Origin of the sequence: Sphingomonas sp. FARSPH (assembly GCF_003355005.1) — a bacterium.
Classification (GTDB): domain Bacteria; phylum Pseudomonadota; class Alphaproteobacteria; order Sphingomonadales; family Sphingomonadaceae; genus Sphingomonas.
On the sequence record NZ_CP029985.1, the window covers coordinates 2,671,816 to 2,729,486 of the forward strand.

The following is a 57,671-nucleotide window of genomic DNA, read 5'->3' on the forward strand; positions in this document are numbered from 1 at the left end:
GCGGCAGGATTGCCCGCAGAGAGCGTGGCTGAGTGGTTTCTTTGCAGGATCGCCTGAAGAAGACGGGAAAACGGAAGGATCACGCTCACATAGAGGCCCTTCCGGATGACGTTCCTGAAAGTCCGCTTTTGCGGCGAAAGCTACCCGTCGCCTCCTCAGCCTTCGGCAACCCGATCCGTTGATCCGCGCACCACCAATGCCGCCGGAAAGACGATCGGCGCGCCGGACGTCTCTCGCCCGGCTTTTTCCGCTATCACCAGTTCCACCGCGCGTGCAGTCATTTCGGCGATCGGCTGGACGATGGCGGTAAGCGGGGGGCGGACGAAGCGAACGATGGGGGTGTCGTCGAAGCTGACCACGGACAGGTCGCGCGGGACGGACCGGCCGCGCTCGCGCGCGACCTCCATCGTCGCGAGCGCCATCTGGTCGTTGCTGGCGATGATCGCGGTGGGCGGCTGCGGCGCGGCGAGCAGGTCGGTCGCGGCTTCCCGGCCGGAGGCATAGCCGAAGTCGCCGCGGCGCAGCAGCGCGTCGGTGGCATGGCCCGCCGCGTCCATCGCCGCGCGCCAGCCCGCGATGCGCCAGTCGCTGAGTTCATACTCCGCCGGGCCTGCGATGAAGCCGATGCGGCTATGGCCGAGCGTGACGAGATGGTGCGTCGCGATCCGTGCCGCCTCGGCATCGTCCATCGTCACCGCGAAGCCGGGGCCGGGTTTGGGCGATCCGATCCGCGCGAAGCTGATCCCCTGCGCGACGAGCAATCCGGTGATCAGCGGATTGTCGGAATGCGGCGGGGTGAGGATGACGCCGTCGGGCTGCAGCGCGGCGATCGCGGCGGTCAGTTCGCGCGTGATATGGTCGCTGTGCGTATCGACCAGCTCGACGATCAGGCGATAGCCGTGCTCCGCACAGGTTAGCATGCCGCCCAGCATCATCTGGTCGACCCAGTCGGTGCCCTGGCGGTTGCGCCAGTCGGCGATCGTGCGGTCGCGGTCGTTGAGCGCGATGATGAGGTAGGAGCGCGATCCGCCCATCCGCTGCGCCGCGATCGAAGGGACGTAGCCGAGCTTGTCGATCGACGCCTGCACGCGCGCCATCATCTCGGGCCGGACGTTGGGTTCCTTGTTGATGACGCGGCTGACCGTCTGGAGCGAGACGCCCGCGTCGGCGGCGACGTGGCGGATGGTGACCGCCTGCCTGCGCCGCGCCATCAGGCCGCCGCCGCGGCGCAATAATGCGCGACATAGGCGGCGTGCGCCGGCAGCGTGCGCACCGTCGTCGCCACCTGATCGCGCAGGCCCGTGAGAAACCGCGCCAGTTCCTCGTCGGGCAGTTTCGCCGCGATCGGGTGGTGCGCCTCGGGCACGATCCCCTGACCCAGCATCACCTGGATCCAACTGTTTTCGGCGAACAGTTCGTCGTTGCGGCGAAACACGCGTCCCGTCTCGCGGAACAGGCCGATCTTCTGCGCGAGACTGTCGGGGATCTCCATCGCGGCGCACTGCCGCCAGAAGGGTGAATCGCGCCGCTCGGTGACTTTGTAATGAAGGATCAGGAAGTCGCGGATCTGATCCATGTCGGTCAGTTGCTGGTCGTTGAATTCGGCAATGTCGTGCGGCGAGATCGGGCCGGCGGCGGGCAGCAGACGGATCAGGCGCAGGATCGCGCGCTGGATCAGGTGGATGCTGGTCGATTCCAGCGGCTCCATGAATCCGCCCGCGAGGCCGACCGCGATGCAGTTGCGATACCATTGTTTGCGCCGCGCGCCAGTGACGAAGCGGATGCGGTTGGGCTCGGTCAGCACCGTGCCCTCGACGTTGCCGAGCAGCTGGGCGAGCGCCGCATCTTGGTTAAGGTAGCGGCTGCAATAGACGATGCCGTTGCCGACGCGATGCTGCAGCGGGATGCGCCATTGCCAGCCGGCACCGTGCGCCATCGCGCGGGTGTAAGGCACGGGGGGGCGGACGCTCTGCGTCTGCACCGCGATCGCCGCATCGCACGGCAGCCAATGCGTCCAGTCGTCGTAACCGACGTGCAGCGCGCGCTCGATCAGCAGCGCGCGAAAGCCGGTACAGTCGAGGAACAGGTCGCCCTCGACCCTTCGCCCGTCGTCGAGCACGAGCGCGGCGATGTCGCCGCTTTGCGCATCGAGGTCGACGTCGGCGATCCTGCCCTCGATCCTCGTCGCGCCGTCGCCCTCCGCCATGCGGCGCAGGAAGCGGCCGTAGAGCGTCGAATCGAGCTGATAGGCGTAGCTCATCCGGTCGTCGGGCAGGTGCGCGAACCTGCCCTCGCGCGCGGCGATCAGTTCGAGGCAATAGTCGTCGTAGGACTGGTGGTGGCCGCGCACCTGCCCCTCCAGCCAGAAATGCTGGAAGCCGGCCGCCCAATGGTCTTTGCCCGTCAGGCCAAAGGCGTGGAAATAGCGGTCTTCGGGGCCCTTCCAGCCGTCGAACTGGATGCCGAGCTTGAACGTCGCCTGCGTCGCGGCCATGAATTCGGCCTCGTTGATGCCGAGCAGCCGGTTGAAGGTGATGAGCGGCGGGATCGTCGATTCGCCGACGCCGACGGTGCCGATCGCATCGGATTCGACCAGGGTCACGGTCGCGGTCCGGCCGAGCGTGCGCATCAGCGCGGCGGCCGCCATCCAGCCGGCGGTGCCCCCGCCGGCGACGACGATGCGCCGGGGCGTGACCGCGTTCATCGGCTGAGCGCCCGGAGCAGATAGCCGCGCAGCCGCGCCGCCAGTTCCGGCGTCATCGGGTCGAGCACCCCGCGCCCGCCCTCGGGAATGTGCGCGGTCACCTGGTCGTCGTTGCCGAACACGTAATAATCGAACATGTCGCGCCAGTGCGCCTTCTGATCAGGGGGCAGATCGCGGATCGCCATCAGGGCGTGGTTGAGCGCCTCCTGCGGCTGGCCCAGCCAGCGCGGCGTCTCGCGCCACCAATAGTTCATGAGGACGTTGAAATCCTCCAGCCCCTCGACATGGTGCCACCACAGGGCAGGAATGTAGAGCGCGTCGCCGGGCGCCATCTCCACCATCTGGCCATGCGCCATCGCCTCGATGAAGCGGGGGTGGCGCGACAAATCGGGTGCGTGGAAATCGACCATGCTGACCGCGCGTCCCGCGGGCGTATTGTCGACCGGGCCCAGATAGAGATTGCGGAACTGGTCGCGCGGGAACAGCGTGAACCGCCGCCGGCCGACCGCGACGACCGCGAGATTATGCGGCACGTCATTGTGCGCAGCAATCCGCGTGCGCGTACCCATCCAGATGCTGGCGAGGCATTCCCGGTCGCCGAGGTCGATGTGGTTCGCCGCGTGCAGCCCGTCGAAGAACTGGTGCACGTCGATCGAGGCGAGATAGACCGCGGGTGCATCGGGATGCCCGGCAAAGGCGGCGATGCGCGCGAAAATCTCCGGCAGCTTCGCATCGAAGGTGCGGAAGTTCATTGCCATCGCATCGTCGTAGAACAGCCGGCCGCCGCTGCCCGGCTGGCCGACGGAGACGGTGAACGGCCGGTCGCGGTGATGGCGCAGCAGATAGTCGCGCGCCGCCTCCGCCGATTGTCGTCCCGCCTGCACCAGCGGCCAGTCGCCGGCAAGGCCGCGGACAACGAACGGCCGGTCTGCGCCGCGCAGCATCGCGTCGAGCGCGGCGGCGTCGGCGACGGTCACCTCCGCGACGGCGGCGAGCCCGGCGAGCGGCCCCGGATCGGCCTCAGCCATGCGCGATCCGGCGATTGCGCCGCGCGACCAGCCCGCCGAGGTGCGCGAGCGAGGCGACCGCCATGTACAACGGCATCAGATAGCCCGCGGCGTTGAGCTCCGCGAGCGCGGCCCCGTCGAGCGCGGCAAGCCGGTCCTCGTCGATGACATGGAAGCCGACGAGCCGGTTGGTCGACCCGTCGTCCAGCGTCACCTCCAGCGTGAAGGGTTCGAGAAGATCGTACCGCTGCAACGCCGCGAAGAAAGCCGCGGACATGCGATAGCCCTCGTCGAGCGCGCCGAGTTGTTCCGCGATCCGCTCCAGATAGGCGGTCGGCTGGCCGAGTTCGTCGAAGACGCGCGCCCCCTCCTGGTCGTCGCGCGCGATCCGAGGGGAGGCGAGGTCGACGTGCACCTGCTTGGCGCCGTCGTCGTCGGGACCGCCGCCGATCAGGAACGGCTGGATGTCGACGGCGAGCGGGCGATAGCGCGCGTCCCAACGGCCGTGATCGAGATACAGGTTCTCGCCATTCTCGAACCCGAACATCGCGAGCGCGGTGAAGCGATCGCGGGTGTCGTTCAGACGGAACAGAATGGCGTATTCGGCCTGCACGGCCCGAAATTCGGTGGGGACGGTGATGCAGCACATCTGCGCATCGCCCAGCGCCGCGTCGCGCGCGGTGCGGATGCGCAGGTCGCGATGCGCCTCTGCCGTCAGGATCGCGTGCTGGCTGGTCATCACGGGCAACTCTCGTGCGGGGACATCTGGAGCGGACGGGACAGGCGTGCCGCCCCGCCGCGCAAAAAGCCAGCCCTCCCGCACGTCGGAAGGGCCGGCTCTTCGCCTCACCCGGTCAGAAGGTGAAGCGCACGCCCGCGGAATAGCGCGCGTCCTGCTTCGTCACGAAGGCGATGTTGCGGTCCGAGCGCAAATGCCCGCTGCGATTCTCGCCGAGCAGGTTGATCCCTTCCGCAAAGATCGTGACCTTCGGCGTGATCGCATAGCTCGCACTCGCGTCGAGCTGGCCATAGGTGTTGATGTAATACGGGTTGATGCCCGCACCCGCCAGATACCCCTTGCGCCAGTTGTAGGCGGCCCGCGCGTTGATGCCGTATTTGTCGAAGAACAGCACCGCGTTCGCGCTGTCCGACAGGCCGGTGATCGCGAACTGCGACACGCTGGCGGGCAGTTTGTTGTCGTAGTTCCGGTTGCCGTTGACGATCGTGTAGTTGAGGATCGTGCCGAAGCCGGTGTTCCAGAAATTGTGCTGGATCGCGAATTCGAAGCCGTCGACCGCCGCGGTCTGGTTGCTGTTGAACGGCGTCGAGATGACGAAGTTCACCAGAGGATCGTTCGGCTGCGCGATGATCGTGACCGGGTTGCCGTTGGCGTCGCGCGTCACCGTCGTCGGATAATTGGCGCCGATGTAATCGCGGATGTTGGCAAAGGTCAGATCCCGGCCCGCCGCGGTGAGCGCGGCGACGGCGGCCTGGTAGCGCGGACCGTTATAGGGCGTCGTGATGCCGGGAATCGTCGTGTTGACCTGCGTCTGGCCGATGTAGTTCGCCACGTCCTTGTGGAAATAGCCGACCGAGATGTAGCTGTCCTTGGTGTAATACCATTCGGCCGACAGATCGATGTTCTTGGACTTGTAGGGGATAAGGTTCGGGTTGCCGACGCCGCCCGTGCCGCCGCCGACGCGGAACAACTGGTCGATGCGACGCCCGCCCTGCAGGCTGCCGTAATCGGCGCGGGTGATCGTGTGGCTGTACGAGGCGCGCAGCTTGACGTTCTCCAGCGGCGAGATGTCGAAGTCCACCGACGGTAGCCAGTTATGATAGCTGCCCTTGAAGGTGGTGAAGCCGCTGCCCTGATACAGAACGTTGAACTCGTTCTGCGAATTCTGGCGCGCGCCGACCGGCGTCGGCACCAGCGCAGACGCGGAAACATCGGTATTCTCGTACCGCACGCCCGCGATGAGGTGACCCTCGCGCGAGAAGGCGTCGAACTTGCCGTTGAACTGGAAGAAGGACGACATCGTCTTTTCGCGGACGCGCGAGTCCGTGTTGTACGGGATCAGGCACTGGCCGTTGCCGCCGCAGATCTTGTACGCCTGGTCGAGCAGCTTGACGACGCTGGGCAGGTCGAAGCTGTAGAACGACTTGATGATATTGGGATCGTTCGCGCCGCTGATCCCGGAGAATTTGTCGGGAATGCTCGTCAGCTTGAAAAGGCTGTCGGGCAGCAGCGCCGCTGCCGCCGCACGCTGCGCCGCGCTATCGCCGCCGGTGCCGCCCCAGGTGTCGTTCTGCAACACGCTGTAGGCGGAGCGCACCTTGTTGTCGGTATATTCCAGGCCCCAGTCCAGGCTGTCCATGAAACCGTGGCCATTGTCGTAATGGCCGCGCACCTGCACCTGGTTGATCTCGTCGCGGAAGTAGGAATTGCGGAAGGCGTTGCCCGTCGGCACGATGTTCGCCGCGTTCAGCGGATCGATGCCGGGGTACATGTTGTACGAGATGACCGGCAGGTCGTGGTCGAAGTTGATCGTCTGGTTCTGGATGCCGAACACCGCGGTGCCGACCGAATTGCTGTTGCCATAAGGGCTGTTCGGCTTCGATTCCGCGGTGGAATGATGCGCGTCGAGCGTCATCGTCACGCCGCCCGGCGCATCCCAGACGATGTTGCCGCCCAGCGACTTGTTCTCGTTGCGCACAGCGGTCTGCGAGGCGGAATAGGCGAGGTCCTTGCCTTCGCCCGCGCCGAACCGCTCGGTGTAGAAGATCGGGCCCGCGACGGGGCCGTCGGTCCATGCGCTGACCGTGTCGTTATGGTTGTACCAGATGCCGACGCTGTTGTCGCGAATGTCGATCGTGTTGCGCGAATAGGTATAGTCGACCGTCGCGGTGACGCTGTCGATCGGGCGGAATTGCAGCACCGCCTGGCCGTTGATGCGCTCGCGCCGGCCATTGACGACGTCATAGCCGCCATTCTGCGGCACCTGGTAGACGTCGGTCGCCTTCGGATGATTGGTGATGTTGGCGTAGCGCGGGTCGCCCGGCTGGGCGAGCGAACCCCAGTTGTTCTCGTTACCGAGATAGCCATCGCGCCAGCCGATATTGACCTGGTTCGCGCTGAAGTTGCGGCGCTGGTACGCGCCGGTGATCAGGATGCCGATCTTGTCGTCGGCAAAGGTATCGGAAATGATGCCCGACACTTCGGGCGTGATGTCCTTGTGCCCGTTCTGCGACGTGTCGACGACGCCGCGCGCCGCGATCGAGCCGCGCAGGCCCGGCTTGTCGAAGGGGCGGGGGGTGCGGATGTTGATCGTCGAGCCGATGCCGCCCGACGGCACGCTGGCGCGGCCCGACTTGTAGACTTCGAGCGCGGCGACGCCTTCGGACGCGATGTTGGCGAAATCGAACGATCGCGACCCCGGTGCGCTGTTGCCGTCGCCGATCGTCGATGTCGGCATCTGGCGGCCGTTCAGCGTGACGAGGTTATATTCGGGGCCGAAGCCGCGAACGGTGACGAACTGGCCTTCGCCGTTCGACCGGTCGATCGACACGCCGGTGATGCGCTGCAGCGATTCGGCGAGGTTGGTGTCGGGGAACTTGCCCATATCCTCCGCGCTGATCGCATCGACGATGCCCTGCGCGTTGCGCTTGAGGTCGATCGATTCGCGCAAGGAGGCGCGGATGCCGGTGACGACGATATCGCCGTCGCCTTGGCCGACGTCGCCGGTGGCACTCGGCGGCGACTGCGTCTGCGACGGGCCGGTCTGGCCGACGGTGGCGGCCGCATCCTGCGCGCTGGCGAGTGCCGGCACGATGAGGGCGGCGGTGGAAACGCCGATAGCGAAATTCGAAAGCAGGCGAGCACGGACGCTGCGCATGAGATCCTCCCCAATAGATACGGGCGCGGTTGTTGCCGCGCTCCTTGGGAACGTTCACTCATGCAAAGTCGGCGGAGTGTCAAGATGCTGTGGCGCTTTGCAATCTTCGGTTGTGAACGTTCTCTGGACAGGATGGCAGAAATGCAACACAAGTCTCCAAAATAGGATTTTGGGGAGGATGACGGTGACGAAGGCAAGGATGGCCGGCGGGCTGGCGATGATCGCATTGGCGGCGGCGGGGATGGCCGCAGGCGCGGGGGCGCAGACCGAAGCGATGGCGAGCGCGAAGGGGGATGGCGCTTCTTCGCCCCGCGCCCGCGCCGAGCGGATCGTCGCGCAGATGACCGATGCGGAAAAGCTCGCGCTGGTACATGGCCTGTTCCCGCCGTTCGCGGCGGGCAAGACGCCGAACGAACTCATTCCGTCCGCGGGCCATATCGACGGCGTGCCGCGGCTGGGCGTGCCGCTGGTGCGCGAAAGCGACGCGTCGCTCGGCGTCGCCAACCAGGTGGAGCAGCGCAAGGGCGACGTCGCCACCGCGCTTCCCTCCAGCCTCGCCACCGCGGCCAGTTTCGACCCCGCGATCGCCGGTGCGGGCGGGACGATGATCGGGGCGGAGGCGCGCGACAAGCGCTTCAACGTGCTGCTCGCGGGCGGCGTCAATCTGACGCGCGATCCGTGGAACGGGCGCAACTTCGAGTATCTGGGCGAGGACCCTCTGCTCGCCGGCACGCTGGCCGGCGCGCATATCGCGGGCGTCCAGTCCAACAATATCGTCTCGACGATCAAGCATTTCGCGCTCAATGCGCAGGAAACCGGCCGCATGGTCGTCGATGCGCGGATCGGCGAGGCGGCGCTGAGGATGAGCGACCTGCTCGCCTTCCAGATCGCGATCGAGCGCGGGCGCCCGGGCTCGGTCATGTGCGCGTACAACAAGGTCAACGGCGACTGGGCGTGCGAGAACAGGCATCTGCTGACCGACGTGCTGAAGCGCGACTGGGGCTATCCCGGCTGGGTGATGAGCGACTGGGGCGCGGTCCATTCGACGGTGAAGGCCGCCGAGGCGGGGCTCGACCAGGAATCCGGCGAGGAACTGGACAAGGCGATCTATTTCGGTGCGCCGCTCGCCGCGGCGGTGGCGAAGGGAACGGTGTCGCAGGCGCGGCTGAACGACATGGTCGCGCGCTACCTGACCGGGCTGATCGAGACGGGGGCGTACGACAATGCGATGCCCGCCCGCGCGGAGACGCCGGATTACGCCGCGCATGCTCTGGTGGCGCAGCGTGCGGCTGAGGCGGGCATCGTCCTCCTCAAGAACGACGGCGACCTGCTGCCTATCGCGCGGACCGCGAAGCGCATCGTCGTCATCGGCGGCAATGCCGACGTCGGCGTGCTGTCGGGCGGCGGGTCGAGCCAGGTGCGCTCGGTCGGCGGCGCGCCGGTGGAAATCCCGCTGTCGACCGGCGGATCGGCGTCGTTCGCGCGCATCACTTATCACGCCTCCTCGCCGCTCGCCGCGCTGCGCAAGGCGCTGCCCGGCGTGCGCGTCGACTGGGTCGACGGACGCAGCCTGAACGCGACGGTGGACGCGGCAAAGGCGGCGGACCTTGCCATCGTCTTCGCGACGCAATGGACGACCGAGGCGGACGACGTGCCCAACCTCAATCTGCCCAACCAGCAGGACGCGCTGATCGCCGCGATCGCCGCCGCGCAGCCCCATACGGTCGCGGTGATGGAAACGGGCGGTCCGGTGCTGATGCCGTGGCTGGCGAAGGTGCCCGCGGTGGTGCAGGCCTGGTATCCCGGCCAGCGCGGCGGCGAGGCGATCGCCGCGGTGCTGACCGGCCGCGTCAACCCATCGGGTCGCCTGCCGATCACCTTCCCCGCCGACGCGTCCCAGCCGCCGCGCCCGCGTCCCGTCGGGCTCGACCGGCTGACCGGGCTGGAGGCGGCCGCCGCGGCCAATCCGGCGGCGGCGTCGACCTACGTGCTCGACAGCTTCCCGGTCGATTACATCGAAGGCGCCGACGTCGGCTATCGCTGGTACGAGAAGAAGCGGCTGACGCCGATGTTCCCGTTCGGCCACGGGATGAGCTACACGCAATTCGCCTATCGCAATCCGGTCGTCACCGGCGGGCGGACGCTGAGCGTGACGTTCGACGTCGTCAACACCGGCAGGCGCGAGGGCGCTGACGTGCCCCAGATGTACGTCGCGCGTGCGGGCAGCGGCGAACCGATGCGGCTCGCGGGCTTCCAGCGCGTCACGCTGAAGCCCGGCGAGACGCGGCGCATCACGCTGACCGCCGAACCGCGCGTCGTCGCGGATTACGATACCGGCCTGCCCGGCTGGCGGATCGCCGGCGGCACGTACAGCGTCGCGCTGGCACGTGACGCGACGGACCGCACGATGGTGTCGACCGCCCGCCTGGATGCGCAGACGATGAAACCCTGACCCGCCGCCGCCCCGGTCGCCGCACCGGGGCGTCAGGCACGGCTAGCGCCGCCAGTACCGCACGTAATCCACATGCATCCGCTGCGGCAGCGCGGCGTCGTCGACGCCCTTCGCGCCGCCCCAGTCGCCGCCGACCGCAAGGTTGAGGATCAGGTGGAACGGCTTGTCGTAGGGCCATGCCGCCGCGCCGCCCGGCTGGTCGTTTGCGACGCGCATATAGGCGCGGCCGTCGACGCCGATCAGGATCGCGTCGGGCCGCCAGTCGAGCTGATAGTCGTGCCACGCGGTGCAGGCGGTCGGCATCGTCACCTGCGCGCCGCGCTGCGTCCTGGCCACATGGTTGAACTTCGCGCTGTGCAGCGTCGCGTGGATGACGTTCGGGTCCCAGCCGACCATCTCCATGATGTCGATTTCGCCCATCGCCGGCCAGTCGCCCTTGTCGGGAAGCAGCCAGATCGCCGGCCACATGCCCCGCCCGCACGGTAGCTTCGCGCGGACCTGATAGAAGCCATACCCCATCGCCGCGCGGCTGATGAGCTTGGCGGACGTATAGGCCTGGCCGCCGCTGTCGGGCTTGGTGGGCCGTTCGGCGCGCGCGGTGATCGCCAGCGCGCCATCGACGACGCGCGCATTTTCGGGGCCGTAATATTGCAGTTCGTGGTTGGGCCACCCCTGGCGGTTACGCGATACGTCGAACCGCCACGTCGCCGGATCGATGTGGTCGCCCGAAAATTCGTCGGCCAGATCGGGCGCACGCGCGGGCGCGGCGATCGGCTGGTCGGCGGCATAGTTGGTCGCGCCGAGCGTGGCGGCCTGCAAGGCGACGATCGCGATCAGCATGGTTCACTCTCCCGTTTCGCAAGGGCGTAACGTCTTGCGCCTGCCGCGCAATCCGCATCGTCCGCTGACATCGAACTGTCATCACCATCGGGCAAGCGGACCGTGAGGGCAGGGGGGCTCGTGCATGCAGTTGCTGGTCGTCGAGGACGATCCGATCATCGCCGGACAGATCATCGCGGGTCTCGAGCGCGTCGGCCACCGGACGCGTCTTGCGACGACGGGGTCGGAGGCGATCCTGGCGCTGCGCGAAGGGGGCTGCGATGCGGTGGTGCTCGACCGGATGCTGCCCGACATCACCGGCCTGTCGGTGATCGACCATGCCCGGCGCGAAGGCCATGCGACGCCGATCCTGATGCTGAGCGCGCTGGGATCGGTGAAGGACCGGATCGAGGGCCTCGAAAGCGGCGCGGACGATTATCTCGCCAAGCCGTTCGACATGGACGAACTGGCCGCGCGCGTCGCCTCGATCGCACGCCGGCGCGCCCCGCGCGCGGAAAGCGCACGGCTGGAGGTTGGGCGGCTCCACCTTGATCCCAGCAGTCACCAGGCATGGTTCCGCGACGCGTCGATCGTGCTCAACCGCAAGCAATTCTCGCTGCTCGCGCATCTGTTGCGCAACGTCGATCGGCTCATCACGCGGTCGATGCTGCTGGAGGGCGTGTGGGGCTATTCCTTCGCGCCGACGACCAATATCGTCGAAAGCAACATGAGCCGGTTGCGCACCGCGCTGCTCGGCCTCGGCTGCGATCCGATCGAGACGCAACGGGGCGCGGGCTACATCCTTCGTTCGGAGCGATGCGTCTGAACGATCCGGCCCTGACCGATCCGGCCCTGACCGATCCGCTGTCCCCGCCGCCGCCGGTGCGCCGACCCCGCATCGGGCGGCTGGCGATCCAGGTCGGCGTCGCCTTCGCGCTTGCGATGGCGGCGGTTGGGCTGGTCGGCTTCATCGTCGCCGAACGCTGGGTCGCGCATCGCATCGACCTCTCGCTGCGCCAGCATGCGACCAAATATCTGGAGCTCGCGCATGGCGGGCCGGTAAGCGACGCCGCGGTCGCCGCGCGGATCGAGGACTGGCAGCAGCGCAAGGTGCTGAGCGAGCGGACCTACGTGCTGTTCGCGCGCGACGGCCGCCGGCTGGCCGGGCGGCTCGATATCGCGGCGCCATCGCCCGGCTTCTCGCTGGTCCGTTTTCGCGGTGGCGGGCAGGCGGTTCAGGAAGGGCGCGCGCTGACCACGCGCCTGCCGAGCGGCAGCCTGCTCGTCATCGTCCAGCGCAGCCAGGCGGCGACCGCGCTGCGCGAGCTGCTGCCGCAGGTGGTGCTGGCGATATCGCTGGTCGCGTCCTTGCTCGGCATCCTGGCGACGTTGCTGTTCGCACACGTCATCGCCCGGCGGCTGACGGGGACGCAGCAGACCGCGGACGCGATCGCGGCGGGCGACCTCAGCCGACGCATCCCGACCGACCGGCTCGATGGCGTCTTCGCCGCGCAGGCGGACGCGCTCAACCGCATGCTCGACCGGATGGAGGACATGGTCCGCGCGCAGCGGTTGTTCTCCAGCAACCTCGCCCACGACCTGCGCTCGCCGCTGACCCGCCTGCGCGGCACCTTGCGCGACGGCGCTGCGCAGCAGGCGGGCGAGGGGGCTGCGCTCGCCACGACGTTCGACCGGGCGGAGCGCGAATGCGCGGCGATCATTGGCATCTTCGATGCGCTGCTGCGGCTCGCCGAGATCGAAAGCGGCCGTCACCCCGCTGCGATCGGCGCAGTCGCGCTCGCCCCGCTGGTCGAGGATATCGTCGAGACGATGGAGCCGGTGATCGCCGACCATGGCGGGCGGCTGACGATCGGGCAGCTCGACGCGGTGCGGGTGCGGGGCGACGCCGATCTCATCAACCAGATGCTGGTCAACCTGCTCGAAAACGTCGCGATGCATGCGCCGGCGGGCACCAATGCGCGGCTGTCGGCGACGCGCGATGGCGATGGCGCGGCGATCGTCGTGCGTGACGACGGGCCGGGCCTGCCCGCGGCGGACCGCGCCCGTGTGCTGCGCCCGTTCGAGCGGGGGGCGGCAAGCGCCGGACGGCGTGGCAGCGGCCTCGGCCTCGCCATCGTTCAGGCGATCGTGCGTTTCCACCACGGCCGGCTGGAGCTGGAGGACGGTGCACCCGGCCTCATTGTGCGGATCTGGTTGCCTGCCGCCGACGGCTGACGGGCGATGGGCGGCCCGCTCAGCGGCGAGCCAGCCGGTTGCGCCGCCGCTTCAGCCACATCGACAGGTACATCCAGAAGCCCGACCCGGCGAAGAACAACAGCGCGACGCCGCCGCCGATGTTCAGCGCGATCCCGACCGGGCCGAGCGTCTCGCCCGAATGGATATGTTTGATCAGGCGGTTCAGCCGCTTCATCGTGCTCGGCTGGTCGGGGCCGCCGCTCGCGCTCTTCACCGGCGGCGGCGCGAGCAGGTCGGTCGCCTGCGTCGCCAGCCCCGTGGCGGCGAGGATGAGCAGCAACAGCGCGAACCAGGGGGCAAGCATACGGTGCCAGCGGCGCATCGGCGGTCGATCCTGTCATGAAAAGGGCGTGTTCCGACGGCGAACGCCGACGGTGTGTGCTCCTGACACCTGGAATGTGACACTGGGCTGATGCCAATATTCTAAGTTTGCAATGTTGGCGCTTTCCGCCGCGCTGGCGGTCGGGCTGTCACGGATGTGTCATTCGGCCGCACTAGCCGGCGAGCCGGGCCGATCGGGGCGCGGTGTCGCGACACGTCGATCGGGGCTTTGGGGGACGTACATGATCGTCAGGTTTCTGGCGCCGATCGCCTGCGCGGTCGGCATCCTGTCCGCGAACGCGTCTGCGCGCGGCGAAGAAGACGCCGTACCGCGGCTTCTCGACCCGCGCGCGCTTGCGCCCGCCGCCGTGACCGCGCCACCGCCCCCGTCCGCGGTCACCGCCCAGGAATTGCGCTTCCTGCGCGCGCTGCACGATAGCGCGACGCCCGATCGGCTGGCCCGCGCCGCGGCCGATGGCAAGGACAAGACGCCGCATGCGTTCAACATCGCCGCCGGCCGCGATCTCGCCGCGCTGCCCGCCACCGCTGCGCTGCTCAAGATCGTCCGCCACGAAACGAGCGCGGCGGTGCGCGACGGCAAGGCCTATTTCCGCCGCACGCGGCCTTACATCGCCGATCCGACGCTGGCGCATTGTCCCAACGGCGAGGGCACCGACGACAGTTACCCCAGCGGCCACGCGGCTTTCGCCTGGTCGACCGGCTGGACGCTGGCGCAGCTGATGCCCGATCGCGCCCCGGCCCTGCTCGACCGCGCGCGCGACTATGCCGAGGGGCGCGAGATCTGCGCCGTCCATTTCCCGTCCGACGTCGAGGCGGGCCATGCGCTCGGCCAGCTCGTCGCCGACCGTATGCTCCACGATCCCCGCCTCGCCGATCGGGTCGCCGCCGCCCGCCGCGAACTCACGCAGCGCTGACCCCACTTCATCTTCTGCCGAAAGGACCCGTCATGATCCGTCTGTCCCCCCGCGCGGCGCTGCTCGCCACCGCGCTCGTCCTGCCCACCGCCGCCTTCGCCGATCCCGGCGACGTCACGCCCGCGACTGGGGCGCCCGTGTCCGACCAGACGACCAGCGCGACGCAGGCCGGACAGGCGAACGACAAGCAGGCGCTGACCACGTCGGACATCATCGTCACCGGATCGCGCACGGCGGAAAGCGCGCCGCTCACCGCTTCGCTCACCACGACGCAGCCGCAATCCGCTGTCAGCCGCGATTATATCGAGAACACCACCGCGACTGCCGACGTGAACGAGCTTATCGCGCTGACGCCGGGTGTCTCCATCTCGGGCACCGGCAACGGCTATGGCCTGGGCGAGACGAAGGCGACGATCCGCGGCTTCCAGGACGGCGAATATAACGTCACCTACGATTCGATCCCCTTCGCCGACACCAACAACCCGACGCACCACTCGACCGCCTTCTTCCCGTCGAACACGATCGAGACCGTCGTCGTCGACCGTGGCCCCGGCAACGCCAGCCAGCTCGGCCAGGCGAGCTATGGCGGCAACATCAACATGTATTCGCGCGCCGCGACGCCGGATGCCGAGGCGAAGGCCGAGGCGATCGTCGGCAATTGGAGCACCTTTCTCGCCCGCGCGCTGTTCGAAAGCGGCAGCATCGACAAGCTGGGCGGCACGCGCATCGTCCTGACCGGCCAATATCTCACGTCGCACGGCGCCCTGACCTACTCTTCGGTGGGTTCGAAGAATCTGTTCGGCAAGGCGGTGGTCCCGGTCGGCGCGCACAACACGCTGACCGTGATGAGCAGCTGGAACCGCAATTTCTATTATCAGTCCGATGTGCTGAAGGGTGCGACCTGCGGCAGCGCGGCGACCGACGCCTATAACGCCGCCAATCCGAAGGCGACGACGACGACCGCGCTGGGGCCCGACGGGCAGCCGCTCGGCCAGCTGAACGCGCAGGGTTGTTCCGCCTCGTCGCAGGTGGGGATGTACGGGTTCAATTACGGCCTCGGCAACGATCCGACGCAGCATGACTATTGGCGCTACAACCGGACCGACAAGACGACCGACTTTTCGTATTTGCGTCTGCAAAGCGATCTGGGCGGCGGGCTGTCGCTCGACAATCGCGCCTATATGTACGGCTACACCAACAATACGCTGTCGGGGAACGGCAGTTCGTCGTTCGGCCTCGCCAGCAAGACCGCAACGCTGCCCACCTTCCTCGTCAAGTCGACCGGCGTCGTCACCGGCTTCACCGGTGCGGGGACCGCGGCGTCGCCTTACGTCGCCGTGTCGGGCGGCAACGACGTGCTGGGCTATGACAAGCTGAACAAATATCGCGTCTTCGGTTATATCGGCCAGGCGGATTACGACTTCGGCTTCGGCAAGCTGCGCGTCGGCGGCTGGTACGAACATGCCGTCACCGATCGCCACAATTTCGACCTCGACCGCACGACCGGCCTGCCGAGCTACAATGAAAAGGCGAATCTCGGCACCGCAGCGACCGCGACGCAGCCGTCGATCGCGCTCGCCAACATCAACTTCGTCCAGCATTCGACGTGGGATCAGTATCAGCTGTTCGGCGAGCTGGAGATCCGGCCTGCGGACGGCGTGTCGATCACGCCCGGCGTCAAATACGTCCACTTCACCCGCGGCGTCGATGCGGCGCTCAACCAGAAGACGCGCAGCCCGCTCGACACCAGCGCGACCTGGACCAAGACGCTTCCGTTCCTCACCGCCAACTGGCTGGTGACGAGCAACTGGTCCTTCTATGGCCAGTATGCGCAGGGCATGTACGTGCCCGACCTGTCGAGCTTCTATTCCGCCTCGGGCCAGCTTTCGACCGCGCTCGATGCGCTGAAGCCGCAGACGACGACCAACTATCAGGTCGGCACCGTCTGGCACGGCCGCACCGTCTCGCTCGACGCCGATGCCTATATCATCAACGTTAACAACAAGATCGGCACCTGCACCACGGTCGGCTGCGACCAGACGCTGCTCGTCAACCAGGGCCAGGTCCGCTACAAGGGCGTCGAGGGGCAGGTGGGCTTCATGCCGATCCGCGGCCTGACGCTGTTCGGCAACGGATCGTACAATTACGCGCACAGCGTGCAGACCGACGCGCAGATCGGCAAGGCGCCGTTCACGACCGCGGCGGCGGGCTTCATCTATCGCCGCGCGGGCTTCCGCCTGTCGTTCGACCAGAAGTATACCGGCCCGCAATATGCCAATGACTACACCGGCAGCCCGGGCTTCCGCCTCTATCGCATCCGGCCCTATTCGATCGGCCAGTTCGCGATCAGCCAGCAGATCCAGGGCGGGCTGAAGCTGGGCGTCACGGTCAACAACGTGTTCAACAGCCGCGCGATCACCAGCATTTCGACCGCCTCGTCCGGCGCGCCGACCGTCACGGTGAACGGCAAAACCTATCAATCCGGCTACGGCATGCTCGACCAGTTCAACTTCCTGCCCCCCCGCAGCTTCCTGCTGACCGCCGGCATCGCCTTCTGATCGGTTCGCGTCGACCGGCGGCTCAGGGGCGCACGCTCCCGCCGCCGGTCAGTGCGAACACCTGCTGCAGCATCGCCTGCTCCTCCGGCGTCAGATGGGGATTCCAGACGTCGAAGATCAGCACGATGCGCGGTGCGTCGCTGGTGTTCCGCGCCTCGTGCTCGATCGTGTCGTCGAAGGCGAAGGGTTCGCCCTCACGCCACATCCTGGTCTCGCCCCCGACGCGGAAGGTGCAGCCTTCGGGCACGATGAGCGGGAGATGGACGATCGCCCGCGTATTGGTCACCCCCGTGTGCGCCGGGATGTGGGCATGCGGTTTCAGAATAGAGAAGAACGCCGTCGGCGCCTTTCCTGGGATATTCGTTTGCGGCACTGCCGCCAGCGCGGCAGCCGTTTCGGGGCAGCGCGCGCAGACTGCGTCGTTGCGCTCTCCGTATTCCCACAGGAAGCACGCGCTCCAATCCGCATTATGATCGAGAGGCGACCATTTGTTGGTCGGTGTGCCGGTGTCCTGGCGGACATAGGGACGGATTGCGGAGTCGTCCGACCGTATCAGCGCAAGCGCTTCGGCACGGATCGCGTCGGTCCGCGCGGCTAGGACGTCAAACCAGGGGAATAGCGCGGGTTCGAAAAACTCGTCCGCAGGCAGAAACGGAAAATGCACGCCGGCGCAATGATTGGCGTAGATCGCGCGGCGCCCGAGCATATGGTCGATGCACGCCGCCATCCGTCGTGAGGGGCGTGTCCCCAGCGCGTCCGCGATGTCGCGCCCGAGCGCGGCATTGTGTTCGGCCAGGAAGGCGCGGCCGCGCGCCAGCGCGTCGTCGATGGCGGGCGGCCGCTCGTCCATCGCCGCGGCCATCTGCACGATCCCGGCCCATGCTTGTGCCGCGGCGGCGGCAACGCCGTGACGCTGGTGCCATTCGGCGAGGCGAAGCAGCGCGGTAAAGTTCCGTCGGTCGAGCCACAGCGCTCGGTCCAGCGCCCGCCGTTCACCGTCCGCATCGTCCAGCATGCGGTGGACCGTCGCCTGGTTGATCCAGAGCACCGGCTGCTCGGGGTCTTTCTCAGCCGCCGCGGCGAAACGGAAGAGCGCGATTTTCAACTCGCCATCCGCCATCGCCCGCATGCCGCGCGCGTTGAGCAGTTGCGGGTGATCGGGTGCGTGCGCCAACGCGGCATCGAGCGCCGCACGTTCGGCAACCGCATCGCCCCGCTGGCGCGCGGCCATGGCTTGCGAGGCGAACTGCTGGGCGGCGGGGGGAAGGTCGGACATCGCGCGATCATGCTTTCGGGATGGGAGCGTGGGAACAAAAAAAGGGGGCGACCGCATCGGTCGCCCCCCTCCTGTCGAACCCGGCCGGGCGCGGCGCTTAGAAGCGCAGCTTGCCCGACACGGTGAACAGGCGACCCAGCACGTCGTAGGTCGACGGATAGGTGTTGCCGCTGTTAAAGGCGGTCGAACCGGCCGACGAACCCACCAGCGGCGGCTTCTTGTCGAACAGGTTGCGGACGCCCATCGTGAACGTCAGGTGCTCGTTCACCTCCACCTGCGCGGCGAGATCGATGTAGTTGTACGCCTTGATCTCGTTGAAGTTGTAAGTGCCACCGGCGAGCGGGGTCGGACCCGTCACCACGCCGTTGAACAGCGGCGTCGTCACCTGACGCGCGGTCGCATCCGGGGCCAGCGCCTCGTAACGGACCTTGCCGATATGACGCCACAGTACCGAGAAGGTGCCCGGCCCGAAGGTCAGGCTGGTCCGCTGGTTCCACTGGAACTCCGGCTGGATCGACGAGCAGCTGGTGCTGTAATAGCCGACGCAGTCGCGATCGTAGGCGGTTTCCGACGCACGGAAGTAGTTGTGCGCGGTCCAGGTGCCCTGGAAGCTGAGGTTCAGCCCGACATCGCCGAAGTCACGCGCGTAGTTCGCGTTGAGATCGATGCCATCGGTCCGCAGACGGCCACGGTTGGTGAGCGGCTGCGGCAGGCCCGCGACCGTCGCGCTCGATCCGCTCAGGCGACCGCTGGTCGCGCTGCGGCGTATGCTGGTGCAGGCGGCCGACGCGGCCTGGGCCGCAGTGATCGCCGCCGGATTGGTGCCGAAACACTGCGTCAGGATGTCGGCCGGCGTCGCCGCGGTGATCGCGTTGTTCACCTTGATGTTGAAATAATCGACCGCGACGCTGAGGCCCGGGACGATGCCGCGCGGCTGGATCACGACGCCTATCGTGTAGGTATCGGCCTTTTCCGGCAGGATGTTCGGATTGCCGCCGCCGGTCACGTTGGGCTGGCCCGACTGCGGTTCGAGGATCGTGCCGATGCTGGACGCCGGCGCGCCCTGGTTGATGCATGCCTGTGCCAGATTGGCGCTCGCCAGTGGCTTCGTGCCCACGCAGGGGTCGAGACCCGGCGAAAGATTGTCGAGGCCCGTGGTCACCGGCGAGAACAGCTCGGCGATGTTCGGCGCCCGAACCGCGCGCTGGTAGTTGCCGCGGAACTTGATTTCCTCAACGGGCTCGAAGCTGCCGCCGAACTTGTAGGTCGTTGCCGAGAAGGTCGGATTGTTCGCTGCCTGAACCTTGTAGTTCGAGTAGCGGACGCCGGCCTCGAGCGTCAGCGAGTGGAAGAACGGCTTGTCGGCGACGAGCGGCGCGATGATTTCGCCGAACGCTTCACGCACGTCGTAGCTGCCCGCGAAGGGCAGCACCGCACCGCCGGCACCGCCCAGCTCGCCCGGCGACAGCGCATAGGCGTCGGGCGTGCGGGTATAGGTGTACTTGCGATATTCGCCGCCGGCCGCGAACGCGATCGGTTCGTTGGCGAAGGGCGAGGTCGTGCCAAAGTCGCCGTTCAGCACCGCCTTTGCCTGCGACAGCGCGGTGTGGATCTGGATGGTGCTCTTGCCGTTCAGGAAGTTCGCCTGGTCGCTGGTGATCGAGCCGGCCGGCCCGAACAGGTTGAGCGGCACGCAATTGTTGGTGGTGACGGTGCAGGTCGTCGTGTTGTTCGCGTTCAGCGCCTGCTGGACGCGGCTGCGCAGCACGTAACCTGACTGCGTCTGGTTGAGGTCGCTTTCGCCATAGGCGCCGGAGACGTCGAGCTTGACGTGTTCGGAGAAGCGCAGGCGCAGGCCCGCCTTATAGTCGAACATGGTCGTGGTATAGGTCGATACGCGCGGCCCGAGTTCGACCGACCGGCGATAGACTTCCGGCAGGTTCAGCGCGGTCGCGCCGGTGCAGGTCGCGCCAAGCGCTACCCCGTTGGCGAGGCAGAGCTGATCGCGCAGCGTCGCAGGCAGATACGGATTGTTGCCCGGGATGGTCAGCATTTCGCCGAAGATGCCCGACGGCGCGATGATCTGCTGGATCGTGTTCTTCGAGAACATGCCGCGGCTGTAGACTTCGAGGTTGTCGTTCACCTCGTAGTTCGCCTGCGCGAACATGTTGTAACGCTTAAACGGCGTTACGAAGATGTTGTACGGGTTGAAGTTGAAGCCGCTGTAGAACGGCACCAGTGCCGTGCCGCCGGAATTGACCTGGACGAGGCCGGTCGACAAGCCGGCGAGCGCCGCCTGCGCGTTGGTGAAGTTGATCGCGGTCGGCACGCCCGTCGTCGACGAGCCCGATGCGACGCCATTGCCCGACCCGATGCCGTAGATCGAGATGTCGCGGCTGCCCTGATACAGGGGATCCGCTTCCTGATAGCCGAGGCTCAGCACCGCATTGCCGCGGCCGTCGTCGAAATTCGCGCCGATGGTCAGGTCGGCGGTGAAATAGTTGGCGTCACCGCGCTCGGTGATCTGCTGGCTGGCCTGCGCCTCCATGCCGGCGAAATTCTTCTTGGTGATGAAGTTCGCGACACCCGACACCGCGTCCGCGCCGTAGGTGGTCGAGGCGCCACCGGTCAGCACGTCGACGCGCTGGATCAGCGCGGTCGGGATGTTGTTGAGGTCGACGGTGCCGCCAGCGGCCGCGGGAACGATGCGATCTCCGTCGAGCAGCACCAGGTTGCGCTGCGAGCCGAGGTTGCGGAGGTTGATCGTCGCGAAACCGCCGGTGCCGTTGTTCACGGCCGAACCGATGCCCGGAACCGCACCCGGCAGTTCGCGGATGATCTGTTCGACGTTGTTGGTGTTGCGCAGCGTCAGTTCGTTCTCGGAGACGGTATTGACCGGGCTCGACGAGACGAGGTTCGGATTGCTGATCAGCGTACCGGTAACGACGATGTCGCCGCCTTCCTGGGCTGGCGGTGCGGCGTTCGGGTCGTCCGTCTTCTGCTGCGTTTCCTGCGTGGCCGGCGCGGTCTGCGCCAGCGCGGGCGTCGCGATCAATGCTGCGCCCACGACGAGCGTCGTGGTCAGGAGATGGGAACGAAAGCTTAGCGTCATATAAACCCCTTTATGGTCGACATCCCCATGGGGACGGGCCGATGCGCCGGTCCTTGTCCGGTCGGTCGCATGCGGTAAATTCGCAGGGAGCGGATGCCTGTACAATCCGGTTTCGCGGAATAGATCGAAATTGAAATGTAACCGTGATAAATTGGTCACAAATGAAAAGGCTATACATTCTTACCTATATTGCGTGATGGATCGGCGATGTTGCCGTATGGAAACAATGTAAAAGGGGATGAAATGCTGTCTATTATGCTGATGCTTGCCAGCACGGCGCCCGGGCCAGGCAATGATTTGTTACAATCGTTGGCACGATGTCGGAAGGTGGCGGACAATGGCGAGCGGCTGGCATGCTATGACCGTGCAGCAAGCGCGGTCGAAGAGGCTCGTGCGCGCAAAGAGATCGTCGTGCTGGACCGGGAGGAGGTGCAGAAGACGAAGCGTTCGATGTTCGGATTTTCGTTGCCGTCGATCAAACTGTTCGGCGACGGCAAGGATGACGATAGCCTGAAGCAGCTGGTCGGGACGTTGCGCGCATCGGCCGTGCAGCCGGGCGGGCTGATGCGCTTCACGCTCGACGACGGCGGCGTGTGGGAGACGACCGAACAGTCGATGAACCGTCTGCGCCAGGGCGACGTCGTGACGATCAAGGCGGGGCCGCTGGGCAGTTACATCGCGACCGCGCCCGGCCGCCGCGCGGTGCGGGTCCGGCGGATACGCTGATCTCAAGCCCCCTCGTCATGGCGGACGAGGTGCGTTAGCCATGTGCGCCATGATCCGATCCATCCTGTTCGCCGCCGCATCCGCCATGCTTGTCGGCGCGGCGCCTGCCGACGCCCCGATCTCGGCCGAACGCCTGTCTGCCGATGTCCGCACGCTCGCCTCCACGCCGTTCGGCGGGCGGGCCCCCGGTACGCCGGGCGAGGCGAAGACGGTGGAATGGCTGATCGCGCAGTTCAAGGCGGCCGGCCTGGAGCCGGGCGGCGAAAACGGTGGTTGGGTCCAGTCCGTACCGCTGATCCGGACCCGGACGGGCGAGGGGCCGATCACGGCCAATGGCATGGCTTGGACGGCGGGGCGCGACGTGTATCTGTCCACCGTACGTCCCGATCCACACATCGCGATCAAGGGCGCGCCGCTGGTCTTCGTCGGCTATGGCGTCGATGCGCCGGAGCGGCAGTGGGACGATTTCAAGGGCGCTGACCTGAAGGGCAAGGTCGCGGTCTTCCTGATCAACGATCCCGATTTCGAGGCGGCGGCGGCCGAGGCGGTCGCGGGGCGCTTCGGCGGCCGGCGCATGACCTATTACGGCCGCTGGACGTACAAGTTCGAGGAGGCGGCGCGGCGCGGCGCGATCGGCGCGCTGATCGTCCATGATACGCCGGGTGCGGGCTATGGCTGGGCGACGGTGACCGCGCCGGGCGGCGAAAATTACGATGTGGCCGCCCCCGCCGCCCCGCGGATCGCGGTGCAGGGCTGGATCGAGGGCGGTGCGGCGGAGCGCCTGTTCGCGGCGTCCGGCCTCGACCTCGCCAGGCTGCGCGTTGCGGCGCGGCGGAGCGACTTTCGGCCGGTGTCGATATCCGGCGCGGGTTTTTCGGCCGACCTGCCGGTGGCGGTCACGCGAGCGGAAAGCCGGAACGTGATCGCCAAGCGCACCGGGCTGAGACGGCCGGACGAGACGGTGATGTATGGCGCGCACTGGGACGCCTATGGCGAGGGCGCACCCGACGCGGCGGGGCGGACGATGCGGCCCGGCGCGAACGACGATGCGCTCGGCACGGCTGGCGTGCTCGCGATCGCCCGTGCCGCGGCGCAGGCGCCGCGCATGGCACGTACGCAGGTGTTCGCATTGTGGACCGGCGAGGAGCGCGGGCTGCTGGGATCGGAAACCTATGCCGCACATCCGATCTATCCGATTGCGAAGACGGTCGCCAACCTGACGCTCGACATCTTGCAGACCGCGGGGCCCGCGCACGACGTGCTGCTGGTCGGCAACGGGCAGAATTCGCTCGAGGATCAGCTCGCCGCGGCGGCGCGCGCGCAGGGGCGCGTTGTCACGCCCGAAGCATTGCCCGAACGCGGGCTGTTCTATCGCGCCGATCACTTCTCGCTGGCGCGGCGCGGCGTGCCGACGTTGCTGCTGATGGCGATCAGTGGCGCACCCGATCTAGTGGACGGCGGCCGGACGGCGGGGCAGCGCTGGCTCGATGGCTATATGCGCTGTTACCACCAGACCTGCGATGCCTGGTCGCCCGACTGGAACCTCGCCGGTGCGGCGGCGGACATCGCGTTGATCCGTCGGGTCGGGTTCGATCTGGCGGCAGGGGAGGCCTGGCCAACGTGGCGGGCGTCGTCCGAATTTGCGGCGATCCGCGCGAAGAGCGACGCGGACCGGCGCAAGTGAAACGGGCGGCACCCTGTCGGATGCCGCCCGTTCCTATCGTCGTCAGGCTGGGCCGCGATCAGCGGCGGCAATAGCCCGGGTTGTCGGCACGGGCGACCGCGTTACCGGCCAGCGCGCCTGCGCCCGCACCCAGCACGGTACCGAGCGTACGATCGCCGCGCGTGTCTATCGTGCGGCCAAGCAGACCGCCCGCGATCGCGCCGATCACGCTGCCTGTCGTGCCGCTCTGGCAGCGACGCGGCGCGTAGCGATAGTCGCCGGCGTCGCGATAATAGCGACGTTCCTCATAATAGCGCGGGCCCTGGTTCCAGCCATCGCGATAGGCTTGGCGATAGGCCCGGTCATGATCTCGATACCCGTCGTCATCATAGCTCCGGCCGTAATAATCGCCGCGGCCATAGTAATCCTGTGCCTGCGCCGCGACCGGGGCCAGCGACATCAGGCCCATCGCCAGTGCACCCGCACCGATCGAAAACTTGGTAAACATCTTGCCTGCTCCCATCACTAGAACGGGTCGGCACCGATTGGGCGTCGACAAGGATGCTTATCGCGAATCGCCTTTGAGTCCTTGCTGAATGCTATCGTTATCCGCGGTTCAGCCGGCTTTCCGGCGCGCGATCCAGTCGTCGACGCGATTTTCCAGAACGGACAAGGGCATGGAGCCCGATCCGATGAGCAGATCGTGGAACCCCTGGATGTCGAACTTCGGGCCCAGTGCGGCTTGCGCCTTCGCCCGCAACGCGACAATCCTGAGCATCCCGATCTTGTACCCGGTCGCCTGGCCCGGCAGCGTGATGTAGCGGCGCACTTCCGATCGCGCCTGATCGGGACCGCTGCGGCCGGTGGAGATCATATAGTCGATCGCCTGTTGTTCGGTCCAACCCTTGGCATGGATGCCGGTGTCGACGACGAGGCGCGCGGCGCGGAACAGCTCCTGGTCGAGCCGCATGAAATCGGCTGCGAGATCGGGATAGGCGCCCATTTCCTTGCACAGCGCCTCGCTGTACAGCCCCCATCCTTCGCCGAACGCGACATAGCCATAGGCGCGGCGGAACTTGGGTGCGCCGGTCTGGCGCGCCTGGATATCGCCCTGCATGACGTGGCCGGGAATGCCCTCGTGGCACATGAGGTCGTAGACGGCGGCCGGGTCTTCCGTATTGCCGAGCAGGTGAACGTAGACGCGGCCCGGACGCACGCCGTCGGGGCTGGGGCCGGCGGCATGCGCCGCGCCGCCGGCAACCTCGCTGAACGACGGTTCGCGCACCACTTCGACCTTGTGGGCGGGCAGCAGGCCGAAATAGCGGGGCAGCAGCGTGCGCGTGTGCGCGATCGCGTCATTGGCGGTCTTCAGATAATCGGCGCGCGACGCATCGGTCCACGGCGTCGGCGGGAAGAGCTTGGCGCGCTGGTCGTAATAGGCCTGCCGGTCCTTGAGGCCTGCCTGCCGTGCGAGTTTGTCCTGCTCGCCCTCGATCCGGGCGACCTCCTGTTGCCCAATCGCATGGATCTGGTCGGCGGTGAGGTCGGTCGTCGTGTTGATGCGCAGCGCCGCTGCATACCAGTCCGCACCGCCCGGCAGCGACACCGCCCCGACGCGTCCCGACGGAGCGGTCGGCAGGTCGGCTTCGGCCCAGGCGATGACGCGTGCATAGGCGGGCTGGATCGTGAGCAGCGACGCGCGCGCCTCGTCGAGCAGGGCCGCGGCCTGGGTGGCGGGCAGCTTGAGCGCCGCGACCTTTGCCTTGGCATCGGCCCACAGCGGCGAATCCGCGCCACCATCGAACGGCGCGCCGGTGACGATCGCACGGCTGCCCGTGATGACGCGTTCGATCTGGAACCGCGGCGCGCGGATACCGGCGGCGTCGGACGCGCGGCTGCGCGCGATCGCATCGTCGAGCACCGCCGGGATCGCGCGCAGCCGCGCGCTATAGGCGTGCATGTCGCCGGCATCGCGGACGGTATGCGTGTTGATGAGGAAGTTCGGCAGCTCCGCATGCACCGAATACAGGAAGGAGTAGAAAGGCGGCTGGTAGCGGCGATATTTGTAGCCCGTTTCCGCCCGGTCGAGCTCCAGCGCCCAGATGTCGTAATTGGCCTGCGCCGCGGGGGAGAGGCGCGCGCGATCGAATCGCGCCTTCATCGCGACGACGCTGGCGCGGCGCCATTGCAGCCGTTTCAGCATCGCCGCGTCGCTGTTGTCGTCGAGCCGGTCCTGCCCCTCCTTGCTGCCGAGCCGCGTCGCGAGCTGCGGGCGCATCGTCATTTCCTGCGCGAATTGCGCGTCGAGAAAAGCGGTGAGGCGGGCGTCCTCGTTCGTGGCGGCGGTCTTGGCGGGCGGCGCCTGCATCGTACCGGTGGCTGGCGCAGCGAGGGAGAGGAGCAGCGGCAGAGGCAGGGAGGCGCGCGTCGCGATACGGAGCAGGTCTTGCATGATTGGTCCCCTCGTCATGTTCACGATCCGCCTATGCGTTGGCGGCGATCCGGATCGTGTCGACCTGCACGATGGCGCGTTTCCAAGCTGCCGCCAATGGTTTCGCGCCTAATGTCGGCGTCCGACCAAAATGCGCGTGAACGGGAATTTACGAAACGCGAAGCGAGTCTGCGTCGTTCGGCAAGTTGATGTGGATCAGGCGCGGTCCGGCCGTTCGGGACGGATAGCGTCATGAGCGTACGCCCGATCCGCCGCCGACCCGTGCAGGAGCAGCTTCATGAACGACTATAAGGATGTGTTGGCGGGCAAATGCCCCTTTGGCGGCGACCGGATCGGCGGCGCCTTCACCAGCAGACCGACGCTGCAGGACTGGTATCCCAACCGGCTGCGGGTCGAGCAGCTCCACCGAAACGGTCCGCGCGCCAATCCGCTAGGGCAGGATTTCGACTATAAGGCGGCGTTCGAGGCGATCGACCTTCAGGCTTTGAAGGCGGAGATCAAGGCGTTCCTGACGAGTTCGGTGGCGTGGTGGCCGTGCGACTACGGCAATTACGGGCCGCAGATGATCCGTATGGCATGGCATGCCGCCGGTACCTATCGCATCGCCGACGGGCGCGGCGGTGCGGGCGAGGCGTTGCAGCGGTTCGCGCCGATCGACAGTTGGTGGGACAATGGCAACATCGACAAGTCGCGCCGCCTGATCTGGCCGATCAAGCGGAAATACGGCGACGCGCTGTCTTGGGGCGACCTGATGGTGCTGACCGGCAATTGCGCGCTCGAGATCATGGGTTTCCCGACGTATGGTTATGCTGGCGGTCGGCATGATGCGTGGGAAGCGGACGACGCGACCTATTGGGGGCCGGAGGTCGTCGACATGACGACGGTCAAGTCCTTCGACGAAATGGTCAATCGCGACGCGCGCTGGCGCGGCAAAAACGGCGAGGCGGATTATGACTTGGAGCAGCCGCTAGCCGCGACGCATCAGGCGCTGATCTACGTCAACCCGGAAGGCCCCTATGCCAACGGCGATCCGATGGGATCGGCGCGCGACATTCGAATCGCCTTCACCCGCATGGCGATGAACGACGAGGAGACGGTGGCGTTGATTGCCGGCGGCCACGCCTTCGGCAAGAGCCACGGTATGGTTAAGGCCGACCGGATCGGCGCGCCGCCGGAAATGGCGCCGATCGAGCAGATGGGTCTCGGCTGGCACAATCCCGAAGGCACCGGAGCAGGCGAATTCACCATGACCAACGGGATCGAGGGCAGCTGGACGCCCGATCCGACGACATGGGACAACAGCTACCTGGAAAACCTGTTCAAGTTCGAATGGGAACAGACGAGGAGCCCGGCGGGCGCTTTGCAGTGGACGCCCGTCAACAAGGACGCACCGCACACGCCGGACGCGCATATCGCGGGCAAGACGCACCCGCTGATGATGATGACCAGCGACATCGCGCTGAAGACGGATCCCGTCTACCGTGAGATTTGCCAGCGCTTCCTGGCCGACTTCGACTATTTCACCGTCCAGTTTTCCAAGGCGTGGTACAAGCTGACCCATCGCGACATGGGGCCCAAGGAGCGCTACCTCGGCGACGAGAAAACGATCGAGGACGATCTGCTGTGGCAGGATCCGATCCCGCCGGTCGATCACCCGCTGATCGACGCCGCCGATATCGCGGCGCTGAAGCGCACGATCCTCGATAGCGGCCTGTCGGTGTCCGACCTGGCGTTCACGGCCTTCTCGGCGGCATCGACCTACCGCCACAGCGACAAGCGCGGCGGCGCGAACGGCGCGCGGATCGCGCTGGCGCCGCAGAAGGACTGGGCGGTCAACCGTCGTACGGTATCGGTGATCGCGCGGCTGCGGCAGATCATGGCGGATTTCAACGGCGCGGCGGCAGGCGGCAAGAAGATTTCGCTCGCCGACCTGATCGTGCTCGCCGGTTGCGCCGCCGTGGAAAAGGCGGCGGCGGATGCCGGGATGGCGATGGAGGTGCCCTTCGTGCCGGGCCGGATGGATACTGACGATGCGCGCACCGATGCCGACAGCTTCGAATGGCTGAAGCCCGTCGTCGACGGCTTCCGCAATTATGTCGACGACCAGTTCGACAGCATCACCGGCGGGAAGCTATCGCCCGAGCAACTGTTCCTCGACAAGGCGAACCTACTGGCGCTGAGCGCGCCGGAGTGGGTGGTGCTGACCGGCGGCCTGCGCGCGCTTGGTGCCAATTGGGACGGATCGGATACCGGCATCTTCACGAATCGCGTGGGCGTGCTGACCACCGATTTCTTCGATGTCCTGACCAGCATGGACTATGTCTGGGCGAAGGCCGACGAGGCGGGCCATGTCTTCACGGTCAACGACCGTGAGGGTGGTGCTCCGCGATTCAAGGCGACGCGCTGCGACCTCATCTTCGGCGCGAATTCGCAGCTGCGGGCGATCGTCGAGGTCTATGCGGCCAAGGGCGGCAAGGAGCGGTTCGTGCGCGACTTCGTGAAGGTGTGGGACAAGGTGATGATGGCCGACCGTTACGACGTCCATCCGTAAGCCGGCATGCCGGGCGGTCCCGCGCGGGACCGCCCGGTCGCGTCACCCGACGGTCGTCCCGGCGAGATGGCCGATGAGCGCGGTGGCCGCCATCGCGAGAGCGCCCCAGACGAAGACGCGAAACGCCCCGCGCATCTTGTTCGCACCGCCCGCCGCCGCGCTGACCGCGCCGAGGATCGCCAGCGTGATGAGCACGCCGATCGTCACCATCGGCAGCACGATTGCATGGGGTGCGAGAATCGCCAGCGCGACCGGGACCGCGCCGCCGACCGCGAAGGATGCGGCGGACGCCACCGCCGCCTGAATGGGCTGCGCCGCGCCGGTGTCGGTGATTCCCAGTTCGTCGCGGGCATGCGCCGCCAGGGCGTCGCGGGCGCTGAGTTCGTGCGCGACCTGCCGCGCGGTTTCCCAGCTGAGCCCGCGGGCGTGGTGAATGGCGGCGAGTTCGGCTTCCTCGCCCGCAGGGTCCGCGGCCAGTTCGGCGTGTTCCTGCGCGAGGTCCGCCGCCTCGAGATCCGCCTGCGAGCTGACCGACACATATTCGCCCGCCGCCATCGAGAACGCGCCGGCGACGAGGCCGGCAAGACCCGCGATAAGGATCGCATGCCGTTCCGCACCGCTTGCGCCGACGCCGACGACGAGGCTGGCGGTCGACAGCAGGCCGTCGTTCGCGCCGAGAACCGCGGCGCGCAGCCAGCCGGTACGGTTGATCCGGTGCTTTTCCCGATGACGGGCCATCCGCGTTTTCCCTAATCCGGCACCATGCCGCATGGCGCGATACCGTATCTGCCCGCGGTTGCGTAGCGCTTGGTCAGAATCCGTCGTGGAGCCGGACGGCGAAGACGTTTGCCGGCCCGCGATCGCGATTGTACCCGGGATTGGTGACCAGCTGGTAATCCAGCGTCACGGCCAGGCCGTGATGCGCGGCGATCTTGTAATACGCCTCGCCGATATATTCCGCGCCCGGATGCGGTAAGCGCCCGTCGCCGATCAGCACGCCGATGCCGCCTGCGTCGAGATAGGCGCGATGGGCCGCGCTGATGCCGTTGACGATCACGACCGCGCCGATCGTGTCCGCCGCGCGGCCCCACTGCGCGCCGCCGATTGCCATGCCGAGCTGCGCGGTCCGATCGATATCGGTGAAGTCATAGGGTTCGATCGAACCATCGGCGATGCCGGCGCGGGCGAAGATGCCCAGCGTATCGCTAACCGCCTGTTCGGCGTTGGCCGCGATGCCCGCGCGTGTCCGGCGCCGCCGCACGCTGGCGGTGTCGACCGGATCGATGGTTAGCGCGCCGCGCGCCAGCGCCTCGTCGAAACGACCGAACCGCCCGCGGTTCCGGAACACCGTGACGCGCACCGCGCCCGGCAGGCCGGCGATCGTATGGCGATGCTCCACCTCCGCGTCGAGCTGGTACTGGCCGAACCGCCGTTCCAGCGTTTCGCCGTTGGGCACCGTCGACAGGTTGAACGCGCCGAGGCGGAGCGTCCATGGCCCGCGATACCATTCGGCGGCGATCCCGGTCGAATAGCCCCAGGCGTCCGCGGCATAGTCGAAGCTGCCCGTGTCCACCGCCGACCAGTTGAGGAAATCGCCGCGCGGGTCGTGCGCGTAGCTGTTGGTGTCGAACACGTCGCCGACGCCGAACTTGCCCATGGTCAGGACGAGGCGATCCGTCGTCCGCGTGCCCGCGAGCTGGTTGGCACTGCCGGAGACGGCCTCCTGCGCGCCGCCAAGACCGATCGTCTGGCGGAAGAACAGCCGCTGCAGCCGGACATAGGGTTTGGTGCGTCCGACCTTATAGGCTTCCGCGCTGGGAAAGCCGGCGACGCCGAGCGTGTTGGACAGGCCGAAACCCTGATCGACCTCCGGATTCGCCCATAGCTCGCCGCCCCGCCAAGGACGCACGCCGGCGAACAAGGTGACGTCGATGGTTTCCCGCGCCTGACGCGGGGTCAGGCTGTTGGGGCCGCTGTATGGGGAGGGGAAACCGGGCGTCGCCTGGACGACGTAGGTCGCCTGGCCGTGGACGGCCACCGTCTCGTCCGGTGCCGTGGTGGCAGGCGCGGCGGGTGCGGTCTCAGTCGGCGCGCGATCCTGGACGTCCGGCGCGGTAGCCGCTGCCGGCAGCATCGGGCCGGCGAGCGCCCACGCGCCCGCCAGCAGCGGGATGATCCGGTTCATGACATTCCCCCTGTCGTGAAAAGGTTACAGCTGATGCGTCAGCGCGAGATGAACGATGCGCACGAGGACGAGACCACCCGCGACGACGAGATAGAGCCGCAACGTGCCGAGCCACAGCCGCTCGCCGCGGCCGAGCACCAGCGGCGCGAGGCGCTCCAGCGGCGGCATCCGCCAGGCGGCCTTGCCAGCACGGTCGATCGCGGGCGTCGGCGTGCGCGCGACGAGGCGCTGGACCAGCCATCCGGCGAGCGCGACGACGGAGCCGCCGCCCAGGATCGACAGCATCGCCCCCGCACCGAGACCGGGAAAGATCACCGAGGCGGTTAGGATCACCGACAACAGCACCAGCCCGCGATCACCGCGCCGGTGAACAGGTTGAGCCACGGCCCGTTGCGCCACGGACCCAGCACGGCCTCGTCGTTGCACAGCAGCAGCAGGAAAACGGTCGCGCTAGGCAGCAGCACGCCGGCGAGCGACTGCACCGCATTGGTCAGCAGGCCGAGCGGTGTGCCCGGCACCAGCACCAACGCGGCGGCGATCGCGATCAGGCCCGCGTAGACACCATAGAAGGCGATCGATTCGCGCGGCGAGCGATGCAGCGAGTGACGGATGCCGAGCGTGTCGCCGATCGCATAGGCGGTGCTGAGCGACACTGCCGATGCGCCGATGATCGAGGCGTCGATCAGCGCGATCGCGAACAGCACGCCCATCACATGCCCGCCATGCGCCGCGATCCCTCGCGCGACCGCGCCGGCGTCGCTGAACTGCCCAACCAGCGGCGTGCCTGCGAAGGCGGCAGCGGTGAAGGCGGTCATCGCTACCGCACCGACGATCACCACGCCGATGCCGATCCACAGGTCGATGCGGCTGTACGTCATGAACTGCGGTCCGATGCGCTTGTCGATCAGGTAGCTCTGCTGGAAGAACAATTGCCAAGGCGCGACGGTGGTGCCGACGATCGCGATGATCAGCAGCATGACGTCGGAAAGCTGGCCCTGTTTCGGCAGGCCCGGCACGACCATGTCGCGTAGCACGTCGTGCACGGGCGGATGCATCGTCAGCGCGATCGGGATCAGCAGCAGCGATCCGAAGACGAGGATCATCATGAATCGTTCGAACCGGCGGAAGCTGCCCGTGCTCGCCGCCGCGACGATCAGCACCGCGGCCGCGGCGACGCCCGCGACCTTCGGCACGCCCAGATAATCGAGGCCGAGCGTGATGCCGATAAACTCGGTGACGATGGTGAGCGCGTTGAGCAGGAACAGGTCGACGACGCTGAACGCGCCCCAGAAGCGGCCGAAGCGCTGGAAGATCAGCCGCGCATGGCCGACCCCGGTCACAGCGCCGAGCCGCAGCACCATCTCCTGGTTCACGTAGAGGACGGGGACGAGCAGCAGCAATGTCCAGAGCAGCGACGTGCCGTAATTCTGGCCGGCCTGCGTATAGGTGCCGAATGCGCCGGCATCATTGTCGCCGACCATCACGATCAGGCCGGGGCCGAGAATCGCGGCGAGCGTCGCGAGGCGGCGACGCCACCCGCGGCGGGCGCCGGTGTCGGCCTGGGCGATCGTGCCGAACGCACCGACGATGTCGCCGGTGTGGGCGCTGTCGAGATGCGCCGTGGCGCTATGCGCAGCGGCGGGACGCACGGCGGAATAATCGCCGCGCGCGATCAGGGCATGCTGGTTCATGGCACGAACTCCGCGTGCATGGGACAATCGAACGGTGGTGCGAAGGGCGGCGGCAGTCAGGCCGCGGCGCGTCGCCGGGCGTCGCGCGCGTCGGGGCGGCGCGCGGCGAGGCGGATGCGGCGGCTCAGCGGCTCGATCTGGCGGACATGGACGTGCCGTTCGACACGCAGCAGTAACAGGGTCATCGCGACCTCCTTCATCGGAATTGGGAAAAGCGTGGTTTTCCGATCCCGGAGGTCTGCGGCACCGTGGTTCAGACGGTGGGCGCGTGCTCCCCGATCGGAACACGTCCTGCGAACGGGATCAGCGGAGCAATGCTCCTACTGTCGCCCTCGCTGGACATGGTGGTAGATCGGGGTTCCATCGTCGTCCTTCGTCAGGCGCCCGTGGGCGCGTTGCGCATCGAATCGCGGATCTTCACCGTGTCGATGGACGCCGCATACCCATCCGGGGTATAGGATCAAGTGTAAAAGCGGTCATCATAAAGGAGCGGGTCGCGGCGTGAGCCATATCGAGGCGGAAAAGAAGAAGCTGCTCAATCGGCTGAAGCGGATGCGCGGTCAGCTGGAGGCGATCGAGCGCGCGGTCGAGGAGGACCGGGAGTGTACGCGCGTGCTGCAACAGGCGACCGCATGCCGCGGCGCGCTGGACGGATTCATCGCCGAGGTGATCGAGGACCATATCCGCGCGCACCTCGTCGACCCGGCCGCCCCCGCGGACAGCGCGCAACGCGCTGCGGCCGAGGAACTGGTCGACATCGTCCACGCCTATCTGACCTGACGCCGGCGTGGGAGGCCGGCAGTATTTGCGCTTTGCGCCGCCGCCAGCCTGATCCATGCTGCGCACCTGGCCGGAACGAGCCGGGGAGGATGCGGTATGGCGATCGACGAGGCGGATTACATCGTCGTCGGTGCGGGGCCGGGCGGATGCGCGGTCGCCGCGCGGCTGGCGGCGGCGCGGCCCGACCGGACGGTGATGCTGGTCGAGGCGGGGCCGGCGAAACCATCGGTCCTGTCCGACGTGCCACTGGGCATCGCGGCGCTGGTCGGCCGGCGGGGCGCACACAATTATGCCTACGAAACCGTGCCGCAAGCCGCGCTGGACGGCCGGCGGGGGTATCAGCCGCGTGGGCGTGGGCTGGGCGGTTCGAGCCTGATCAACGCGATGATCTACATCCGTGGCCAGCCGCAGGATTATGACGGCTGGGCAGCGGCCGGGTGCAGCGGCTGGTCGTGGGCCGACGTGCTCCCCTATTTCCGCCGGGCAGAGGATAATGCGCGCGGCGCCGACGCCATGCACGGCGAAGGCGGGCCGCTGCGCGTCGAGGACCTGCGTGAGGCGAACGCTGCGACGCAGGCGTTCCTGGCCGCGGCGCGTCAGGCCGGCTATCCTGAGAATCCCGATTTCAACGGCCCGGTGCAGGAGGGTGTCGGCCCGTACCAGCTGTTCCAGAAGGCCGGGCGGCGGTTCAGCGCGGCGCGCGCCTATCTGGGCGAGGCGGGGCGCTATCCCAATCTGATCGTCCGCGCCGACACGGTCTGCGCGGGTGTATCGTTCGACGGGCGGCGGGCGACCGGCGTGCGGTTGCGGCAAGGCGACGTCGAAACGAGCGCGAGGGTACGCGAGGAGATCGTCCTTGCCGCGGGCGCGTTCGGTACGCCGCAACTCTTGATGGCGTCGGGTGTCGGACCCGCCGCACATCTGCGCGCGATCGGTATCGCCGTCGTCCACGATGCACCGGAGGTCGGCGCGAACCTGCAGGACCATGTCGATTACACGACCAGCCTGCGCGCGTCCGCGGACGGGTTGTTCGGGCTGAGCCCTGCGATGATCGTCCGCACGCTGCGTGCGATCGGCCCGTGGCGGCACGAGGGGCGGGGTCTGCTCACCACCAATGTCGCGGAGGCGGGCGGATTCGTGAAGAGCGATCCGGCGCTCGACCGGCCCGACCTGCAGCTCCATTTCTGCGTCGGGATGGTCGACGACCATGGCCGCAAGTCACGGTTCGGTACCGGCTACTCGCTGCACGTCTGCGCGCTCCGCCCGCACAGTCGCGGCAGCGTGACGCTGGCGAGCGCGGACACGCGCGTGGCCCCGGTGATCGATCCGCGCTTCCTCAGCGACCCACGCGACATGGAATTGTTGGTCCGGGGGGCGACGATCGCGCAGCGGATCCTGGCGCAACCCGCGCTCGCGCCGCTTGGCGGGCGTCCGCTGCGCGGCAGCCTGCACGATGATGCGGCCGCACTGCGGGCGCTGATCCGCGCGCATGCCGATACCATCTATCATCCCGTCGGCACGTGCCGGATGGGCAGCGATGCGGCGGCGGTCGTCGATCCGCAGTTGCGCGTGTGCGGCATAGACGGCTTGCGGGTCGCGGATGCATCGATCATGCCCGCGCTGGTCAGCGGCAACACGCAGGCGCCGACCGCGATGATCGGCGAGAAGGCCGCCGACCTGATCCTGCGCCGCAACGCGTCCGGCCCGATCGATCGGCCTGCTGGATGACGGGCTTTTACCGGCGCGAGGGATCGACCGTCCCGTAACCGCCGCCACCCGGAGTCTCGATCGTCAACCGGTCGCCGGCGGCGAGCGTGACCCGATCGACGCCGTGCAGCGTCTGCGCGCCGCCGTCTGCACGGTCGACCCGCTGCGTGCCAGGCGCGCCGTCCTTGCCGCCGGCAAGGCCGAAGGGGGCGATCGTGCGGCGCGAGGAAACGATCGTCGCGGTCATCGGCTCGAGCGCGGTGATCGCGCGGACGACGCCATCGCCGCCGCGGTGCGCGCCGCCTCCGCCAGAACAGCGCCGGACCGCGAAACGGTCCAGCCGGACGGGGTAGCGCAGTTCGAGGATTTCGGGATCGGTTATCCGCGTGTTGGTCATATGCGTGTGGACTGCCGACGCGCCGTCGAACCTGGGCCCTGCGCCGGCGCCGCCGCAGATCGTCTCGTAATATTGGTAGCGGTCGGTGCCGAACAGGAAGTTGTTCATCGTCCCTTGTGCGGCGGCGCAGGCGCCCAGCGCTCCGAGCAGCGCGTTGCACGCCGCCTGGCTCACCTCCGTATTCCCGGCGACGACCGCGCTGCCCCGCGGGGGCGACAGGAACGAGCCTTCCGGAATGACGATGGTGAGCGGCGCGAGACAGCCTTCGTTGAGCGGCAGATCCTCGCCGACCAGGCAGCGAAAGGCGTAGAGCACGACCGCACGCGTCACCGCCGGCGGCGCGTTGAAATTGCCGCCGCTCGCCGCGCCCGTGCCGGTGAAGTCGATCGTCGCGACACGGTTTGGTCGGTCGATCGCGACGCGGACGCGCAACGGGGTGCCATCGTCCATCGTATAGTCGAACGCGCCGTCCGACAGGCGGTCGAGCACGCGGCGGATGCTTTCTTCCGCATGCGCCATGACATGGCCCATATAAGCCGAGACGACCGGCCAGCCGCGCGCGGCGACCAGCGCGCGAAGCTCCGCGATTCCGGTCGCGTTGGCGGCGAGCTGCGCCTTGATGTCGGCGACGTTGGTGTCGGGACTGCGCGCCGGATAGGGCGCTTCGGCAAGCAGCCCGCGAAACGCGTCCTCCCGGAAAACGCCGCCGTCGACCAGCAGGAAGTCGTCGATCACGACGCCCTCGTCCGCCAGCGTGCGCGAGTTCGGCGGCGTGGAGCCAGGCGTGAGCCCGCCGATGTCGGCATGATGGCCGCGATTGGCGACAAAGAAGCGGATATGCGTCGCCGTGTCATCGAACACCGGCGAAACGACGGTGACGTCGGGCAGGTGCGTGCCGCCGTTGAACGGGTTGTTGAGTGCGACGACGTCGCCCGGCTTCAGCGTCGCGCCGCGGCTGGCGATCACCGCGCGGACGCTTTCGCCCATCGCGCCAAGGTGGACGGGGACGTGCGGCGCGTTGGCGATCAGGCGCCCGTCCGCGTCGAACAGCGCGCAGGAGAAGTCCAGCCGCTCCTTCATGTTGACGCTGCTGGCGGTGTTGCGCAGCACGACGCCCATCCGTTCCGCGATGCCCATGAAGCGGGTGTTGAACAGCTCGAGCTGCACGGGATCGGCGACGGCGGGATCGGGTTCGACGCGTGCCGGCGCGCCCGTATCGACGAGCAGCAGCGCGCCGCCGTCGTCGACCGTCAGCGTCCAGCCGGGTTCGACCATCGTCGTCGCGATCGGCTCGCGGATCAGCGCGGGGCCGGCGATACGATCGCCGGGGCGAAGGCCGGCGCGATCGTGGATCGGCGTCGCGTACTCCGCACCGCCCGTCCACACGCCGACGACCGCGACCGGGTCGGGCAGGGGGCCGCCGCGCGGCGGCAGCGGCAGCGGCGCGACCGGCGTGCCCGACTGGATCGCCTCTACGACGACGCTCTCGACGATGACGTCGCGCGATGGATCGGCGAAGCCGAAGCGCGCCCGATGCTGTGCCTCGAAGTCCGTACGCATCGCCGCGTCATCGGCGAAGGGGACGGCAAGCGCGGTATCGGTGCCCGAATAACGCAGGTTGATCGTGGCGACGCGCCGCGCGTCCGCGCCGACCTCCGCCGTGGCGGCATCGCCCAGCGCCGCAATTACAGCGTCGAGCGGCGTGCCGAGCGGCCGTTCGACCGAGCGCTGGCGGATCGCGATCCGGTCGGCAAGGCCCATGCCATAAGCGGAGAGCACGCCGGCAAGCGGGTGGATCAGCACCTGCGTCATGCCCAGTGTCTCCGCGACGCGGCAGGCGTGCTGGCCGCCCGCGCCGCCGAAACATTGCAGCGTAAAGCCGGTCACGTCCTCGCCGCGTTCGAGCGCGACGCGTTTGATCGCCGCGGCCATGTGCGCGACCGCGACGTCTAGGAAGCCGTCCGCGACGCGGCGGGGATCGTCGATGCCGGTGGCGATGGCGAGGTCGGCAAAGGCGCGCATCGTAGCCTCCGCATCGAGCGGTGCGTCGCCGTCAGGCCCGAACACCGCGGGGAAATGCGCGGGCTGGATCTTGCCGACACACAGATTGGCGTCGGTGACGGTCAGCGGCCCGCCGCGGCGATAGCAGGCGGGGCCGGGATCGGCGCCCGCGCTGTCCGGCCCGACGCGAAAGCGTGCGCCGTCATAATGGAGGATCGAGCCGCCGCCGGCCGCGATCGTGTCGATCGCCATCATCGGCACGCGCATCTCGACGCCCGCGACCTCCGCATCCAGCAGGCGCTCGAACCGGCCAGCATACAGCGCGACGTCGGTCGAGGTGCCGCCCATGTCGAAGCCGATGACGCGGTCGATGCCCGCGGCCTCCGCTGTCCGCGCGGCCGCGACGACGCCGCCTGCGGGGCCGGACAGGATCGCGTCCTTGCCCTGGAACACCGCCGCGTCGGCCAGCCCCCCGTTCGACTGCATGAAATGCAGCGGCACCCCATCGAGCGCATCCGCGACGCGATCGACGTAGCGGCGCAGCACGGGCGACAGATAGGCGTCGACGACGCTGGTCCGCCCGCGCGCGACGAGCCCGATCAGCGGGCTGACGGCGTGGCTGGCCGACACCTGCGCGAAGCCCGCAGCGCATGCGAGATCGGCGACGCGCACCTCCGTCGCGGGATGCGCCCAGGCGTGGGTGAGCGCGATCGCCACCGCCTCGAACCCCAGCGAACGCTTTGCCGCGAGCGCCGCCGCGGTCGCCGCGACATCGAGCGGCGCGACGATATGCCCGTCGCGATCGATGCGACCGCCGATCTCGATCACGTCGTCGTACAGCGGCGCGGGCAAGCGGATCGCGAGGTCGAACAATCGCGGTCGCGCCTGGTTGCCGATCGCGAGCAGGTCGGCAAACCCCCTGTCGACGACCAGCAACGTACGCGCGCCCTTGCGTTCGAGCAGCGCGTTGGTCGCGACGGTCGTCCCCATCTTAACCGCCGCGATCGCCGCCGTCGGCAGCGGTGCATCATCGCCGAGGCCGAGCAACCGGCGGATGCCCGCCACCGCCGCATCGGCATAACGTTCCGGATTTTCGCTGAGCAGCTTGGCCGTCATCACCGTGCCGTCGGGCGCCCGCGCGACGATGTCGGTGAACGTGCCGCCACGATCGATCCAGAACGACCAGCTCATCGCGCAAACCTTATCTACGAAACGTCGACGAATCGTACCGTACATGTTGACAGATCACGTGACCAGCGCGATCGTTCGTCCTTGGAGGGCGTATGACGGACACACGACGCGCGATCGTATCCTCGGCCCATCTTGCCGATGGTGCCGCGCCGGCGCTATCCGAACTCGAATTCAGTTTGACGCTTGCCGCCGCCGCCTATCAGCGCTGGATGACGCGATGCGCGGCGGCGAGCGGGATCGTGCTCGCGCCGATCGAGGTGCTGATCCTTCACACCGTGCGCCATCGCGACCGGCCGAAACGGATCGCCGACATCGCGCTCGTCCTCGATATCGAGGATACGCATCTCGTCACCTATGCGGTGCGCAAGCTGGAGAAGGCGGGGCTGATCGCGACGCGGCGCGAGGGCAAGGAGAAATTGCTCGTCGCGACCGAGGCGGGGCGCGCATTCTGTGCGGCCTATCGCGACATTCGCGAACGCGTGCTCGCCGCCGCGGTCGATGCCGATGGGCCCGACGCGGCAGCCTTGTCCGGCGCCGCCGACCTGCTGCGCCGCCTGTCGGGTCAATACAACCAGGCGGCACGCGCCGCCGCGACGCTGTAGGCGGGGACGATGCTCGTCCTGTCGGGGATCGCGATCATCATCATCGGCTTCGCGCTGCGCGTGAATCCGCTGCTGGTGGTGACGGTCGCGGCCTTCGCCAGCGCGGCGGCGGCGGGCCATGGACCGGTGGAGGTCGTCGGGATGATCGGCAAGGCCTTCGTGTCGAGCCGGTTCATGGCGGTCGCGTGGCTCGCGCTGCCGACGATCGGCCTGCTCGAACGCGCCGGCCTGCGCGATCGTGCCAGCGACCTGGTGCGCCGGTTGCGCGGTGCCACGACGGCGCGCGTGCTGCTGGGGTATCTGGCGCTGCGTCAGTTGACCGCGGCGCTGGGCCTGATCTCGCTCGGCGGACATGTCCAGATGGTACGCCCGATCATCGCGCCGATGGCGGAGGCCGCGGAAGCGGGCGAGGGGGGCGACACGCTCGATCCCGCCTTGCGCGACGCTATCCGCGCGCATGCCGCCGCGGTCGACAATATCGGCGTAATGTTCGGCGAGGACGTGTTCGTCGCGGTCGGATCGATCCTGCTGATCCGCGCGATCCTGGAGCAGGAGGGGATCATCGTCGCGCCGCTCCACGTCGCGCTGTGGGCGATCCCGACCGCGATCGCGGCCTTCGTCGTCCACGCTGTCCGACTGTTCCTCCTCGACCGACGGTTGAAGGCGCGGCGCGCGTGATCGGGCTCGACGCGCTCGGCCTTGCCGCGGCAGTGCTGCCCGCCGCAGTTGCGATCCACCATGCCTGCGACCGGCAATCCGCGACGCGGTGGCGCAACGCGGGCTTCTGGGGCGTGTTCGCGATCCTGATCGGGCCGGGCGCGTGGCTTCCCGATGTGGTTGCGGGCCTGCTCGTCATGGTCCTCGTCGGCCTTGCGACGCTGGGCCTGAAGCCCTCCGCGGTCGTCGCTGGTCCGGGGGAAGCGCCACCGCGTTTCAGACCGCGCGTCGGGAACCGCCTGTTCGTGCCCGCGCTCGCCTTGCCGGCGGTGACGTTCGCGGGAACGTTGCTTTTCCCCGACGGCAGGATCGCGGGGGCCGGCGTAATCGATCCCAAGCAGGTGTCGCTCGTCGCGCTCGCGGTCGGTGCGGTCGTCGCGCTCGCGCTTGCGCTATGGCTGACGCGGCCGCCGCCGATCGCGCCGGTTGCGGAAGGGCGGCGGCTGGCCGATGCGATCGGCTGGGCGATCGTGCTGCCGCAGATGCTGGCTGCGCTGGGCGGGGTGTTCGCGATCGCGGGCGTCGGCAGGGTGGTGGCCGACGGCGTCACCGGCATCGTCGCGCTCGATACGCCGCTCGCCGCGACGATCGCCTATTGCGTCGGCATGGCGCTGTTCACGATGGTGATGGGTAACGCCTTCGCCGCCTTTCCGATCATGACCGCGGGGATCGGGCTGCCGATCGTCATTCGCCATTTCGGCGGCGATCCGGCGGCGGTCGCGGCGCTCGGCATGCTGTCGGGCTTTTGCGGGACGCTGATGACGCCGATGGCGGCGAACTTCAACATCGTGCCCGCCGCGATCCTGGAGCTGCGCGATCGGTTCGGCGTGATCCGCGTGCAATGGCCGACCGCGCTGGTGTTGCTGGCGTTCAACATCGCCGTGCTGGCGCTGTGTGCTTTTCCCGAAAGGATAGGATGACCCCCGATCTCGCCGCCCGGTTCGCGGGCATCGCGCTCGGCCATGTGCGCCGCGAATATCCGCACAAGGCGGACCATGTGATGACCGGCGCCGGCGATGCCTATCTGCCGCGCGTCGTCCATCCGATCTTCTATGGCAGTTTCGACTGGCACAGCTGCGTCCACGGTTACTGGCTGCTCGCGCGATTGCGGCGGCTGTTCCCGGCGCTGGGCAAGGCCGCGGCGATCGATACGCTGTTCGCGGACGCCTTCACGCCGGCGAAGGTCGAGGCGGAGCGCGCCTATCTCGACCGACCCGCGTCACGCGGGTTCGAGCGGCCTTATGGCTGGGCGTGGCTGCTGATGCTGGCGAGCGAACTGACGGTGTCGGGCAGTGCGCATGCCGCGACGCTGCAGCCGCTGGCCGATGCGTTCGCCGCACAATGGCGCGCCTATCTGCCGCTGCTGACCTATCCGGTGCGCGCGGGTACGCATGCCAACACCGCCTTCGCGCTGGTTCTGACCGAGCGTTATGCACGCGTGACGGGCGACGACGCGCTGCGCGCCGCGATGGCAGGTCGGGCAGAGACATGGTTCGGCCACGACCGCGATGCCCAGGCGTGGGAGCCGAGCGGCCAAGACTTCCTGTCACCCGTGCTGATGGAGGCGCTGGCGATGCAGCGGCTGTTGCCGCCGGACGCGTTCGCGGCGTGGTTCGCGGCGTTCCTGCCCGCGCTGGTGCAGGGGGAGCCCGCGGCGCTGCTGACCCCCGCGCGGGTCAGCGACCGCAGCGACGGGCAGATCGCGCACCTCGACGGCCTGAACCTCAGCCGCGCTTGGGCGATGCGCGCGCTGGCCGACGGCGCGGCGCCGGCGCTCGCCGGGATGCTGGAAGCCGCCGCGGCCCGCCATCTGGACGCGGCGCTCGACGCGGTGGCGGGCGACTATATGGGCGAACACTGGCTCGCCACCTTCGCCACGCTGGCATTGACCGGCCTCGATTAGCGTATCGTTCGCGCGCTACGGCACCGGATCGAAGATCGACCAGCCGGTGCGCTGCACCAACCTTTCCAGCGCCAGCGTGCCGAGCTGCGAATTGCCGACCGCGTTGAGGCCCGGCGACCAGACCGCGATCGCGGCGCGGCCGGGCGCGATCGCCAGGATACCGCCGCCGACCCCCGACTTGCCCGGCAGACCAACGCGATAGGCGAATTCGCCCGACCCGTCATAATGACCGCACATCATCATCAGTGCGTTGATCCGTCGCGCGCGCTGCGGCGAAACCACCGATCGCCCCGTCGCCGGGTTGACGCCGCGCGCCATCAGGAACCGTCCCGCCATGGCAAGCTGGCGGCAACTCATCGCCAGCGCGCATTGATGGACATACAGGCCCAGCACGCGGTCGACCGCATGGTGCATCGTGCCGAACGCGGTCATGAAATGCGCCAGCGCCATGCTGCGGTGACCGGTCGCCATCTCGGCCTGCGCGACGAGATGGTCGACCGTGATGCGATCGTCGTCCGCCAGTTCGCGCACGAAGCGCAGCAGCTCGCCGATCATCGCACGCGGTTCGTGATTGCCCAGCAGCACGTCGGCGACTACGATCGCGCCCGCATTGATGAACGGGTTGCGGGGAATGCCGCGCTCCGTCTCGAGCTGGACGATCGAATTGAACGCGGTGCCCGAGGGTTCGCGTCCGACCCGCTCCCACAGCTGGTCGCCGACCGTGCCGAGCGCGAGCGTCAGGGTGAAGACCTTGGAAATGCTCTGGATCGAGAACGGCATGTCGGCGTCGCCCGCGGCGTGAACGGTGCCGTCCGCCTCGACCACCGCGATCCCGAACCGCGCCGGATCGACGTCGCGGAGCGGCGGAATGTAGCCCGCAGGGGTGCCGCGATCGGGCGCCGCGGCCATTTCCGTCGCGATATCGGCAACGATTCGGGAAAGACTGGCCATAGCCCGCCATGCGTGAACACGCCGCGGATCGGAAGCCGAAAGCCCGGTTTCCGCCCGCGCGCCTCAGGTGCCGTCGGGGCGGATGATGCGATACGGACCCGATCGGGTGGCGAGCGGGCGTCCCTTCCAGCGCAGCGCCACCAGGCCATCGCCGACCAGCGCGTCGACCGCGGCGTGCACCGCCGGCATCGCGCCACGCCAGTCTGCGGCGATCGCCCGCGCGACCTCGCTCGGGCAGAGCGACGCGCCCGACGCCCGCTGCGCGAGCATCGACAGCGTCACTGCGCGGGCATCGGCCGGGTGACACGCGGCCGATTCGACAGCGGGCGGGGCGTCTGCCACCCTTATCGCGCCCCACCGCAGCCGGGCGCCGCAAGACGGCGCGGTCTCACAGGCCGCCGGGATTTTCGCCGCACCATCCCGGCAGGCATCGCGCCTCGTCCGAGCGCGCGATCCGCAAGGCCTGCGCGACCGCGGCGTCCCAGTCCTTCGCGATCGACGCGGGATCGATGCGATGACGCAGATGGTCGGCCCACAGGAATTCGGCGAAGGGCCGGTTGCTCTTCGCGCAGCCGCCGGACCGGATCAGCGCGCCCGCGAGCGAGCGGTACGGATCGTCCTCCAGTTCCTCCAGATGCTTGGGGATCGCGTCCAGCTCGCAGCGCCTGCCGTGCGCGTCATACGCGTGGCACCAGCCGCTATTGTCCAGATAGGTCCAGAATTCGCGCTTGGGCAGATGCGCGAGGTCGGCGACGACGTAGACGGCGGCAAGCTCCGCCTTTTCGTCGAGCAGCGCGCGGGCAAAGTGGTGATGATCGACGATGTAGCGCCGTCCCTTCGGCCCGACCACGGCGGGCAGGACATGGCGGCGCAGCAGGATCGCGCGCTCGTGCTTGTCCGCCTTGCGCCAGCGATGGCGCTTTGCCGCCACTTCGCGCAGGCCGACGGTCATCTGCGTCGGGCGAAGCTCGGCGATCGGGACGCCGATGGGAATGGCGGATGACATGACGGGGTGCTTCCTTTCATCGCAACGGACGTACGCGCCGTGAGCCTACCCGTGCGTATCATGAACTGGGCAGATGTTTTCTTCGATTGCGTGCGACGCAGATTCCGAGAGCATGACGATCGTGTCGCCGGCGCGCTGCCGGATGCTATGATAGAGGCCGCGGGTGCGCGCGACGTCGTGGTTCCCGGGCAGAAGCCGCCAACGGCAGGGAGGACGATACGCTGATGAAGCGCAAATCAGCGGGAACCTCCCAATCCGACTGCAGGTGAGAATACACGGCAGTTTTTTACGGTCGTTTCTCTGCAAGCTTGCCTTCCGTGATCGGGCCCATATTACCTGTCAGGCGCGGCCCAAAACACTGACTGCGCTCGGGAAGCGTGCAAGCGCCGCTGACGTCCGCGTCTGGCTTATCGCGGGCAATCGACGCCATCCTTTTCGATCAGCCCCGATCGAGCCACGCTCAAGTCCCGCCCATCGCGGTCGTTCGGCTGAACGCCGGAGCCCAGCCCCCGCCAAAGCGCCGCGTTGAAGGCGGCGGTGTCCAGATGATCCTCGGTGCGGAAGTCCTGTCCGCGCATCGCCGCCGCCCACCAGGCCGAACTGGGGTGGTCGCACCGCCCGGTCGTCGCCGCGATCCGGGGAGCGAAGCGATCGGCGGGGATCGGGAGCTGCGTCGTGCGAAGCACGTCGGCCGCCTCGGCCCGATACGTCCAGTGCGTCTGGGCAGGGTCGAACAGGTCGGCCATCGGCGCCGCCAGTCCGTCGTTGAGCCCCAGCGGCTTCAGCCCCAGCACCGCCTCGATCGTGCGCAGGACGTTGACCGTTGTATAACGTGTCGAGACGACCACGCCCTGTCGGACATAAGGCCCGACCACGAACGCGACGGATCGTCGCGCGTCGACATGGTCGGCGCCGTTCTGGGCATCGTCCTCGATGATGAAGACCAAAGTCGAACCGGCGACATGGCTGTTGGCGATCGCCTCGATGACCATGCCGACCGAATAATCATTGTCGGCCATTTGCGTCTCGACGGTGTTCACCCCGTCGATCGCCTCCTTGAAATCGCCGAAGTGATCGTGGCTGAGGCGCAGCAGCGTCAGCGCGGGGACCTTGCCGGCCGCATCGGCGGCGTCGAACTCGCGCCGCCATTCGAGCATGCGCCAATAGTCGGCGAGTTTCTGATCGAAACCGCGGAAATAGGGATCGCTGCGCTTCGCCAGCAGCCGGTCGCCGGGCGTGTAGATGCGCGTGCCCGTCTTCCACGGTTCGCGGATCACCGGCACCGCGCCGGGCGCGCCGGCATCGTAGATCGAGGCGTCGGAAAAGCCGTAGTTGCGCACCGAGAGGCCCGCGCGGATCGCCTGATCCCACAGGAAGCCCTGGTTCCTGTCGCCGTCGTCGTCGCCTTCGGCATCGGGAGCGGTCAACAGGGCAGGGCCGGGGAGCAGGTCGGGATCCTTCGACAGCGCCGGGTTCGTCGCCTGACGCTCGGCCGGGGTCTGCTGCGTGTAGACGAAGCGGTCTGCCTCCTCCGCTTCATAGGCGAGGCCGCGCTGCGCATAGTTCACGGGCGCGGTCTTCTCGAGCAGGTCGGGCGTGCGCGCCGCGGTCGACCAGGTCCAGCCGGTGCTCGATTGCTCACCCGAATCGTAGAAATTGTCGAGCGTCGCGAACTGGCGCGCCAGGCGGTGGTGATTGGGCGACAGCGCCCGGCCGAGGATCGCAAGGTGCGGATCGCCGTTGCCGACCTCCAGATCGCCCAACACCTGATCGTAGGTGCGGTTTTCCTTGATGATGAAGACGACGTGGCTGACCCGCGCCCGGATCGCCGCCATTTTCGCCTCGGCGGCCGCGCGGGCGGCCGCGCCTGGCAGCCCGATATTGTCGGCGACCTGGAGCGTGGTCGCTGCGAGCGCCTTGTCGCTGGGCAACGGGAATTGCAGCATCCCCGCCTTTTCGAGCTGGAAGATATACTGGTTCGCCGCGCCACAGGCATCGGGCTGGCCGCGATAGATGGCGAGCTTCGGCGCGCAGCCCCGCGGGTTTGGGCCCGGCGGGCTCTTGCGGTTGACGACGAACACGCGCTGGCCATCGGCCGACGTCGCCACCGCGCTGGGGTACCAGCCGGTCGGCACCAGCCCGGTGACGGTCCCGCCGGCGGCGCTTGGTGCGACGATCGCGACGGCATTGATCCCACCCAGCGTCACCAGCAATCGCCCGTCGGGCAACTGGGCAAGGCCGTTGGGGTTGAGCCCTTTGCCGATCGGGGGGGCGGCCAGCGCGTCCGGCAGGGTGAGGCGCGGCTCTGCGACCAACCGCGCCTGGACGGTATCGATCACCGCGAGCCGGTCGTCATTGTCCTCGGTGACGAACAACCGGTGGTTGCGGGCATCGGCCAGCAGGGCGGTCGGCTCGCCGATCGTCGCGATCCGGCCGGTGATACGGATAGCCGTCGACGTCGGCGCGAGCGCGACGACCTGCCGATCGCGCGGCGCGGACACCCAGGCATGGCCGGCATCGGTCCATGCGAGCGCAAAGGGAAATTCGCCCCCCGGAATGCCGCTCTGCGCCGGGTCGATCTTGCCGGGGCGCAGATCCTGCTCGGCGATGACCGTACCGCGATCGAGGTCGAGCAAGCTGACCGAATCATTATAATAATTGGCGACCAGCGCCTGGTGCCCGTCGGGGCTGACCGCGACGCCCGCCGCCTGCGGCTTCACCTCGGCGCCGAGGCCTGCGGTGTGGCCGAGCTTGATCGTCGCCGTCTCGACGTACCGCCCGCCCGAACGTCCGAAGACATGGACGTTATCGTCGACGCCGCCACCGACGACGAACCCGCGCCCGTCCGGGCGCCATGCGATGCCGCCATAGCTGTTGGGCACGGTCAGCGTCTGTACCCGCCGGCTGCCATGCCCATCGATCGCGTAGCGGAAGATGTACTGGACCGACTGCGCCGCAACGACCTTCCCATCGGCGCCGTTGAAGCGGTTGAAGCCGCTGGTCAGCACCAGCATTTCGCGTCCGTCGGGACGGGGGGCGATCGCCGCCGCGCCATCGACGACATAGGTTGGATCGGGACCGATGCCCGCGACCAGCGGCTCGAACTGCGCGCCCGGGGCCGCGCTGGGGGTGAGGCGCTGTCCGGTGGGCAGAGCTTGTCCGGTAGGGTCCTGCGCAGCGAGCGCGGCGGGCAGCATAATCGCGATGGCGGCTAGATATGGGCGCATGGTCGTCTCCGAGATCGACGACCATAGGCCCGGAATGTGACGTCTTGCCATGCACGCCGCACCGACAGCGCTCCATCGCGTCGAAAACGACAGCGATGAACGGCAGAAATCAGGAATCGGGGCGCAGGTTTGTACATGATCCGCTGTGGCCTCTTCGAGGCGGTACACGGCCTTCTGCGAAATCGGGCAGCGGATCTGATGGTTACCCTCGCGCCACCTGCGAAACGTCCATGCGGCTGGTCGCCATCGAAGACCATGTGATCGCTGGTGACCCCTACGGGACTCGAACCCGTGTTTTCGCCGTGAGAGGGCGACGTCCTAGACCGCTAGACGAAGGGGCCGTCCGTGGTGGAGGGGCGCGTCTACGGGGTGGGGGTGGCGGCGTCAAGCGGGAGCGCCGGAAATTCCGCCTGCGCTTCCGCCGCCGCCGTCGCCTCCCTTGTCAGGCAGCTGCCTTGCGGCGTTCGGCCATTTCTGCGTTGAGCATTTCGGCGAGCAGGAACGCCAGTTCCAGGCTCTGGCCCGCGTTGAGGCGCGGGTCGCAATGCGTGTGGTAGCGGTCCGCCAGCGTCTGTTCGGTCACATCGATCGCGCCGCCGGTGCACTCGGTGACGTTCTGGCCCGTCATCTCGGCATGGATGCCGCCCGCATGCGTGCCCTCGGCGCGGTGCACCGCGAAGAAGCCGCGCACTTCCGCCAGGATGCGCTCGAACGGGCGCGTCTTGTACCCCGTCACCGCTTTTACGGTGTTGCCGTGCATCGGGTCGCAGCTCCACACCACCGGATGACCCTCGCGCGTCACCGCACGGACGAGGCGGGGCAGCGCGGCCTCGATCTTGTCGAAGCCGTAGCGCGTGATGAGCGTGATCCGCCCCGGCGCGCGCGACGGGTTGAGCGTGTCGAGCATGCGCAGCAGCGCATCGGGCTCGAGGCTGGGGCCGCATTTGACGCCGATCGGATTGCCGATGCCGCGCAGGAACTCGACATGCGCCGAGCCCTCGAACCGCGTCCGATCTCCGATCCACAGGAAATGCGCGGACGTGTCGTACCAGTCGCCGGTCAGCGAATCCTGCCGCGTCAGCGCCTGTTCGTACGGCAGGTGCAGCGCCTCGTGACTGGTGTAGAAATGCGTCTGCGCGAGCTGCGGCACGGTTTCGGGATCGATCCCGCAGGCGGCCATGAAGTCGAGCGCCTCACCGATGCGATCGGCGGTTTCGGCATATTTCTTCGCCCAGGGGCTGCGGCCCATGAAATCGTGCGTCCAGCGATGCACCTGGTGCAGATTGGCATAGCCGCCCTGCGCGAAGGCGCGCAGCAGATTGAGCGTCGCCGCGCTTTGCGTGTAGCCGCGGATCAGCCGCTGCGGATCGGGGATGCGCGATTCGGGCGTGAAGGCGATGTCGTTGACGTTGTCGCCACGATAGCTGGGCAGCTCGACCCCGTCGATGACCTCGGTCGGCGCGGAACGCGGTTTGGCGAACTGGCCAGCCATGCGGCCGAGCTTCACCACGGGCAGCTTCGAGGCGAAGGTGAGGACGACCGCCATCTGCAGGATGACGCGGAAGGTGTCGCGGATGTTGTTGGGATGGAATTCGGCGAACGATTCGGCGCAGTCGCCGCCCTGGAGCAGGAAGCCCTTGCCCGCCTGCACCTTCGCCAGTTCGGCGGTCAGGTTGCGCGCCTCGCCCGCGAAGACGAGCGGCGGATAGGACTGGATCTGATCGGTCGCGCGGGTCAGCGCCGCGGTGTCGGGATAGTCGGGCAGCTGGCGCGCCTCTGCCTTGGTCCAGCTGTCGGGGGCCCAGTTCGCGGCCATGATACACGGGTCCTTCGGAAGACAATGAGCGTTGGCGTCGCCGACGCCCATGCGCCCAATTCCCTTCGAGCGCAACGAAGGAACGCTTTGCGGGGCTTTCGCGCAAGCTACGGTCTTCCGCTCTACCGGGGTCGATCGCGCCGCTAAAACCGCCGCCCAACGGTCTGGCGTTGCAACGGGGCGGTTCGTCGCAGCGCGCGTGGCGGTCGGTCGCGGTTCATCCAGACGCCGCCACTTCCCTATGGTGAGAATGACGGTCATGACCCCTATGCGGCGCGCCGGCGCGAGCGCGATCGCCCTGACGCTGGCAGCCGCCGCAATGCCCGCGGGCGTATCGGCGCAGCAGGCGCAAACCCCGGCACCGGCGAGCACGCCGCAGACGCAATCGATCCCCGGTCTGTCGGACTATAAGTTCACGCTGCCCAATACGCCGCCCGCGCCCGATCCGCAGCCGACGATCGCGCCGTTGCCGCGACCGACGCCGAGCCCCGCGGCGACGGCGACGCCGACACCCCGCGCGACTCCGACGCCGCGCGCGACGCCGAGCCCGGCCGTGCGGCCGAACGCGACGCCGGCTCCCGCAGCCCAACCGACCGCAGCGGCGACGCCGGACGGGTCATCCGCCACGGTGCCGGTAGCGGTAGCGATCCCGACGCCAGCCGCGACCGAGACGGCACCTGCCCCCGCAGCGACCCCGGCCCCCGCCGCGACCGCGTCGGCGGCGCAGCAGCAACCGGCGGGAGGATGGCCGGCATGGCTGCCCTGGCTGGTGGCGGTGCTGGCGATCGGCGTCGCAGCGGTCGCGATCCTGCGCCGCCGTCCGGCGTCTGGTTCAGGCACGATCGCGGTGGCCGACGTCGCGCCGGCGCGGGGCGAGCCTTCGCCCGAACCACCAGTCACCGCACCGGTTGCGTCGTCGCCCACGCCGCCCGCGCCGCCGATACCCCCAAAGCCCGCGATGCTGGATCGCGTTGCGGCCCGGCCACCTTTGTCGCAGCCGCAACTGGCGCTCAGCCTGACGCCACGAAGGGCGGGTTTCAACCTCGTCACCGCGACGGTGGAGGGCGAGCTGCTGGTGCGCAACGTCGGCGACACGCCGGTTTCCGCGATCCGCGTCGGTGCCGCGCTGATGGAAGCGGGGGCCGGGCGCGAGAGCGAGGTGGCGGGTTTCTTCGCGCAACCGGTCGTGCGCCCGGTGAAGCCGCCGTTCACGTTGGCGCCGGGCGAGGAGCGGCGCGTGCGCGTCGTCGTCGCGCAGGGCCGTGACCAGATCCGCGGCGTGCCCGCGAACGGCCGCGCGATGTTCGTGCCGGTCGTCGCGATCAACGCGGTGCACGGCGCGGGCGATGCGCCCGGCCAGGCGGCGCGCGCCTTTGCGATCGGCATGGAACGCGCGGACAACGACCGGCTGGTGCCGTTCTGGCTCGATCTGCCGCCGCGTATGTACGACGGGCTCGCGGCGCGGCCCTATGGCCCAGCGGTCGATCAATAACGGTTAGCGCGTGCGCGCGGCGAAGCGGCCGAAGCGAAACGTCCGCGTGTCCGCGAGCATCGGCGGATCGCCGCCGTCGCAATAGGAAATGATCGTCGGGATCAGTGCGGCGATCCGAGCGGACGAGGGGTGATGGTCCGCCTCCGTCAGGAAGAAGGCGACGCCCGATACGCCCGCCGCCTCCGCCGCCTCGCCCAGCTGCTTGCCGTGCACCGCCGGCACGACATCGTCCTGCAGGCCGTGGATCAGGAAATAGGGTTCGTCGAGCGTCCTGACTGCGGCGAGATTGTCGTAGCGGTCGCCGATCAGCCCGCGGACGATCCGGGGTGCGAGCGGCCGGATGCCGGTGAAACCGCCGATCGTCACCAGCGCATCGAGCCGCTGGCGCTGCGCGAGGCCGAAGCCGACGCCGCTGCCGAGGCTGTGCCCGACGACGATCACGCGTCCGCCGCCGGCATGGGCGCGCGCGGCGGCGTAGAAGGCGTCCGCATCGTGCGTGAGGCCGGCTTCGTTCGGCGTGCCGGGGTTGCCGCTGTACGACCGATATTCCGCCGCGACGACGCCATAGCCCGCGGCGATCAGCGGGGCGAACCAGTCGATCGTCGTCATGGCGCTCGACGCATTGCCGTGGAAGACCAGCAACGTGGGTTTGCCGGCGCTCGCGGCATGCCGCAGCCCGGCCAGCGTTAGGCCGTCCGCGGTGGTGACGGCGAACCGCTCCGTGCCCGCGGGCAGCCCCTCTACGGAGAGGGCCGCGGTCGGGGCAGGATAGATGTATTTGCGGAATTGCGCGGTCGCCGGCGGCGTGGTGGCGAGTAGCGCGAGGGCGCCGATTACGAGCGGGGCGGGGCGGGGCAGGCGCATCTGCCGCAGTAGATCAGGCCGAAGCGGTGCTGTCGATGGGTTTGCGCGGCATCGGCGCGCGCATTGGGATTGGCGCGTCGGAACGCGGGGCATGAAAAAAGGGCGGCTACCTCGCGGTGCCGCCCTGTTTCCTTGGCCAAGCCGTCATGGGCGTGAAGCCCATAAGCCCGCCCCCGCGAAGGCGGGGGTCGGACGGTGCGATCCGCACCGCCGGCCGGCTTCGGGCGAGGTGAGGGCTGGCATCGCCAGCCCTTGCCCGCCCGGCAGCTTACTTGAGTTCGACGGTCGCGCCGGCTTCCTCGAGCTGCTTCTTGATCTTCTCGGCCTCGTCCTTGTTGACGCCTTCCTTGACTGGCTTCGGCGCGCCCTCGACGAGGGACTTCGCTTCGGTCAGGCCCAGGCCGGTGATCGCGCGGACTTCCTTGATGACGTTGATCTTCTTGCCACCGTCGCCGGTGAGGATCACGTCGAACTCGGTCTTCTCTTCAGCCGCCGGAGCAGCAGCGCCGCCGCCAGCCGCCGGAGCCGCCGCAACCGCCGCAGCGGCCGAAACGCCCCACTTCTCTTCGAGCATCTTCGAGAGCTCGGCGGCCTCGAGGACGGTCAGCTCGCTCAGCTGGTCAACCAGCGCGTTCAGGTCTGCCATGTTCACTTCCTTTTGCGTGTCAGATCGGAGCATCGAAAAGCTCCGGTTTGTTCAAACAATCACGTTCCAAGCGCCTGAAGTTCAGGCGTTTTCCTTCTCGGCATAAGCCGACAGCACGCGCGCGATCTGCGCCGCGGGAGCCTGGGTGATGGTCGCGAGCTTCGTTGCGGGCGCAACGATGAGGCCGACGATCTTCGCCCGGAGTTCATCCAGCGAGGGCAGGGTGGCGAGCGCTTGCACGCCGGCGACGTCGAGAGGGGTCGCGCCCATCGCACCGCCCACGATTTCGAACTTGTCGTTCGTCTTCGCGAATTCCACCGCGATCTTCGCGGCGGCAACGGGGTCGATGGAGGTGGCGAGACCGACCGGGCCGGTCAGCATGTCGCCGATCGAGCCATAGTCGGTGCCGTCGAGCGCGATCTTGGCAAGCTTGTTCTTCGAGACCTTGTAGGTCGCGCCGGCGTCGCGCATCTTGTTCCGGAGGGTCGTCGACTGTGCGACGGTCATCCCGTTGTTACGGGTAACCACCACGACGCCGACCTCCGAAAAGGTGCGGTTCAGCTCGGCAACGGCCGCGGCCTTTTGAGCACGATCCATGCCATTCTCCACGTTCTGAACCTGCCGCAAGCGGCAGGCCCGGTTACAGACCGACACGGCATGCGCCGCATCGGGTTTGTCCAGCGATGGGGAAGGCACCCGTAAAAGGGCGGCAGGCCGATCGCGCGGCGCATGAGGGCGCCCGCCAAGCGGCATGAGAAATCCTGTCCCCGTCTCGGCAGGAAATTAAGCCGCGGCAAATCCGTGGCGCCTGCTGTCTTGGACGGTGGTCGACGGGCGGACCCGACGACACGGGGTGGCCCATAGCCGATCGCGCGGCGAAGTCAACCGCGGGCGCGTTCCCGCGTCGCGCCATCGTCAACTGTCATGAAAATGTCTCCGGAAAGACGCTTTCATTTCATCGTCGCGCAACCACGCCGCCGCATTTGCACGCCACAGCCGATACCCGGGGGCACCGGCGAACGGCATGCCCGACGTATTTCCCGGGGGACTTGCACCATGACGACGATCGATCCGGCCGCCATCGGTTATGACGATGGCGATATCGACACCAACACGACCGCCAATCCGCACATGAACGATCTGATCGCGTCGCGCTACTCGCGGCGCCAGACGCTGCGCGGCGGTCTGTCGGCGATGACCGCGGCGGTGTTCGGCGGCGGCGTCCTGTCCGCGTGTGCGGGCGACGATCCGCGTCGCGCGACGACCGTCACTGCCGGGTCTGCGGTGACGACGTCGGTCGGCAAGACGGTGACGCTGCAGGGCCAGGTCACGAGCGGCACCGCGACCGGCTCCGCTTGGACGCAGACGAGCGGGCCGATCGTGACGCTGACCAGCGGCAGCAACGGCATCGCGACCTTCACCGCGCCCGCCGTCACCGCCGCGACCGCGCTCGGCTTCCAGTTCAGTGCGACGTCGAGCGACGGGATCAAGTCGGTCGCCGACACCAATGTCACCGTCGCGCCCGCCGTGCTCGATTTCACCGCGGTGGCGAAAAGCCTGGCGGACGTTGTCGCGGTGCCCGCAGGCTATCAGGTCACCGTGCTGTACCGGCTGGGCGACCCGATCAACGGCAGCGTCGGCGCCTATGCGAATGACGGCAGCGACACGACCTTCTCCGCGCGCGCGGGCGACCATCACGACGGCATGAGCTTCTTCGGCCTCGCCGCCAGCGGCAGCGCGCCGGACCCGACGAGCAGCAGCCGCGGCCTGCTGGTGATGAACCACGAGAACATCACGCAATCCTACCTGCACCCCAACGGCGCGACGTCGACCGGCGGGGTGCGGCCGGTGGCGGAAGTGATCAAGGAGATCGAGTGCCACGGTGTGAGCGTCGTGGAGATCGCGCGCGGCAGCGGCGGTTGGGCCTATGTTCCGGGCAGCAGCTTCAACCGCCGTATCACGCCGTTCACGCCGACCAGTTTCTCCGGCCCGGTCGCGGGCAACGCGCTGCTCTATACCGTCTTTTCGCCGACCGGCGTCGCGGGGCGCGGCACGATCAACAATTGCGCCAACGGCTATATGCCGTGGAACACCTATTGCACCGCGGAGGAGAATTGGGCGGGCTATTTCCGGCGCGACGCGGGCGACAATGCACGCCGCACGGCCGCGCTGGGCGCGAAATCGGTGACCGCGTTCACGCGCTACGGCCTCAACACCGGCAGCAACGACACGCTGCGCGCGGGCAATTACGGCTGGGCGACCGCCGCGGCGCAGGATGCGCGCATCGCCAAGTTCAACGCCAGCGTCGACGCGACCAAGGCCGTCAACGGTACCGGCGATTACCGCAACGAGCCCAACCAGTACGGCTGGATCGTGGAGATCGACCCGTTCGATCCCAATGCCACCCCGCGCAAGCGCACCGCGCTCGGCCGCATGAACCACGAGGGCGTCTGCCCCGGCCGCACGATCGCCGGCGTCAAGCCGGCCTTCTACATGGGCGACGATGCGCAGAACGAGTATATCTACAAGTTCGTGTCCGCGACGCCCTGGTCCGCGGCGGACGCGACCGCGTCGAACCGGATCGCGACCGGCGACAAATATCTCGACAGCGGCACGCTGTACGTCGCGAAATTCAACGCCGACGGCAGCGGCCAGTGGCTGCCGCTGGTGTTCGGTCAGGGGCCGCTGACGAGCACCAACGCCGCCTATCCCTTCATCGACCAGGCGGACGTGCTGACGCATGCGCGCCTCGCCGGCGACGCGCTGGGCGCGACGCGGATGGACCGGCCGGAATGGACCGCGGTCAATCCGGTCACCGGCGAGATGTATTGCACGCTGACCAACAATTCGTCGCGCACCGTCGCCAACACCGATGCGGCCAACCCGCGCGCCTATACCGATCCCAAGACGACGGGCGGCCAGACCAATGGCAACGCCAACGGCCATATCGTGCGCCTGCGCGAGACGGGCGACAGCAGCGAGGCGTTGACCTTTACCTGGGACATCTATGCCTTCGGGGCGGGCAGCGACCTCAACGCGCAGAACATCAACCTGTCGGGGCTGGATGGGACCAACGACTTCTCGTCGCCCGATGGCCTGTGGTTCGGCCGCGCCAGCAACGTGACGGGGCAGGGCACGCCGCTGATGTGGATCGAGACGGATGACGGCGCCTATACCGACGTCACCAATTGCATGCTGCTTGCCTCCATCCCGGGCAATGTCGGCGACGGCGGCACGCGCACGATCACCAACACGATCGGATCGGCGAGCGCGACGCAGGCGACGCGTGTCGGCAAGGCACCGGGGACTGCGCTCAAGCGCTTCCTGGTCGGGCCGAAGGAGTGCGAGATCACCGGCATCGACACGACGCCGGATGGCCGGTCGCTGTTCGTCAACATCCAGCATCCCGGCGAGAACGGTGGCCCCGCGAACGTCACCTCCAACTGGCCGCAGAGCCAAGCGACGGGCACCGGCAGCGGCCGGCCCCGCTCCGCGACGATCGTCATCACGCGCACCGATGGCGGGATCATCGGGCTGTAAAGGCGGCGCAATCATGCCGGGGCGCGGGCGCGTTTCTGCCGCGCCCCGGCAGAATATTGCCACTTTGGGGCAATCCTAAGCGATTGTTAAACCTTCCCCGCCATAGGTCAGCCTTAGACATAGTCGTTGGGCGGGAGGGCGTGGACATGTTGAGAAAGCGCGAACCCAGACGCAGGGTGATGGTGCGTGCGCGCATGCGGTCCGGCGCGGACTGGCACGACGTCATCATCCATAACATGTCGTCGCGCGGGTTGCTCGCGACGTCGAAGGTCGATTGCCGGCCGGGTACCGTCATCGAGCTGCGCCGCATCCACCACATCATCGTCGGGCGTGTGGTGTGGGAAAAGGACCAGTATTTCGGGATCCGTACGCAGGACAAGCTGGACATCGACGCGATCGTCGAGGCCAAGCCGCCCGCGTTCAAGCCCGGCACCGCCGGCGCGGAGATGGGCGAGGATCGCCGGGGCGCGAACCGCCGGATCACCGCCGTGTCGGTCACCGAGCGCGAGGCGCGCAGCCGGCGGTTCTCGGCGGCGTTCCAGTTCGTCATACTGATCGGCGTCGCGGCGATCGCCGCGCTGTTCCTCGCGGAACGGATGGGTCAGGTGCTGTCCCGGCCGCTTGCCGCGGTCAGCGCGGAACTGGGTGGCGGCGCGTCCTGATCGGAAGCGGCGACGCCGGTCGCCCACCGCTTTGTTCTGGTGAGCGGCTTTGGGCCGCCGCTCCTGTCGTCACGCGTAGAGGACGATCGCCGCGCCGATGCGCGCGGGCGGAGGAGAGAGTGCTGCCCCCTGAACGTCCACGGGCCGCTCAAACAAAAAGGGCCGGGAAAGATCCCGGCCCTTCGTGTCTCATCGCAGTTGCGACCGGATCAGGCGCCCGCGACGTCCGCGGTGTCGACCTTGATACCCGCGCCCATCGTCGAGCTGACGGCGACCTTGCGGACATACTTGCCCTTGGCGCCCGACGGCTTGGCCTTGACCACCGCGTCGACCAGCGCGTCGAAGTTGCGGCGCAGATCTTCCTGGCTGAACGATGCCTTGCCGATGCCCGAATGGATGATGCCGGCCTTTTCGACGCGATATTCGACCTGACCGCCCTTGGCGGCCTTCACCGCTTCGGCGACGTTCATGGTGACGGTGCCGAGCTTCGGGTTCGGCATCAGGCCCTTGGGGCCGAGCACCTTACCCAGGCGACCCACGACGCCCATCATGTCCGGGGTCGCGATGCAGCGATCGAAGTCGATCGTGCCGCCCTGGATCGTCTCCATCAGGTCTTCCGCACCGACGACATCGGCGCCGGCGGCGCGCGCTTCGTCAGCCTTCGGACCGCGGGCGAAGACGCCGACGCGGACGGTCTTGCCGGTGCCGGCGGGCAGCGTGACGACGCCGCGGACCATCTGGTCCGCGTGACGCGGATCGACGCCGAGGTTCAGCGCAACCTCGATCGTCTCGTCGAACTTCGAGGTCGCGCCCGACTTCGCCAGCGCGATCGCCTCGTCGACGCCGTGCAGCTTCTCACGATCAATCGTGACGGCCTTCTGCTTCTTGCTGAGCTTCGCCATGATCTTAGCCCTCCACCACTTCGAGGCCCATCGCGCGGGCGGAGCCTTCGATGATCTTGGTCGCAGCCTCGATGTCGTTGGCGTTCAGGTCCTTCATCTTGATCTGCGCGATCTCGCTGAGCTTCGAGCGCGCGATCTTGCCCGCGGACACCTTGCCCGGCTCCTTCGAGCCCGACTTCAGGTTCGCAGCCTTCTTGATGAGGTAGGTCGCCGGCGCGGTCTTCGTCTCGAACGAGAACGAACGATCGGCATAGACGGTGATGACGGTGGGCAGCGGCGTGCCCTTCTCGACTTCGCCGGTCTGCGCGTTGAATGCCTTGCAGAATTCCATGATGTTGACGCCGCGCTGACCCAGCGCCGGGCCGATCGGCGGCGAGGGGTTGGCAGCGCCCGCGGGCACCTGCAGCTTGATATAGCCGGTAATCTTCTTTGCCATGTCACTCTCTATTCCGGGCCGGCGGACCGGCCCATTTCAAGTCGAGCGGTCGTGACGGGCGCATGGGTTGCCCCGACGCCCTGCCGCTTGGGTTTCCAGCTGATGCTTGGAAGCGCGGGCGCATAGCGGAAAGGATCGCGGCGGGCAAGGGCGCGAATGCGCAGGTCTCGACCAGATCGCCACATTCCGCGGCTTGCCGCCGATCCGGCTGCCCGTATGATCGTCCA

At 67.9% G+C, this 57,671-nt stretch carries 45 protein-coding genes and 1 tRNA gene (1 of these 46 running past the window's edge); 17 read left to right on the forward strand and 29 right to left on the reverse strand.

Annotated features, from left to right (window positions below; all coding sequences use genetic code 11):
- The 6 genes from DM480_RS17955 to DM480_RS12780 all read right to left on the reverse strand — a co-directional run.
- Positions 1-89: the 5' portion of a hypothetical protein gene (locus DM480_RS17955; protein ID WP_125471530.1), read on the reverse strand. Its footprint begins 193 nt before the window's first position; 89 of the gene's 282 nt are visible here — the first part of the coding sequence; its start codon is at positions 87-89; the stop codon falls past the left edge of the window.
- Between the two features lie 66 nt (positions 90-155).
- Positions 156-1,211: a LacI family DNA-binding transcriptional regulator gene (locus tag DM480_RS12760; protein ID WP_198665830.1), complete on the reverse strand. Its 1,056-nt coding sequence runs from the start codon at positions 1,209-1,211 to the stop codon at positions 156-158.
- Positions 1,211-2,704 (reverse strand): tryptophan halogenase family protein, encoded by a 1,494-nt coding sequence (locus tag DM480_RS12765; RefSeq protein WP_115379574.1) that lies wholly within the window; start codon positions 2,702-2,704, stop codon positions 1,211-1,213. The genes DM480_RS12760 and DM480_RS12765 overlap by 1 nt, the downstream gene beginning before the upstream one ends.
- On the reverse strand, positions 2,701-3,732 hold the full coding sequence (locus tag DM480_RS12770) for a cupin-like domain-containing protein (RefSeq protein ID WP_115379576.1): 1,032 nt from the start codon (positions 3,730-3,732) through the stop codon (positions 2,701-2,703). Before DM480_RS12770 ends, DM480_RS12765 begins: the two co-directional genes overlap by 4 nt.
- Entirely contained in the window at positions 3,725-4,450 is a 726-nt protein-coding gene (locus DM480_RS12775; RefSeq protein WP_115379578.1) for a SapC family protein, read from the reverse strand. The genes DM480_RS12770 and DM480_RS12775 overlap by 8 nt, the downstream gene beginning before the upstream one ends.
- Positions 4,451-4,565: 115 nt before the next feature.
- Complete coding sequence (locus DM480_RS12780; protein WP_115379580.1) at positions 4,566-7,607, reverse strand: TonB-dependent receptor; 3,042 nt, start codon at positions 7,605-7,607, stop codon at positions 4,566-4,568.
- A 199-nt stretch (positions 7,608-7,806) separates the two neighbouring features.
- On the opposite strand from DM480_RS12780, the gene DM480_RS12785 reads away from it, so the two are divergent.
- The gene (locus DM480_RS12785) at positions 7,807-10,059 is read left to right on the forward strand and encodes a beta-glucosidase (RefSeq protein WP_115379582.1); all 2,253 of its coding nucleotides are present in this window, start codon (positions 7,807-7,809) and stop codon (positions 10,057-10,059) included.
- A 42-nt stretch (positions 10,060-10,101) separates the two neighbouring features.
- On the opposite strand, the gene DM480_RS12790 is transcribed toward DM480_RS12785, so the two are convergent.
- Positions 10,102-10,899, reverse strand: a complete 798-nt coding sequence (locus tag DM480_RS12790; RefSeq protein ID WP_115379584.1) for a glycoside hydrolase family 16 protein — start codon at positions 10,897-10,899, stop codon at positions 10,102-10,104.
- 124 nt (positions 10,900-11,023) lie between these two features.
- Here DM480_RS12790 and DM480_RS12795 point away from each other — a divergent pair, with 124 nt between their 5' ends.
- Both DM480_RS12795 and DM480_RS12800 read left to right on the forward strand, forming a co-directional pair.
- A complete protein-coding gene (locus tag DM480_RS12795; protein WP_115379586.1) occupies positions 11,024-11,704 on the forward strand; it encodes a response regulator transcription factor in 681 nt (226 codons plus the stop codon).
- Positions 11,695-13,113, forward strand: coding sequence for a HAMP domain-containing sensor histidine kinase (locus DM480_RS12800; protein WP_115379588.1), 1,419 nt, complete (start codon positions 11,695-11,697; stop codon positions 13,111-13,113). The genes DM480_RS12795 and DM480_RS12800 overlap by 10 nt, the downstream gene beginning before the upstream one ends.
- 19 nt (positions 13,114-13,132) lie before the next feature.
- On the opposite strand, the gene DM480_RS12805 is transcribed toward DM480_RS12800, so the two are convergent.
- Positions 13,133-13,456, reverse strand: coding sequence for a hypothetical protein (locus DM480_RS12805; protein ID WP_115379590.1), 324 nt, complete (start codon positions 13,454-13,456; stop codon positions 13,133-13,135).
- A gap of 241 nt (positions 13,457-13,697) precedes the next feature.
- On the opposite strand from DM480_RS12805, the gene DM480_RS12810 reads away from it, so the two are divergent.
- Together DM480_RS12810 and DM480_RS12815 are read left to right on the forward strand one after the other, a co-directional pair.
- Positions 13,698-14,390, forward strand: coding sequence for a phosphatase PAP2 family protein (locus DM480_RS12810; RefSeq protein WP_115379592.1), 693 nt, complete (start codon positions 13,698-13,700; stop codon positions 14,388-14,390).
- A 32-nt stretch (positions 14,391-14,422) separates the two neighbouring features.
- The gene (locus DM480_RS12815) at positions 14,423-16,948 is read left to right on the forward strand and encodes a TonB-dependent receptor (protein ID WP_115379594.1); all 2,526 of its coding nucleotides are present in this window, start codon (positions 14,423-14,425) and stop codon (positions 16,946-16,948) included.
- A gap of 22 nt (positions 16,949-16,970) precedes the next feature.
- Here the strand turns inward: DM480_RS12815 and DM480_RS12820 are convergent, their stop codons facing one another.
- Positions 16,971-18,224 carry an aspartyl/asparaginyl beta-hydroxylase domain-containing protein gene (locus DM480_RS12820; protein ID WP_115379596.1) on the reverse strand — a complete coding sequence of 418 codons (1,254 nt, stop codon included), beginning with the start codon at positions 18,222-18,224 and terminating at the stop codon, positions 16,971-16,973.
- A 97-nt stretch (positions 18,225-18,321) separates the two neighbouring features.
- Positions 18,322-21,336, reverse strand: coding sequence for a TonB-dependent receptor domain-containing protein (locus DM480_RS12825; protein ID WP_115379599.1), 3,015 nt, complete (start codon positions 21,334-21,336; stop codon positions 18,322-18,324).
- Positions 21,337-21,543: 207 nt separating this feature from the next.
- Here DM480_RS12825 and DM480_RS12830 point away from each other — a divergent pair, with 207 nt between their 5' ends.
- Positions 21,544-22,062 carry a hypothetical protein gene (locus tag DM480_RS12830; protein ID WP_157968796.1) on the forward strand — a complete coding sequence of 173 codons (519 nt, stop codon included), beginning with the start codon at positions 21,544-21,546 and terminating at the stop codon, positions 22,060-22,062.
- A 49-nt stretch (positions 22,063-22,111) separates the two neighbouring features.
- Positions 22,112-23,746, forward strand: a complete 1,635-nt coding sequence (locus DM480_RS12835) for a M28 family peptidase (RefSeq protein WP_115379603.1) — start codon at positions 22,112-22,114, stop codon at positions 23,744-23,746.
- Between the two features lie 58 nt (positions 23,747-23,804).
- Here DM480_RS12835 and DM480_RS12840 read toward each other — a convergent pair whose 3' ends face one another.
- Together DM480_RS12840 and DM480_RS12845 are read right to left on the reverse strand one after the other, a co-directional pair.
- A complete protein-coding gene (locus DM480_RS12840) occupies positions 23,805-24,233 on the reverse strand; it encodes a glycine zipper 2TM domain-containing protein (RefSeq protein ID WP_115381303.1) in 429 nt (142 codons plus the stop codon).
- Between the two features lie 108 nt (positions 24,234-24,341).
- On the reverse strand, positions 24,342-26,177 hold the full coding sequence (locus DM480_RS12845; RefSeq protein ID WP_115379605.1) for a DUF885 domain-containing protein: 1,836 nt from the start codon (positions 26,175-26,177) through the stop codon (positions 24,342-24,344).
- A gap of 277 nt (positions 26,178-26,454) precedes the next feature.
- Between DM480_RS12845 and katG the strand changes: the two genes are divergently transcribed.
- On the forward strand, positions 26,455-28,728 hold the full coding sequence (gene katG, locus DM480_RS12850) for a catalase/peroxidase HPI (RefSeq protein WP_115379607.1): 2,274 nt from the start codon (positions 26,455-26,457) through the stop codon (positions 28,726-28,728).
- Positions 28,729-28,770: 42 nt separating this feature from the next.
- On the opposite strand, the gene DM480_RS12855 is transcribed toward katG, so the two are convergent.
- The 5 genes from DM480_RS12855 to DM480_RS18750 form a co-directional block, all read right to left on the reverse strand.
- A complete protein-coding gene (locus tag DM480_RS12855) occupies positions 28,771-29,466 on the reverse strand; it encodes a VIT1/CCC1 transporter family protein (protein ID WP_115379609.1) in 696 nt (231 codons plus the stop codon).
- A gap of 73 nt (positions 29,467-29,539) precedes the next feature.
- On the reverse strand, positions 29,540-30,913 hold the full coding sequence (locus DM480_RS12860; RefSeq protein WP_115379611.1) for a carbohydrate porin: 1,374 nt from the start codon (positions 30,911-30,913) through the stop codon (positions 29,540-29,542).
- Positions 30,914-30,937: 24 nt separating this feature from the next.
- Entirely contained in the window at positions 30,938-31,246 is a 309-nt protein-coding gene (locus DM480_RS18550) for a hypothetical protein (protein WP_232833996.1), read from the reverse strand.
- Positions 31,243-32,604 (reverse strand): NRAMP family divalent metal transporter, encoded by a 1,362-nt coding sequence (locus tag DM480_RS12865; protein ID WP_232833997.1) that lies wholly within the window; start codon positions 32,602-32,604, stop codon positions 31,243-31,245. Before DM480_RS12865 ends, DM480_RS18550 begins: the two co-directional genes overlap by 4 nt.
- A gap of 56 nt (positions 32,605-32,660) precedes the next feature.
- The gene (locus DM480_RS18750) at positions 32,661-32,789 is read right to left on the reverse strand and encodes a hypothetical protein (RefSeq protein WP_269801926.1); all 129 of its coding nucleotides are present in this window, start codon (positions 32,787-32,789) and stop codon (positions 32,661-32,663) included.
- 316 nt (positions 32,790-33,105) lie between these two features.
- Between DM480_RS18750 and DM480_RS12870 the strand changes: the two genes are divergently transcribed.
- Positions 33,106-33,384, forward strand: a complete 279-nt coding sequence (locus tag DM480_RS12870) for a metal/formaldehyde-sensitive transcriptional repressor (protein ID WP_115379613.1) — start codon at positions 33,106-33,108, stop codon at positions 33,382-33,384.
- Between the two features lie 96 nt (positions 33,385-33,480).
- Positions 33,481-35,112, forward strand: a complete 1,632-nt coding sequence (locus tag DM480_RS12875) for a GMC family oxidoreductase (protein WP_115379615.1) — start codon at positions 33,481-33,483, stop codon at positions 35,110-35,112.
- Positions 35,113-35,119: 7 nt separating this feature from the next.
- Here DM480_RS12875 and DM480_RS12880 read toward each other — a convergent pair whose 3' ends face one another.
- Positions 35,120-38,680, reverse strand: a complete 3,561-nt coding sequence (locus DM480_RS12880; protein WP_115379617.1) for a hydantoinase B/oxoprolinase family protein — start codon at positions 38,678-38,680, stop codon at positions 35,120-35,122.
- A gap of 92 nt (positions 38,681-38,772) precedes the next feature.
- Here DM480_RS12880 and DM480_RS12885 point away from each other — a divergent pair, with 92 nt between their 5' ends.
- Genes DM480_RS12885 through DM480_RS12900 form a run of 4 tightly spaced genes read left to right on the forward strand, consistent with a single transcriptional unit; the run spans position 38,773 to position 41,902 of the window.
- A complete protein-coding gene (locus DM480_RS12885) occupies positions 38,773-39,282 on the forward strand; it encodes a winged helix DNA-binding protein (RefSeq protein WP_115379619.1) in 510 nt (169 codons plus the stop codon).
- A 9-nt stretch (positions 39,283-39,291) separates the two neighbouring features.
- Entirely contained in the window at positions 39,292-39,960 is a 669-nt protein-coding gene (locus DM480_RS12890; RefSeq protein ID WP_115379621.1) for a DUF969 domain-containing protein, read from the forward strand.
- On the forward strand, positions 39,957-40,919 hold the full coding sequence (locus DM480_RS12895; RefSeq protein ID WP_115379623.1) for a DUF979 domain-containing protein: 963 nt from the start codon (positions 39,957-39,959) through the stop codon (positions 40,917-40,919). Before DM480_RS12890 ends, DM480_RS12895 begins: the two co-directional genes overlap by 4 nt.
- Positions 40,916-41,902: a DUF2891 domain-containing protein gene (locus DM480_RS12900; protein ID WP_115379625.1), complete on the forward strand. Its 987-nt coding sequence runs from the start codon at positions 40,916-40,918 to the stop codon at positions 41,900-41,902. The genes DM480_RS12895 and DM480_RS12900 overlap by 4 nt, the downstream gene beginning before the upstream one ends.
- A gap of 15 nt (positions 41,903-41,917) precedes the next feature.
- Here the strand turns inward: DM480_RS12900 and DM480_RS12905 are convergent, their stop codons facing one another.
- The 6 genes from DM480_RS12905 to DM480_RS12930 form a co-directional block, all read right to left on the reverse strand.
- The gene (locus DM480_RS12905) at positions 41,918-42,853 is read right to left on the reverse strand and encodes a glutaminase (protein WP_115379627.1); all 936 of its coding nucleotides are present in this window, start codon (positions 42,851-42,853) and stop codon (positions 41,918-41,920) included.
- Positions 42,854-42,916: 63 nt separating this feature from the next.
- Positions 42,917-43,195: a DUF3253 domain-containing protein gene (locus tag DM480_RS12910; protein WP_310596161.1), complete on the reverse strand. Its 279-nt coding sequence runs from the start codon at positions 43,193-43,195 to the stop codon at positions 42,917-42,919.
- Between the two features lie 46 nt (positions 43,196-43,241).
- Positions 43,242-43,859 carry a ParB-like protein gene (locus DM480_RS12915; protein WP_115379629.1) on the reverse strand — a complete coding sequence of 206 codons (618 nt, stop codon included), beginning with the start codon at positions 43,857-43,859 and terminating at the stop codon, positions 43,242-43,244.
- Positions 43,860-44,266: 407 nt separating this feature from the next.
- Positions 44,267-47,086 (reverse strand): bifunctional YncE family protein/alkaline phosphatase family protein, encoded by a 2,820-nt coding sequence (locus DM480_RS12920; RefSeq protein WP_115379631.1) that lies wholly within the window; start codon positions 47,084-47,086, stop codon positions 44,267-44,269.
- A gap of 265 nt (positions 47,087-47,351) precedes the next feature.
- Positions 47,352-47,427 (reverse strand) — tRNA-Glu (locus DM480_RS12925).
- Positions 47,428-47,528: 101 nt separating this feature from the next.
- On the reverse strand, positions 47,529-48,902 hold the full coding sequence (locus DM480_RS12930; protein WP_115379633.1) for a class II 3-deoxy-7-phosphoheptulonate synthase: 1,374 nt from the start codon (positions 48,900-48,902) through the stop codon (positions 47,529-47,531).
- 259 nt (positions 48,903-49,161) lie between these two features.
- Here DM480_RS12930 and DM480_RS18755 point away from each other — a divergent pair, with 259 nt between their 5' ends.
- Entirely contained in the window at positions 49,162-50,394 is a 1,233-nt protein-coding gene (locus DM480_RS18755; RefSeq protein WP_269801927.1) for a hypothetical protein, read from the forward strand.
- Between the two features lie 3 nt (positions 50,395-50,397).
- Here DM480_RS18755 and DM480_RS12940 read toward each other — a convergent pair whose 3' ends face one another.
- The 3 genes from DM480_RS12940 to rplJ all read right to left on the reverse strand — a co-directional run bounded on the left by DM480_RS12940 (position 50,398) and on the right by rplJ (position 52,501).
- Complete coding sequence (locus DM480_RS12940; RefSeq protein ID WP_115379635.1) at positions 50,398-51,258, reverse strand: alpha/beta hydrolase; 861 nt, start codon at positions 51,256-51,258, stop codon at positions 50,398-50,400.
- 268 nt (positions 51,259-51,526) lie between these two features.
- Complete coding sequence (gene rplL / locus DM480_RS12945) at positions 51,527-51,904, reverse strand: 50S ribosomal protein L7/L12 (protein ID WP_115379637.1); 378 nt, start codon at positions 51,902-51,904, stop codon at positions 51,527-51,529.
- A gap of 81 nt (positions 51,905-51,985) precedes the next feature.
- On the reverse strand, positions 51,986-52,501 hold the full coding sequence (rplJ, locus tag DM480_RS12950; protein WP_115379639.1) for a 50S ribosomal protein L10: 516 nt from the start codon (positions 52,499-52,501) through the stop codon (positions 51,986-51,988).
- 459 nt (positions 52,502-52,960) lie between these two features.
- Here rplJ and DM480_RS12955 point away from each other — a divergent pair, with 459 nt between their 5' ends.
- Both DM480_RS12955 and DM480_RS12960 read left to right on the forward strand, forming a co-directional pair.
- The gene (locus DM480_RS12955) at positions 52,961-55,444 is read left to right on the forward strand and encodes a PhoX family protein (protein WP_115379642.1); all 2,484 of its coding nucleotides are present in this window, start codon (positions 52,961-52,963) and stop codon (positions 55,442-55,444) included.
- A 179-nt stretch (positions 55,445-55,623) separates the two neighbouring features.
- Entirely contained in the window at positions 55,624-56,106 is a 483-nt protein-coding gene (locus DM480_RS12960) for a hypothetical protein (RefSeq protein ID WP_115379643.1), read from the forward strand.
- 209 nt (positions 56,107-56,315) lie between these two features.
- Here the strand turns inward: DM480_RS12960 and rplA are convergent, their stop codons facing one another.
- Together rplA and rplK are read right to left on the reverse strand one after the other, a co-directional pair.
- Complete coding sequence (gene rplA, locus DM480_RS12965; protein WP_115379645.1) at positions 56,316-57,008, reverse strand: 50S ribosomal protein L1; 693 nt, start codon at positions 57,006-57,008, stop codon at positions 56,316-56,318.
- A gap of 4 nt (positions 57,009-57,012) precedes the next feature.
- Positions 57,013-57,444 (reverse strand): 50S ribosomal protein L11, encoded by a 432-nt coding sequence (gene rplK / locus DM480_RS12970; protein ID WP_115379647.1) that lies wholly within the window; start codon positions 57,442-57,444, stop codon positions 57,013-57,015.
- Between the last annotated feature and the right edge of the window lie 227 nt (positions 57,445-57,671).

Coding starts and splice junctions, on each gene's coding strand:
- DM480_RS12820 (WP_115379596.1), bottom strand. CDS start 18,224: ATGTCCGACCTTCCCCCCGCCGCCCAGCAGTTCGCCTCGCAAGCCATG.
- DM480_RS12915 (WP_115379629.1), bottom strand. CDS start 43,859: ATGTCATCCGCCATTCCCATCGGCGTCCCGATCGCCGAGCTTCGCCCG.
- DM480_RS12855 (WP_115379609.1), bottom strand. CDS start 29,466: ATGGCCCGTCATCGGGAAAAGCACCGGATCAACCGTACCGGCTGGCTG.
- DM480_RS12845 (WP_115379605.1), bottom strand. CDS start 26,177: ATGCAAGACCTGCTCCGTATCGCGACGCGCGCCTCCCTGCCTCTGCCG.
- DM480_RS12905 (WP_115379627.1), bottom strand. CDS start 42,853: ATGGCCAGTCTTTCCCGAATCGTTGCCGATATCGCGACGGAAATGGCC.
- DM480_RS12860 (WP_115379611.1), bottom strand. CDS start 30,913: ATGAACCGGATCATCCCGCTGCTGGCGGGCGCGTGGGCGCTCGCCGGC.
- DM480_RS12760 (WP_198665830.1), bottom strand. CDS start 1,211: ATGGCGCGGCGCAGGCAGGCGGTCACCATCCGCCACGTCGCCGCCGAC.
- DM480_RS12885 (WP_115379619.1), top strand. CDS start 38,773: ATGACGGACACACGACGCGCGATCGTATCCTCGGCCCATCTTGCCGAT.
- DM480_RS12815 (WP_115379594.1), top strand. CDS start 14,423: ATGATCCGTCTGTCCCCCCGCGCGGCGCTGCTCGCCACCGCGCTCGTC.
- DM480_RS12765 (WP_115379574.1), bottom strand. CDS start 2,704: ATGAACGCGGTCACGCCCCGGCGCATCGTCGTCGCCGGCGGGGGCACC.
- DM480_RS12770 (WP_115379576.1), bottom strand. CDS start 3,732: ATGGCTGAGGCCGATCCGGGGCCGCTCGCCGGGCTCGCCGCCGTCGCG.
- DM480_RS18755 (WP_269801927.1), top strand. CDS start 49,162: ATGACCCCTATGCGGCGCGCCGGCGCGAGCGCGATCGCCCTGACGCTG.
- rplJ (WP_115379639.1), bottom strand. CDS start 52,501: ATGGATCGTGCTCAAAAGGCCGCGGCCGTTGCCGAGCTGAACCGCACC.
- DM480_RS12960 (WP_115379643.1), top strand. CDS start 55,624: ATGGTGCGTGCGCGCATGCGGTCCGGCGCGGACTGGCACGACGTCATC.
- DM480_RS12930 (WP_115379633.1), bottom strand. CDS start 48,902: ATGGCCGCGAACTGGGCCCCCGACAGCTGGACCAAGGCAGAGGCGCGC.
- DM480_RS12790 (WP_115379584.1), bottom strand. CDS start 10,899: ATGCTGATCGCGATCGTCGCCTTGCAGGCCGCCACGCTCGGCGCGACC.
- DM480_RS12940 (WP_115379635.1), bottom strand. CDS start 51,258: ATGCGCCTGCCCCGCCCCGCCCCGCTCGTAATCGGCGCCCTCGCGCTA.
- rplA (WP_115379645.1), bottom strand. CDS start 57,008: ATGGCGAAGCTCAGCAAGAAGCAGAAGGCCGTCACGATTGATCGTGAG.
- rplK (WP_115379647.1), bottom strand. CDS start 57,444: ATGGCAAAGAAGATTACCGGCTATATCAAGCTGCAGGTGCCCGCGGGC.
- DM480_RS12955 (WP_115379642.1), top strand. CDS start 52,961: ATGACGACGATCGATCCGGCCGCCATCGGTTATGACGATGGCGATATC.
- DM480_RS12805 (WP_115379590.1), bottom strand. CDS start 13,456: ATGCGCCGCTGGCACCGTATGCTTGCCCCCTGGTTCGCGCTGTTGCTG.
- DM480_RS12880 (WP_115379617.1), bottom strand. CDS start 38,680: ATGAGCTGGTCGTTCTGGATCGATCGTGGCGGCACGTTCACCGACATC.
- DM480_RS12810 (WP_115379592.1), top strand. CDS start 13,698: ATGATCGTCAGGTTTCTGGCGCCGATCGCCTGCGCGGTCGGCATCCTG.
- DM480_RS12840 (WP_115381303.1), bottom strand. CDS start 24,233: ATGTTTACCAAGTTTTCGATCGGTGCGGGTGCACTGGCGATGGGCCTG.
- DM480_RS12875 (WP_115379615.1), top strand. CDS start 33,481: ATGGCGATCGACGAGGCGGATTACATCGTCGTCGGTGCGGGGCCGGGC.
- DM480_RS12890 (WP_115379621.1), top strand. CDS start 39,292: ATGCTCGTCCTGTCGGGGATCGCGATCATCATCATCGGCTTCGCGCTG.
- DM480_RS12830 (WP_157968796.1), top strand. CDS start 21,544: ATGTTGCCGTATGGAAACAATGTAAAAGGGGATGAAATGCTGTCTATT.
- DM480_RS12865 (WP_232833997.1), bottom strand. CDS start 32,604: ATGAACCAGCATGCCCTGATCGCGCGCGGCGATTATTCCGCCGTGCGT.
- DM480_RS12800 (WP_115379588.1), top strand. CDS start 11,695: ATGCGTCTGAACGATCCGGCCCTGACCGATCCGGCCCTGACCGATCCG.
- DM480_RS12920 (WP_115379631.1), bottom strand. CDS start 47,086: ATGCGCCCATATCTAGCCGCCATCGCGATTATGCTGCCCGCCGCGCTC.
- DM480_RS12780 (WP_115379580.1), bottom strand. CDS start 7,607: ATGCGCAGCGTCCGTGCTCGCCTGCTTTCGAATTTCGCTATCGGCGTT.
- DM480_RS12795 (WP_115379586.1), top strand. CDS start 11,024: ATGCAGTTGCTGGTCGTCGAGGACGATCCGATCATCGCCGGACAGATC.
- DM480_RS12835 (WP_115379603.1), top strand. CDS start 22,112: ATGATCCGATCCATCCTGTTCGCCGCCGCATCCGCCATGCTTGTCGGC.
- rplL (WP_115379637.1), bottom strand. CDS start 51,904: ATGGCAGACCTGAACGCGCTGGTTGACCAGCTGAGCGAGCTGACCGTC.
- DM480_RS12775 (WP_115379578.1), bottom strand. CDS start 4,450: ATGACCAGCCAGCACGCGATCCTGACGGCAGAGGCGCATCGCGACCTG.
- DM480_RS12785 (WP_115379582.1), top strand. CDS start 7,807: ATGGCCGGCGGGCTGGCGATGATCGCATTGGCGGCGGCGGGGATGGCC.
- katG (WP_115379607.1), top strand. CDS start 26,455: ATGAACGACTATAAGGATGTGTTGGCGGGCAAATGCCCCTTTGGCGGC.
- DM480_RS18750 (WP_269801926.1), bottom strand. CDS start 32,789: ATGACCCTGTTACTGCTGCGTGTCGAACGGCACGTCCATGTCCGCCAG.
- DM480_RS12900 (WP_115379625.1), top strand. CDS start 40,916: ATGACCCCCGATCTCGCCGCCCGGTTCGCGGGCATCGCGCTCGGCCAT.
- DM480_RS12825 (WP_115379599.1), bottom strand. CDS start 21,336: ATGACGCTAAGCTTTCGTTCCCATCTCCTGACCACGACGCTCGTCGTG.